The following is a 57,671-nucleotide window of genomic DNA, read 5'->3' as shown; positions in this document are numbered from 1 at the left end:
CTATCTGGCCGACCGCACACCCATATCCATCTAATAATGGAGTTGTCATGCCGAAGATGAAGACCAAGAAGAGTGCTGCAAAGCGCTTCGTGGTGCGTCCGGGCGGTACCGTCAAGCGCGGTCAAGCCTTCAAGCGCCACATTCTTACCAAGAAGACCACCAAGAACAAACGCCATTTGCGCGGTTCGACGGCAGTTCATGATGCAGATATGAACTCCGTACGCGCAATGCTGCCGTTCGCTTAACCCTTAACCGACACTCATAGGAGCAAGACATGCCTCGAGTAAAACGTGGGGTTACCGCACGGGCCCGTCACAAGAAGATCATCAAGCTGGCCAAGGGTTACCGCGGCCGTCGCAATAACGTCTATCGCATCGCCAAGCAGGCGGTCATGCGCGCAGGCCAGTACGCCTACCGCGATCGCCGCAACAAGAAGCGTGTGTTCCGCGCATTGTGGATCACGCGTATCAACGCGGCGGTGCGTCAGCACGACATGACGTACAGCGTGTTCATCAACGGCCTGAAGAAGGCTTCGATCGAACTGGACCGCAAGGTGCTGGCCGACATGGCTGTGTTCGACAAGGCTGCTTTTGCTGCGATCGTTCAGCAGGTGAAAGCCGCCGTTGCAGCCTGATTGCGCTTTTGGCAATTAAAACTGCGTGGTTCGTTGCAGCGAACATCCGGTAGTCTCGGTGACGCTGCAGCAAAAACGGGGCTCCTCACCGAGCCCCGTTTTTGTTGGTAGAACCAGTTTTGTATCGCTTGAACACTGACGTTGAAATGATGGGATCAATGGATCTGGACCAGATTGTCGCCGACGCGCAAAAAGCCTTCGCAGAAGCCTCCGACGTCACCACCCTCGAGAACGAGAAAGCCCGCTTTCTTGGTAAATCGGGTGCGCTGACCGAGCTATTGAAGGGCCTTGGCAAGCTCGATCCCGAGACGCGCAAAACCGAAGGCGCGCGGATCAACCTCGTCAAGCAGCAAGTGGAAGCCGCATTGACGGCCCGCCGTCAGGCGCTGGCCGACGCGTTGCTGAACCAGCGCCTCGCCGCTGAAGCCATCGACGTCACGCTGCCCGGCCGCGGCACCGGTGCCGGCAGTCTGCACCCGGTGATGCGCACTTGGGAGCGCGTCGAACAGATTTTCCGTACGATCGGATTCGACGTGGCCGACGGCCCCGAAATCGAAACCGACTGGTACAACTTCACCTCGCTGAACAGCCCGGAAAATCATCCGGCGCGTTCCATGCAGGACACCTTCTACGTCGACGGCAAAGACGCCGACGGCCGCCAGTTGCTGCTGCGCACGCATACCAGCCCGATGCAGGTGCGCTACGCGCGCACCAACACGCCGCCTATCAAGGTGATCGTGCCGGGCCGCACGTACCGTGTGGACAGCGACGCAACGCATTCGCCGATGTTCAACCAGGTCGAAGGCCTGTGGATCGACGAGAACATCAGCTTCGCAGACCTGAAGGGCGTCTATACCGACTTCCTGAAGAAATTCTTCGAGCGCGACGACATTCTCGTGCGCTTCCGTCCGTCGTATTTTCCGTTCACCGAACCGTCGGCAGAGATCGACATGCAGTTCGAAACGGGCAAGAACGCCGGCAAGTGGCTCGAGATTTCGGGCTCTGGCCAGGTTCACCCCACGGTGATCCGCAACATGGGCCTCGACCCGGAGCGCTATATCGGCTTTGCTTTCGGCAGCGGCCTCGAACGGCTCACCATGTTGCGTTACGGCGTGCAGGACCTGCGTCTGTTCTTCGAAAACGACCTGCGTTTCCTGCGTCAATTCGCCTGAGCCGGCGCGTACGAACGCGACAAGCCTAGAGCGCGGCATGCCCAGCGTGCCGCCCGCAGCGTCCCCGGCAGAGCCTGCTGATTCTCACGATTATCGAGTCACATCAAGCATCTGCCGGACGTGGACCTAACCTGATCAGAACGTACACAGAACCATGCAATTCCCGGAATCCTGGCTGAGAACCTTTGTCGATCCGCAACTGACGACCGACGAACTGTCGCACGCGTTGACGATGGCGGGTCTCGAAGTCGAAGACCTGCGGCCGGCCGCGCCGCCGACCTCCAAGATCGTCGTCGGCCAGGTGCTGGAAGTCGTCAAGCACCCGGACGCGGACAAGCTCAACGTGTGTCAGGTCGACGCCGGCACGGGCGCGACGCTGAACATCGTGTGCGGCGCGCCGAATGTGGCGCCGGGCATCAAGGTGCCGGTCGCGCTGGTGGGCGCGCAACTGCCGCCGGCCGAAGAGGGCGGCGCGCCGTTCGCGATCAAGCTCTCGAAGCTGCGCGGCGTGGAAAGCCAAGGCATGCTGTGCTCGGCCCGCGAACTGAAGCTCTCGGAAGATCACAGCGGCCTGATGATCCTGCCGGAGGCGACGCCGATCGGCCAGGACATCCGCGAAACGCTCAACCTCGACGACACCGTTTTCGAAATCAAGCTGACGCCGAACAAGGCGGACTGCCTGTCGGTGTTCGGCGTGGCGCGCGAGACCTCGGCGATCACCGGCGCACCGCTGCGCCCGCTCGAAATCAAGCCTGCCGAAGTGAAGCTCAACGAAACGTTGCCCGTCAAAATCTCGGCGCCGGATCTGTGCGGCCGATTCTCCGGCCGCGTGATCCGTGGCGTGAACGCGCGCGCCAAGTCGCCGCAATGGATGGTTCAGCGTCTCGAGCGTTCGGGCCAGCGCAGCATCTCCGCGCTCGTCGACATCTCGAACTACGTGATGCTCGAACTCGGCCGTCCGTCGCATGTGTTCGATCTGGACAAGATCCACGGCGGCATGGACGTGCGCTGGGGCCGCAAGGGCGAATCGCTCAAGCTGCTCAACGGCAACACGGTCGAACTGGATGAAACCGTCGGCGTGATCGCCGACGAGCAGCACATTGAAAGTCTCGCGGGCATCATGGGCGGCGACAGCACCGCTGTCACGCTCGACACCACCAACATCTATCTCGAAGCCGCGTTCTGGTGGCCGGATAGCATTCGCGGCCGTTCGCGCAAGTACAACTTCGCGACGGATGCAGGGCATCGCTTCGAGCGCGGCGTCGACTACGCGACCACGGTCGAGCATATCGAGCGCATCACGCAACTGATCCTCGACATCTGCGGCGGCGAGGCCGGTCCCGTTGACGATCAGATCGTCAACGTGCCGAAGCGCGAGCCCGTGAAGATGCGTGTGTCGCGCGCGAATCGCATCATCGGCATCAAGATCGGCGCGGACGAGATCGCGCAGATTTTCACGCGCCTCGGCCTCACGTTCGAGCGTAGCGAAGATACGTTCTCGGTGATGCCGCCGTCGTACCGCTTCGATATCGAAATCGAGGAAGACCTGATCGAAGAAGTCGCGCGCATTTACGGCTTCGAGAAGATTCCGGCGCGTCCGCCTGTCGCCACGAGCGAAATGCGTGCGACGAACGAAACGCATCGTTCGATCCATGTGATTCGTCACGCGCTCGCCGCGCGCGACTACGCGGAGACGGTGAACTTCAGTTTCGTCGACGCCGAGTGGGAGCAGGACTTCGCCGGCAACGATAACCCAGTACGTCTGCTGAATCCGATCGCGAGTCAGTTGTCGGTCATGCGTACCACGCTGTTCGGCAGTCTGATTAGCGTGTTGCGCACGAATCTGAACCGCCGTGCGGCGGATCGCGTGCGCGTGTTCGAAGCCGGCCGCGTGTTCCTGAATGATCCGTCGATCAAGGCGGGCGAGCTCGCGGTCGAAGGCTTCGCGCAGCCGAAGATGATCGGCGGCCTCGCCTACGGTCCCGCGCTCGAAGAGCAGTGGGGCGCGGCGGCGCGTCCGGTTGATTACTTCGATGTGAAGGCGGATCTGGAAGCCGTGCTGGCGCCGGCGGTGGCGCAATTCGTGAAGGCGGAGCACCCGGCGTTGCATCCGGGACGCAGCGCTCGCATCGAGTTGAATGGCCGGGCGGTGGGCTGGATTGGCGAATTGCATCCGCGCTGGATGCAGAAATATGATTTACCGCATGCGCCGATTCTGTTTGAAATCGAGGCGGAAGCATTAATGCAGCGTGTATTGCCCACGCCGTCGGATGTGTCCAAATTCCCGCCGGTGCGCCGCGATATTGCGCTCGTCGTCGATCAGAAAATCGAGGTTCAGGCGCTGCTGGACGAGTTCCAGAAGGCGCAGTCCGAGCCTGCCTGCAAGACGGTTCAGAAGGTTGCGCTTTTCGATGAATTTCGTCCAAAATCAAACACTTCCGGTGGCCTGGGCGCTCATGAGAAAAGCCTTGCGTTCCGTGTGACCTTGCAAGATACTGGCGGAACCCTTCAGGATGAAACGGTCGATCTGGCTATTCAAACTCTTGTGGAACGTCTGGCTCGAGTATATGGCGCACGGTTGCGCGGATAACCCGCATTTAACAATTGCACGGCTGTTTCCGCATCCTTTGTTTTTTGCTTGGCGCGCCATTTGATAGATATGAATGAAATGAACTCGAGTGATTTCGAAGCCCTTCTTACGGCGCAACGCAGCGCCATGATTCGCGAAATTCCGACATCACCCGCCGCCGTTTCCACTGAAACGCCGACGCTCACCAAGGCGGAACTTGCCGAGTTGCTGTTCGACAATGTCGGGCTCAACAAGCGGGAAGCGAAAGACATGGTCGAAGCGTTTTTCGAGGTGATCCGCGACGCGCTGGAAAGCGGCGACAGCGTGAAGCTGTCGGGCTTCGGCAATTTCCAGCTGCGCGACAAGCCTCAGCGTCCTGGCAGAAACCCGAAAACCGGCGAGGCGATTCCAATTGCCGCGCGTCGCGTTGTGACGTTCCATGCAAGTCAAAAGCTGAAAGCGCTGGTCGAGAATGGCGCTGAAGCGAGCTTCGCGCGCTGATCGACTGGCGCGCTCCCGCGCAACCCACCACGACGGTTAACTGACGATGACAGCGACGATCGAAAAAGTCGTCTTGCCTCCGATTCCGGCGAAGCGCTACTTCACGATTGGTGAGGTCAGCGAACTATGCGGCGTGAAGCCGCATGTGTTGCGGTACTGGGAGCAGGAGTTCACGCAGTTAAGGCCGGTCAAGCGGCGCGGCAATCGCCGGTATTACCAGCACCATGAGGTGCTGCTGATCCGGCGGATTCGCGAGTTGCTGTATGAGCAGGGTTTCACGATCAACGGCGCGCGCAACCGGCTCGATTCGCATGGCGGCGGCGCGCACGATGCGCCGGATGAGATGGTTGAGGAGCGCGAGGGCGCGCCGCCGCCGGCTTCGCCCACTGCATCGGCTGCAGTGGATGTCGAGCAGTTGCGTAAGGAATTGCTCGGCGTGATCGACTTGCTGGGCCACTAGTTCCGGCTCGCTGGCGCGTTTGTGAGTTTTCTTGGCGTCGGGCGGTTCTCATCGAATAAAGCGTCTGTTATAATTTCATGCTGTTCGGGGCGTAGCGCAGCCTGGTAGCGTACCTGCATGGGGTGCAGGTGGTCGGAGGTTCAAATCCTCTCGCCCCGACCAAAATTAAAGCCGCAGGGCCGAAAGGCGCTGCGGCTTTTTCAATTTCCGCCTGACGGTACGTTCGTACCGTGCTTTGTAGGCAGTCTATTAGACGTCCATCTAAAACTTAGAGCGTCACCGCGGCAGTTTCAGATCGAATGACGATGGGCTCCTTGCGACGAAGATTTTCTTCACCTGTGAATGAATCTTTGCCTCCATCAAGCCGAACGCGAAAGATGCAGTTAATGCGGCGACCATCGTAACGAGCCATAGGGAGTGCAAGGATATTCCAGGGAAGGCGTTGGTCACCAGGTGAATGGCTAACACAGCAACCGGAACATGAATGAGGTAAATACCGAAGGAGGCGTTTCCTATCGTCTCCAGCGCGGTAATCCTTATGTGCCGCACGCCGACCAGCACGACCCCGCAGAACGCGAGGGCTAGCATCAGGTCTGATGGAAGCGGTGCGGCACCGGCGAAGGTATCACCGATGCACCACAAAACTGCGGCGCCGACAGCAATCACAGGCGATCGCATCCGTGAAACATCCTTGAAGTACAACCCCAACAGCATTCCGAGGATGAAGTAGACGTTCCACCGGCTTAGCAAGATCCATGAACCCGGTTCGAAAGGGGCAATCGTCTTGTATTTCGTCACTGCAATGACAACGACAAGCCACCCGATACAGCACTTTGCGATAGTGTAGCGACTTGCTCTAAGCACGATGAATGCATAAGTGGCAACGTAGAACGACATCTCATAGACTAGCGTCCAGTAGGGCACCCGGTAGCTATTGTTGAGCGGCGACGGAATGAGCAAGAGCGACTTCGGATCAAAGGTCCATCCGAAAGTTGGGCCTGTCAAAAGCGCGCCGGAAACGAGCACGGCCAGCCAGAATCCCGGGTAAATGCGGACAACGCGATTCAGAAGGAAGCGACTGCCTTGAGACAGACAGCCTGCCATCACGAATCCCGAGATGACAAAAAATAAGCCAACACCTAACCTGCCGAAGTCGATCCTCAGATACGGCAAGTAGTCGAGACCTTTCGCGTTCGTCGAATAGAACGTCACATGCTGAAAAACCACTGCCAGCGCAGCCAGCCCCCGGAGGCTTTGCAGCCCCTCCAATCTTTTATTTTGGCCCATTTTGTCTTTTTGTCTTACGCGAAATTGCAAGATAGTACAGGAATCGGGATTTCGGGGTGAGGGGTGTTCCCCAAGTGCCGGTACCAGACTGCTCGTTGCTGCCCCAAGGGAAGGAATGGAGGCCGATATGCAGGCCATGGTTCCCGACAGGACGATTCCCACCTACTCGACGCTTGCGATTCGAACGGTGAGGATCGGGCATGGATCGTAGTCGAGGCATCCGCGCGATCAGATGAGATCGCAGCGGATCATACGGTTCAACAATAATTCAATTGTGTAGTTTTGCTAAATAAAAGACGCTGGCCGCGCAGGCTAATAGCGATCAATTTTCTGATGGCCACTCCTTGGAGCGTAGAACTCTCTGACGCATTCAAGCGCTGTCAACACCACTCCGTGCGGGCAGAGTCGTCAACCACGAGCGTATGTCCGGCGGCCTGGACAGAACACGGCCCCTCGGCACGGACACTCATCTTGGCCGCCGTGCAGACGTCAGCCTTCGCGCACCGGAACAGATCAGACGATATCCGCCCCCGCCCACGGGGGTTTACGTGAATACGTGTATTTGAAAAATCAACTATACTCCGACCCATAGATGTTTGATTAATCAAACAAATAGAGACCGCGTGACCCAGGGCATCCGTCAACGTAGCAACGTGAACGATGCCCGACACGCCGAACCGGAGCTGACTGATGCGAAACAAGATTGCCCTCGAAGAGCACTTTGCGATCGACCTGACTATCGAACAGTCGAGAGGTTATGCGCCCCCACCCGTCTGGGAGATGTTGAAGTCGAATCTGATGGACATCGAGCAGCAGCGGCTCGAGCGGATGGAGCAGGGTGGCACCGAGTATTCGATCCTGTCGCTCAACTCGCCTGGCATTCAGGGCATTCCCGACATCAAGGAAGCGATCGATGTGGCGCGACGCGCCAACGACGTCCTCGCCGAGCATGTCGCGCGCCATCCGCATCGCCTTGGTGGCTTCGCTGCGTTGCCGATGCAGGACCCTGATGCCGCGGCGCGTGAACTCGAGCGCACCGTGAAAGAACTGGGGTTCCACGGCTTCATGGTGAACGGTTTCTCCCAAGTGGGCGACGCGGAAAATGTCGTGTATTACGACGCGCCGCAGTACGCCGATTTCTGGACGAGCGCCGCGGCACTCGGCAAGCCGTTCTACATGCATCCTCGGGACCCGTTGCCATCCCGCGAACCAATCTACGACGGTTTTCCATGGCTCACCGCGGCAACCTGGGCGTTCGCGGTTGAGACGAGTATTCACGCGCTGCGACTGATGACCTCGGGTCTCTTCGACCGCAATCCCCAGTTGCAGATGATTCTTGGCCATCTCGGCGAGGGAATTCCGTTCAACGTCTGGCGCGTGGACCACATTCTCCAGAAGGCGCCACGAGGACTGCCGTGCCAGCGCAGCGTGGGCGAGTATCTTAGGGAGAACGTCTACGTGACGACGAGCGGCAACTTCAGAACGCAGACGCTTCTGTCCACCATGCTGGAAATGGGCAGTGATCGCATCATGTACTCGGTCGACTATCCGTTCGAAACGCACGACGAGGCATCCCAATGGTTCGACACGTGTTCGATCAGCGAAACCGACCGCGTGAAGATCGGGCGGGACAACGCGCGTCGTTTGTTCGGCCTTGAGTGATGCGACATACAGAGCGAGGTGAAGAGTGACCCCCGATACCGCGGAGCGAGTGGAGCCGGCGCATGCTTCAATCGTCGATATCAGCGCGCTGATCGACAGCCGTCCACTTAGCACATTCCAGAAATGGATTATGGTCATGATCGGCTGTTCGGTCGTGATGGATGGATTCGACGTGCAGACCATGGGTTTTGTCGCACCTGCGATCGTGCAGGCGTGGCATATCAGCCCCGCCGAACTCGGCCCGGTTTTCGGCGCAGGTCTTCTGGGCATGCTCGTGGGCTCTATCGTTCTCGGTGCGATGGCCGACAGTGTGGGGCGGCGGCCCGTTCTGGTCGGAGCGACCGTGTTCTATGGGCTATGCATGCTCGCTGCTTCCCTTGCTCAGAACGTTCCGGAGTTCCTTGTCATCCGTTTCCTGACCGGATTGGGCATTGGCGGCGTGATGGGCAATGCCATCGCGCTGGTTAGCGAATACAGTCCGCAGAAACATCGCGCGTCGCTGATGACATGGGTCTCGTGCGGCTTCACGGGTGGGGCGATCGCAGGAGGTCTTCTCTGCGCGGCGCTGCTTCCGTCGATGGGTTGGCGCTCGGTGTTCCTGATCGGCGGCATCTTGCCGCTGATCATTGCCGTGGCGATGCTCAGGTATTTGCCCGAATCGCTTCAACTGCTGGTTCTCAAAGAGCGCAGCCGGGAACGGATTGCTCAGTGGCTTAAGCACATCGCGCCAGATGTGCGGGTCGGACCGGCAACCCGCTTTGCCGGTCACGAGCAGAGCCATGCGAAGGCGTCCGTCGGCGAGCTTTTCCGGCATGGTCGAAGCACGACGACGCTGCTCCTCTGGGGCATCAACTTCGCGAATCTGCTTGACCTCTTTTTTCTGTCGAACTGGCTTCCGATGCTTTCGCTGCGGGTCGGCCATGGCGTGTCCACGGCTGTTCTCATCGGCACCTCGTTGCAGGTCGGCGGAACCGTGGGTGCTCTGCTGATGGGCCCCTTGATGGATCGCTTTGGCTTCTATCGCGTGCTGACAGTCAGCTTCCTGTTGGCGACAGTCGCGGTGGCGTCCGTCGGTTTGCCCGATCTGTCGACGGGGCTGCGCTACGCCGTCGTGCTGATAAGTGGAGTCTGCATTGTGGGTGGACAGCCGGCGGTCAACGCGTTGACCGCGACCCTTTACCCAACCTCGCTGAGAGCAACCGGAGTGGGTTGGAGTCTGGGAATCGGCCGGGCCGGTTCGATTATCGGACCCGTCGTAGCCGGGCAACTGATCAGACTGCAGTGGTCGAACAGCGCACTGTTTGTCGCCGCCGCCGTACCCGCGTTGGCATCGTGTCTGATGCTTGTTTTGCTCAGCCGTACTTCAGAGAAAAAACGTATCGATTGCGTCGAATGTTAGCGCGTTGCGGCAGATACACATATAAAAGCATCAGGATTGCGAAGTTAATGAGGACGGCATGAGCATATCGATTAAGGTAAATGGCAAGCAGCACCATGTGACCGCGGCAGCGGATACGCCGCTGCTCTACGTGCTGCGCAACGATCTCCAGTTGAATGGTGCAAAGTTCGGCTGCGGCGAGGCGCAGTGCGGCGCGTGCACTGTCATGGTCGGCAACGATGCGACGCGTTCATGTGTATTTCCGGTCGGCGCGGTGGGCGCGAAACAGGTGACCACCGTCGAAGGCCTGGGTCACGGCGAGCAACGCCTTCACGCATTGCAGAAGGCTTTTCTCGCCGAGCAGGCCGCACAGTGCGGGTATTGTTCCAGCGGCATGCTGATGGCTGCGAAAGCGCTGCTGGATCGGATTCCCGATCCCGATCCGGCGACCATCCGCCGCGAACTGGCCGGGCAGAAGTGCCGATGCGGTGTGCACAACCGGATCGTTCGCGCGATTCAGCGTGCAGCGGTGGAGTTGCGCGCATGAGCACTGTCAGACTCTCTCGACGCGCCTTCGGCAAGCTGGCCGGCGCGGTGGTCGCGACGTTCACGCTTGCACCGTTCGCGGAGTTCGCCAGGGCCGAGGCCGAGCTCCCGGTCGATCTCCGCACCAATCGCAGGCTCGACGGTTGGATTCGAGTCGACGAGGACAACACGGTCACGATTTTCACGGGGAAAGCCGAGTTGGGCCAGGGGATTCTGACCGCGCTCTCGCAGATCGCTGCCGACGAACTCGACCTGGATCTGGCGCGTGTGCGCATGATTTCCGCGGACACTAGCCGCAGCCCGAACGAGACTTATACGTTCGGCAGCCAGTCCGTCGAACAAGGTGGGGCGGCGTTACGCACTGCGGCCGCGCAGGCGCGGGCGGTGCTGCTCGGCGCGGCTTGCCGGAAACTTGGCGTGTCGGCGGCGGACGTTCGCGTCGAAAACGGTGTGATTCGGGTCGCTGACGGCCGCCACATGACGTACGCCGATGTTGTGAAAAACGAGCAAGATCTTCTCACGCGCGACGTAACGGCCGAGGTCACGCCAAAGCGCGCAGCGGACTACAAGCTGGTCGGCAAGTCGGTGCCACGCATTGATCTTCCCGCGAAATTCACAGGTGGGGCTGCGTTCGTTCAGGATATGCGCTTGCCCGGCATGCTCTTTGGCCGTATCGTGCGGCCGCCGAGGTATGGCGCAAAACTTGTTTCGGTTAACGAAGCATCGGTTATGAAACTACCGGGCGTCGTTGCCGTTGTTCGCAATGACGACTTCGTGGGTGTGATTGCCGAACGGGAAGAGCAGGCCATCGCGGCGCGGCATGCGTTGATCGAACACTCGCAATGGAGCGCGGATTTTGTCGCGCTGCCGGACGTCGATCATCTCCAGGCGGCGCTGCCTCAATGGCGGAGCAAGGATAAGGTCATCAGCGAGGCGGGACAGGATAAGCCGGCAGCAGATTCCGCGATTCAACTGGAGGCGACCTACTCTCGTCCATACCTGTCGCACGCGTCGATCGGTCCGTCCTGTTCCGTTGCGCAACTCAAGAACGGCCACATGACGGTCTGGTCCCACACGCAGGGTGCGTTTCCGCTGCGCGGCAATCTGGCAACGGTTCTCGACATGCCCGCTAGCGCGGTCGATGTCGTGCACGTTCCCGGCTCGGGCTGTTACGGGCATAACGGCGCCGATGACGTGGCGCTCGACGCGGCGCTGCTGGCCCGCGAAGTCGCCGGGCGTCCGGTGAAAGTTCAATGGATGCGCGATGACGAGTTCGCCTGGGCACCCATCAGCCCTGCGATGGTCATGCACGTGAAAGCCGCCGTGACCAAGGATGGCCGAATCGCCGACTGGAACTACGAGGTGTGGAGCAATTCACACGCGATGCGGCCAGGCCAACCCGGCGGCATCAATCTTCTGGCCGCCTGGCACCTGGCCAAACCGTTCCAGCCGTCGCCACCGCCGGAGATTCCGCAGCCCTACGGCAATGGCGATCGCAATGCTGTGCCGCTCTACGATCTGCCACGCAAACGCGTGACCAATCATCTGCTTCTGGACTCGCCTATTCGCACAAGCTCACTGCGTACGCTGGGCGCTTTCGGAAATGTGTTTGCGATCGAATCGTTCATGGATGAGCTGGCTCTGGCGGCACACGCGGACCCGGTCGAATTCCGCCTTGCACACTTGAGCGATCCGCGTGCGATTGCGGTGGTGCGGGCGGTGGCAAGCCGGTCCGGATGGCAGCCCGGGCAGACAGGCGACGGGCAGCGCGGACGTGGCGTGGCCTACGCACGCTACAAGAACATCGGAGCGTATGCGGCAATTGTCGTTGATGTGCACGTTGACCGCACCACAGGTGTAATCAGCGTGACAAACGTGACTGCCGCAATCGACGTGGGCCAGGTCATCAATCCGGATGGCGTAAGGAACCAGATCGAGGGTGGCATTGTTCAGGCGCTGAGCTGGGTACTCAAGGAGCGTGTCCTGTTCGATCGAGAACGGATTACCACGCGCCGTTGGCAAGACTACCCCATCCTGTCCTTCGAAGAGGTGCCTCCGATCGACGTCGTGCTGCTTGAACGTCCCGATCAGGCGTCGATTGGCGCGGGCGAATGTTCACTCGGTCCGACGGGGGCGGCACTGGCGAATGCTGTCGCGAATGCGAGTGGTATTCGCTTGCGAGATCTGCCTTTGGTGCCATCGAAAGTCCTGGAGACGCAACACGCCTGATCTGTACTTGTCCCGCAACCCGTATCGTCAGCCGGATGACGACCGGGTTAGGGGTTACGGGTTACAGGTTACGCGAGGTCGTCAAGCGCACCGGCGTTTTCGTACAACTTGAGCAGCATGGTGCGGAGCGCCTGAATGTCGTCTGCCGCGAATCCCGAGAGGAGCACCGCTTCATGTTGCTTGCCGACGGGGGCGATGCGCAGAGCCAGTTCCTCGCCCTTTTGAGTCAGGGCAATCCTGATTGACCGCCCATCCGTGGCGCTCCGCTCGCGCTTCACCAGCTCCTCATTCTCAAGACGGTCAATGATCCTGGATAGGGCGGAAATATCCGGCGTCGCGTGCAGGGACAGTTCAGACAGGGTTTGCCGAGGCACGTACAGCAGCGAGGCGCAGACGCGCCACTCGCTCAGGCTCAGACCAAACGGTTTCAGTGCCTTCGCGAAGGCGTTGCCCATTCTGCTTCCCGCGCGAGTCAGCAGGTAGGGAATGGCGAGTTCGAGTTCTTGCGGCCGCTTGGGTGTCTTCATGGTTGTCGGAAGCGCAGAGGGTTTACGTGGCTATTTGTACTTGATAAATCAACTATACTCCATTCCATGTATTGTTGAAAAATCAAATAAAGTACCGAGGACATCGCACCTGATATTTGCTGTCCTCCACCCAGGTTAGGGAAGAAGTCGGATCGGTTGCAGGCGGTGGTGACCGGTACGACAAAAGCGCGCAATGTCTGTCAGCATGGTAGTTCGTAGTGCATATAAAAACATGGTGGGGCAAGCAAACGGAGATCGGACTTGAAAACGCAAACGAATCAGGCCAAAGGTGGGCTCTCATGGAGTCGCATGATAGGGTGCGGCGTCGCGTCGCTGCTGGCATGCGCGCCGGGCGCGTCGCATGCGCAGAGCGCGGTGACGTTGTACGGCATCATCGATACCGGTGTTGAATATGTCACCAACATCGGTGCAAAGGGATCCAGTGGTGTCCACGTGCCGACTCTGACGGCCTCGCTGCCGTCGCTGTGGGGCATCCGCGGCAAGGAGGATCTGGGTGGCGGTTTAAGCACCGTTTTTGTTCTGGAGTCGGGTTTCGCTCCGGGCCAGGGCTCGCTGAATCAGGGCGGACGTCTATTCGGCAGACAAGCCTATGTCGGATTGTCGGGCCGCTGGGGGACGTTGACCCTTGGCCGGCAATATTCGCAGATTTTCTGGGCGACATTGGTGGGTGACACGCTGGCGCCGAATATCTACGCCGCTGCCGATCTGGATCCCTACCTGACTCAGCCGCGTGTCGACAACTCGATTGTCTACACGTTCACGTCATCGGGTTTGACCGTGAGCGCGATGTATTCGTTTGGACGCGACGCCGTGGATAGTGCGCCGGCCGGAGGTTGCGCCGGCCAGTCGCCGACCGACTGGCGGGCCTGCAAGGCCATGTCCGCCATGGTGAAGTATGACGCGGGGAGGTGGGGCGTCGGGGCCGCCGTCGATCGCAACTACGGCGGTGGCGGCACCGGCTCGCCGCTGCCCAGCAGCTCGCAGACCGACACGCGTGCTCTCATCGACGGCTACGTCAAGCTGGGTAGCGCGACACTCGGCACGGGGTTCATCCATCGCATCAATCACGGCGTGCAGTCGCCAACGGCTGTCGACGTGACCAGCAATTACTGGTGGATCGGTGGAAGTTATCTGGTCCGCCCGGATATCGCGCTCGACGCTCAGTTCGGCCATATCACCTTCAGCAGCAGCGCCTCGGGAGGTTCCGTGATCGCAGCGCGCGCGATGTATTTTCTGTCCAAGCGGACCTCGGTGTATGTCACCGCGGGGCGTGTGTTCAACCAGCGCAACGCCGCATTCTCAATCGACGGCGGCGTGTTGCCGCCCGCCTCGACGCCGCTGCCAGGGCGGGATCAAACCGGGGCGCTGGTGGGGATTCGCCACATGTTCTGAATGGCGCGGGGCCGCTCGATGAAGCCCGGCTCCGCGGAATTTCCACCCCGGCACGTTCTAGCGCCGATGCTCGATGCGATAGCGGCCGGGGCTGATCCCGGTCGTGCGCTTGAACGCGATGCTGAACGCCGTATCAGACAGGTAGCCGACGCGACAAGCGCGGCCCGGCCCTGTCAGCCGGACGCCACGTCTCACTCCGGATCTTTCGACTCTTCCGGCGCACGCGAGCGCCGGCCAGCCTTGCCCGACGATGACTCGGCCTTCCTCGATCCTTGAGCCGCCGACGGTTTGCGAAACACGAGATCCTCAATCATCTTCCAGTAGGCATCGACCACGGCCGGATCGGACGGGGAAATATTGCTGGTGACCCGCATTTCCGGCCCGAACCCTGAAAGAGTCGATGTCAGGCTGATCAGCAGATAGTGAATGAGGATGGGGTCGACCTGGGGTAAGGCGCCTTCATCCTGCGCGGCATGAATCTGCGGCAGCAGCCAGCTGATCAACGGCTTTAGCACCGTGTCGGCGAGCCATTGCAGCCGGGGGCTATACCCAAGGAACTCCTGCAGCATGAAACGGTGAAACTCGGGGAAATCCACCGTGAACCGGAACAACGCCTGATACACGAGCTTGACCCGATCCGACGCAAGGGCAGGAGGCGTCTCGGTCAGGTAGTCGTCCCACGAATGCTGGATGCGTTCGAACACATGCTCCGCCACGGCCTGCCAAAGAATGTCCTTGGTCCGGAAATGGTAAGTGATCAGCGGGTGTTGCAGCCCGATTCGATCCGCGATGCTTCGAATGCTCGCAGCCTCAAAACCCTTCGACGCGAACTCGGCCAGTGCCGCGGTCAGGATGGCCGATCGGGTCTCCTGCGCACGCTGCTGTTCCGCACGCCGGAGCTCCGTCGGCCTGCCTTTGGAGGTTGCGTTCTTCCTTGAAACGGTGCTTTCCATTGTCTGCTTTCTCGATCGGGCCATGTGTCGGCACGGTATCACGTTTTGACGCGGGTTTCAGCCCGAGGCGGCGGCAGCCGTGGGCGAACTCACCGCTTCCGGAACACGGGGCTTGCTCCGCCAACCCCTCAATCATCCAACAGATTGTTTTTCATCTTTAAATTATACAGCGGTGAAGTATAATGGTGTGTAACCCGGCTGATCGATGGCCGCTGTTCCCTAACAGAATCGAATCAGGTTACAGATTCGATGCAATCCGGTCACCGAAAATGGAACGCAAAGTTACGCTGACATCCACTGGAGATATCGCTCTGGTTACCTTGGAGAACCAGGCGGGCGCAAACACGATCGACAGGGTGTTCTGCCACGAAATGCTGGGTGCGCTGCAGGAAATCGAGAAATCGCCGACGTTTCGCGTGGTGATACTCCGGGCCAAGGGCAAGATATTCTCGGCCGGTGGCGATCTCGCACAAATTCTCGAGGGTCTGCACCGTGCCGATTCCTTCCTCGAATCGCTGATTAGCGAACTCCATGCCACGATCATGGCGATACGCCGCTTGCCTGTTCCGGTGATCGCCAGCGTTCAAGGGGCGGCAGCGGGCGCGGGCTTTTCGCTGGCCATGGCGTGCGACATGGTCGTGGCGTCGCGCGCGGCCCGCTTCGTCGCCGGCTACGCGAAGCGCGGCACCTCGAGCGACGGCGGCCTGTCGTTCCACCTGGCGCGTCGATTGGGCCCCGCGCGGGCGCTTGACATCATGTTGACGCAGGATTCGTTGAGCGCGGACGAGGCGCGGCACCTGGGACTCGTCCAAAGCGTCGCCTATCCAGCTTTCCTGGAAGAGACCAGCCTGGCGGTCGCGCGCAAGCTGATCGACCTGCCCGCGGCGGCGGTGCGGGAGACGAAGTCGCTGGTGGGAATGGCCGCGGAAGATGCGCTCGAACGCCACCTCGAGCAGGAAAAGCAGGCGTTCCTGCGATGTGCTTCTACCGAAGCGTTTGCCCAACGGGTCGCGCGGTTCGTCGCGCGTTCCGGTTCATAACGAAGAACATCGGATAGCTAATCAAACTATTCCGATTGTTCTGATTCAATAGCCACCGGATCAAGCGTGGCAGGCCCGATTCGCGCCACGATCGGGCCTTCATTCAACGCTCGCACGCGAGTGTTCAGTCGTGCGTTCGCCGTCGAGCTGTAGGCGAACGCCTCCTCCCGATTAGTCCCTGCAAGTCCTTCCACCACTCACGCGCCGTCGTGCCTCCTGACGCCTCTGCGTGCCCTTGCGCGGCGGACACGCGTGTTTCATTCATAAGTCGAAAGTACCTGGGGATTGTCCCACCCAAATAATATTGTACGAACGGAAAGTTTAGTCATATCCTTCTCTCAACGGTTTGGACGTGCCAGTTGTGCCAGTTGTCAATGCAAACACAAGTAAATAGGAGACTGGAGATGAGGAAATGGTCATGGGCCGCTGCTGCGCTGTGCTTCACGCCTGCGGTCGTCTACGCGCAAAGTTCGGTGACGCTCTACGGCCTTCTGGATGAAGGGTTGACCTTCGTCAGCAACGAAAGCGGCCATTCGGCCTGGCTGCTTCAGAGCGGCGGTGGATCACTGTCCAGATGGGGGCTAAAGGGCGCCGAAGACCTGGGTGGCGGCTTTAAAGCGGTCTTCACCTTGGAGAACGGTTTTGATACGTCCACCGGCAACCTCTCGAACAATGGACGTTTGTTCGGACGGCAGGCGTACGTCGGCATTTCAAGCAACTACGGTACGCTCACACTTGGCCGCCAGTACGAGGAAGTGGCCGAAATGCTCTCGCCCGTGGCGGCCGGTCTGAACTGGGCGGTCTATCTCGCCCACGCCGGTGACGTCGACAACACAGGCGGAAGCATCCGCATCAACAACTCGGTCAAGTACGCCAGCCCGAAAATCGGCGGCTTCACCTTCGGTGCGTTGTATAGCTTTGGCGGGCAGCCGGGCCAGTTCTCAACGAACAGCGTGACGTCGGTCGGGCTGAGCTACTCGGGCATCAGTTTGCCGCTGTATGTCGCCGCCGCCTACACGATCATCAAGAACCCGTACGCGGCCGCATTCGATAGCACCGCGGCACGAAACATCATTTACGCGCCATACGTGCCGAACGCGCAGAGCGAGACGATCTATGGCGTGGGTGCTTCGTACAAGATCGGTGGCGCCAATCTCTCTCTCGAGTACACCTCGACTCAGTTCAAGAAAGGCTTCCTCGGCAGTGACGTGCGCTTCGACGACTACGAAGCGAACGCCGGCTACTTCATTACGCCCTTCTGGTTTGCCGGCGTGGCGTACATCTACACGCACGGCAAGATCGACGCGACCGGCGCGTCGCCCAACTATCGCGCGGTCGATCTCTACACCAACTACTACTTGTCGAAGCGAACAGACGTGTACCTCGCGGCTGAGTGGTTCAAGGCAGCAGGTTCGGCGAGCGTTGCGCAGATCACGCTGATTCCGTCGCCGTCTAGCGGACAGACGCAGAGTCTGGTTCGCATCGGTATCCGGCATCGGTTTTAACGAAGATGAGACGCCCGCGCCGGAACGAGGCGGGCGAAATCAAAGCGGCACAGGGTTCGGATAGTCGTTCATTAAGGAAGTCGCCATGGAAAGCACCGGCTATGTCCACCGGGACATACGCAAGATCTTCAACGATATGCCCATCGGGCGAAAGCAGTGGACTGTGTTCCTTATCTGCTTTGCGGCGACGGCGATCGAGGGTTTCGATACGATCGTGATCAGCTTTATCGCGCCCGCGATCAGTCATCAATGGCAACTCTCCAGTGCCGCGCTTTCGCCTCTGGTGGCCTTCGGGCTTACCGGCTTGCTGATCGGCTCCATTGCCGGCGGAACCCTGGCTGATCGTGTCGGCCGCAGAACGGTCAGCATCGTGGCGATTGCCTGGTTTGGAATAGCAGGGGTCGTGTCGAGCGAAGCACAATCGATCGTGCAACTGGTCGCCTTGCGGTTTATCACCGGCATCGGTATCGGAGCCGCCATGCCCGCGACGTCGGCAATCGTCGCGGAATACAGCCCCGACCGGTCCCGTTCAGCGATGCTGGCATCGACCTACTGTGGATTCCTCTTTGGGGCGGCGGCGGCCGGTTTTGTGACTTCCATGGCAATCGGCACGCTGGGCTGGCGCGGCATGCTGCTGCTGAGCGGTCTCATGCCACTCATCGTCGTTGCCTTGCTCGCGTGGCAGGTGCCGGAGTCGCCACTCTATCTCGTGGCCAGTCGAAAGCCCAACGAGGTGGCTCAACGCATTCTCGGCAAAGTGTTTCCGTCATTGGACTTCTCGGGAGTGCATTTAATCATTGCCGAAACGCGCGAATCGATCCGCGGAAGCCGGGCGCTTTTGAGTGACGCATACCGGCTCGGCACCGTGCTGACGTGGGTGACCGAGTTCGCGGGTTATCTGGTGTTCTTTCTGATTGGAAGCTGGCTGCCGACGCACCTGAAGCAGGCAGGTCTGTCGATGCACGACGCCTCGCAGATATCGTCGATGTTCCAATTCGGCGCGCTTGGCGGCGCGGTGCTTTTCGCGTTCCTTGTCCGCCGTTATAGCGTCGCAACGGTTATTGCAGGAGCGTTCGGCATTGGCGCGTTGCTTGTCATTGTGCTCGGCATGTCCGAAACGGCGCCGTGGCATGTGGGCGTCGTATTCCTGTCGGGGTTGGCTGTCGGTGGCCCGCTGATCTGTGTCAACACCATTCCCGGCATTTTCTATCCGACAGCGCTGCGCGCGTCGGGCGGCGGCTGGAATGTGGCGATTGGACGGCTCGGTTCAATTGTTGGTTCGTCGCTGATCGGCCTGATCGTTCTATCCGGTTTTCCCTTTCTGCTTACTTGTGCATTGTTGTCGATACCGCTCCTCGTGGCCTGCGCATGCATGACGGTCATGAGGCGCGTGCTGCTCGAACAACGGCGCTCACAGAGCAATCAGGCAATGAACAACGCAGCGGTGGCGGCAGGTGATCCGACCTTGACGACTGGCACTGCGAAGTGAATTGAGCGCGTCAGCAAGGAAGTGCGTTTCAGTTGAGTGAGTTTGCAGGACAAGTGCCGCCGCCGGACTCTCGTCCATGTCGATGCGTGCGCTGATTGCGGCAATGTGTTTCGTAGACGTACGGAGGCAAACCAAATGTATCCACAGACAGCGAGTTCCGCACGCGAGCGGACGAACTTGGGCGAAGGGTCTCTGCGGTCGCTGGTGGAGAAATGGCTTTGGCCGACTCAGGCGTCGCCGGCGCGGGTGATTCGCTTCTCCCGGTTGGCGGCGGCACGGACGCGCTTTGTGTGCCTCGAGATTTCGCGCCAGGAGCGGCCGATCGTGCTCTCGTTTTTTCGGCATGTAGACGGCACATGGCACGTGTTCCCGCAGGCGAGCAGCGGTCCAACGATGCGCGTCTCGTGAACCGGTTGCGCCCGGGAATGCCGGGTGCAACCGGCATGAGGTAGCACCAATCCCGCAAGAAACATGCTCGCAATTAGACGCCGCATTAAATTGTACGAGTGTCAAAAATAGAGTTAAGATGAACTCCGTACGAGCGGCATGGGTTGTCGCTCCCGATACGCCAGAGACTAGTTCAGGAGACAACGGTCATGTCGAAGCGAAAGATTGATACGCACCAGCACTTTTTGCCGAAACTCTATGTGGACGCAGTAGGTCTGGATTTGCTGAATGCGGCGATGCCGAACGGTATTGCCCCAAGCTGGTCCGTCGAAGCGGCCCTCGCGATGATGGATGAGAACGGCATCGACGAGGGGATCCTGTCCATCTCGTCCGGCCCAACGCTTCCGGACGCGCCCACGCTGCTGAGAAAATGCAATGACCATGCCGCGGAACTCAGGGCACAGAATCCCGGACGGTTCGGCTCCTTTGCGAGCTTGCCGCTGCCGGATGTCGACGCCGCGCTGAAGGAAGTCAGCTACAGCATCGACCAGTTGAACGTCGATGGCTTCATTGTGTTTACGAACTACAACGGCATGTATCTGGGCGATCCGCATTTCACGCCGTTGTGGGAAGAACTGGACAGGCGCGGGGCGGTGGTCTTCATTCACCCCAACCAGCCGCCTCACGACATTCCGAAGGTTGCTCCCGCATCTGTGATCGAGTACCCGTTCGAGACCACCCGCACGGCCACCAGCCTGATCATCTCCGGTGCAATGAAGCGCTTCAGGAATATTCGCTTCATCCTGTCGCATGCCGGAGGAACGCTGCCGTTTCTCGTACCGCGCATCGCGCTCTCCGTTTCCATGATGCCTGGTGGAACTGAGCGAGCGGGCGATACGTATGAAGCGGTGAGGGCTTTCTACTTCGACACGGCCCTTGCGGGCGGCTATGCACCCCTGAGCGCGCTGGCGCAAGTCGCGGATCCGGACCACATTCTCTTCGGTTCAGACTTCCCATTCGCGCCGGTCAGCGCAATTCGACAGTTCGGGAAAGTGCTGGATGACATCCAGATCCCTGGCATCGACATGACAAAGGTGTATGGGGAAAACGCCGCCCGCTTGCTTGGGCGCTAGTGGCATAGGCAGCTAGCCACTCCCCACTTTGCTGACGGGGGCGAAGCAATTTTCGCCCCTCACGCTACTTGATGTGGCGGTTTGCAGCGCCGCACCGCTCGCATGCCGAGCCACGCGATCTCATCGTCACTCGAACGTCTCGTTTGTCCAAACCGCTCACGGTGGCGTCCCGATTCCATTGCCACTGGATCGTACCAATTAGCAGGACCTCAAACTTTTGCTATCCATCACATAGTTCGCCTTGCATACTTTACGCGTGTAAAGTATAGTGAATTCACGAAAGCTGCTTGATCGTGTGGTCTTCGCCAGGAAGCGAACGGGATACGCGGGTCGGCAGATAACGGGTGACTTTTTTAGACCAGACATGACTGTCTGTTGAGGCCATGCGCGCCTACGAAACAGGAGGAGACATGATTGAGGAACGCGACGTCGTCGTCACGATGCGGGACGGTACCCGCCTTGCGGTAGACGTCTATCGGCCGGATGGCGACGCCAGGTATCCGGTTCTGTACGCTTCGGCTCTGCACAACAAGGATCTCCAGGGGCCGGACATTGCCGATGTGCTGCCTCCGCAGCCCGCGCATGCTCCGCTCTGGTTCGGGCCGGTCGAGGCAGGCGACACCCGCCGCTTCGTCGCCAATGGCTATGTGCACGTCATTGCGCAACCTCGGGGTTCAGCCAAGTCGGAAGGCCACTATGGCGAGGAGAACACCGACCACTACGACATGATCGAATGGATCACGCAGCAGCCGTGGTCAAACGGCAAGGTCGGGATGGTGGGGATTTCGGGCTTCGCGGGCGAACAGTGGCGTGCGGCCGGCCAAGGACACCCCGCACTCAAGGCAATCTTCCCGTATGACGCGTGCAGCGCATATGGCGGCATGTTCGGGTTCCGGGACTTCAATCCCGGCGGCGTGCTCCACACGTTCCCGTACCTGCTCGACGTTTTCAGCACGGTGCATGAGCCGCGCGGCGTGCCGGGTCCGTTGCCCGACGAGCAGGAGCAGCTGTGGCGCGAAGCGATGCGCAATACCGACTACAAGATGTACATCAACCTCTACAACATCCTGACGCAGAAGGGCCAGCGTACGTGGGTGATGTATCACATGATGACGAACCCGTGGGAGGCGGACGGGACCGTCGAGCGTGCCGAAGAAGCGTTCAAGTCGATCAAGGTGCCGTACTACACCGGTTCCGGCGCCTACGCGTACACCTACAAACTGCACTGGCTCGGCGCCCAGCACTACTTCAAAAACGTCAAGCAGCCGCGCAAGCTGATCTTCACCGGGCCCGCGCATCTGGAGCGTCCATTCCATCAGTACCACGACGAAGTGATCCGCTGGTACGACTACTGGTTGAAGGGCATCGACACCGGCATCATGGATGAACCCCCGGTCCGTTACTGGGTCATGGGCGCCAACGAATGGCGAACGGGGACCGACTGGCCTTTGCCGGAAACGAAGTGGGAAAAGTATTACCTCGGCGGTTGGGAGGGGCTTTCCACCAACGCTCCGCGGCCCGCGTCGGAAGTCGGCAATTCGCATCGCGAGCCTGATGTCTTCACGCAGATGCCGCTCAAGAAGACCTCCAAGGTCGAGCGCCTGCGCTACATGACCGAGCCGCTCGCCGAGGATGTGCTGGTTGCCGGTCCCATTTCGCTGACCCTCTACGCGGAGATCGACCAGCCGGATACGAACTGGATCGTCGTGCTAAAGGACGTCGGGCCCGATGTATCGGTTGTCACGGCGCGCGTTGGCGAACGATCGGTTCCGGACACGCTGCCCGAACGTGAACTCACGCGCGGCTGGCTGAAAGCGTCTTATCGCGCAACGGATCCCGATCGCTCCACGCCGGGCGAGCCGTTCCACAAGATGACGAAAGACTCGATCGAACCGGTCACGCCAGGCGAGATCGTCAAGTACGAAATCCAGATTCTCGCAACGGCAAACCAGTTCAAGGCCGGTCATCGAATCTGTATCGAGATCTGCAGTCTCGACGTGCCGACCGGCACGGGCGCAATGACTGACGTCGAGTACATCCCTTATCACGTGTGCAGCAGCGACACGGTTACCCACAAGATTTACCGTGACGCGGAGCGCCCGTCGCACTTGCTGCTTCCGATCGTGCCGGTGAAGAAACAGGGCTCCTGATTGATTAATCACGCCGCGCCGTCACGGACGCGCGGCGACTTTAACCAGAATTTGAGGGTAACGATGAAAAGCATACGTTTTGAGCGCGATGGCAACGTTGGGAATATCGTCCTGGCGAATCCGCCGTTCAACAGACTGGATGTGCGCTTTGCAGAGTGTCTGCGTGACGCGGTTCACGAGGCTAGCCAAAGCAACATCCGGGTGCTCGTGATTCGCGCAGAGGGTCCCAACTTCAGCCTCGGCGGGGAAGTGCGCGAATGGCCGGGTAAAGATCTGAACTGGTTCCGCACGTTCGTCGCGGAAGTCAACACGTCGTATCGCGCCATCGAGGCACTGCGAGTTCCCACCGTGGCAGTCGTGCAAGGCCTGGCGTTCGGCGGCGGTTTCGAACTCGCGTTGGCCTGCGACTTCATTGTGACGGCGTCCGACGCCGTGTTCCGCTGCGTCGAGGTCACCACCGCGATGCTGCCCATCGCCGGAGCGCTTCAGCGCCTTGCCGAACGTGTCGGCCGCAGCCGCGCCTCGCGGTTCGCGATGCTGGGTGAAGGCATCCCCGGCGACGTGGCCGTCGATCTCGGTATCGCGACACACGTTGCCGAACCCGATGCGCTCGAACGTGTCGCCGGCGAACTGATCGCGCGCCTCGCCGACGGCCCCACGCTCTCGTACGCGGCAACGCGCACCTTGCTCAAGGCGTGGTCGAGCGGCGGCATCACCGCCGCGGACGCGGTCATGCTGGATATCACCATGGACCTGTACAACACAGAGGACGCCACGCGAGGTTTTGCCAACACGGCCAAGGCGTTCGATGTCGATGAAGAGCCAGGCGATCTGGTCTTTTACGGGAAATAGCCTGACGCGGCTTGAGGGCTGACGGAGGCGACTGACTCTCTCCGGCCCGACACGCACAGCAATGATGGAGGATGGGTTCATGCAAACTTTACAAGGTTCCATCGGATTGACCACGCCTGCCGATGGAGTTGCCTACGTAAGGGGTTCGACGGAAGTTCCGTTGAGCGAGTCGACGATCGGCCAGTTCTTGCGGGATACCGCGCTCCGGTTCCCCGATCGACCCGCTGTCGTTTTCCGCGAACAACAGGTGCGTTGGACATGGAAGGAACTGGACGAGCGCGTCGATCAGCTCGCCGCGGGTTTCCTGTCGCTGGGACTCGGCAAGGGAGATCGCGTCGGTATCTGGTCGCCCAACCGGTTCGAATGGGTGCTTACGCAGTTCGCGACGGCGCGCATTGGCGCGGTGCTGGTCAACATCAACCCCGCTTATCGCGTTTCGGAACTCGAGTATGCGCTGCGCAAGGTCGGATGCAAGGCACTCGTCACGGCCGAGAGTTTCAAGACGTCGAACTACATTTCGATGTTGCTCGACATCGCGCCGGAGCTGGCATCGCAGCAACCGGATAGTCTGAATGCCGCGCGTTTGCCGGATCTTCGCACGGTGATTTCCGTGGGCGATTGGAGCGTATCGGGTGTGATGCCATTCCACGCGGTCATGCAGCGCGGTCAGGGCGTGCTTCAGGAGCAAGGGCGCGATGTCATCGATGCAATTGAGCCAACGCTTTCCGCGCAAGACCCGATCAACGTGCAGTTCACGAGCGGCACCACCGGCAGTCCGAAAGGGGCGACGCTGACCCATCGGAACATCGTCAACAACGGGCGCTTTGTCGCGATGGCGATGAAGTTCACCGAAGCCGACTCGCTGTGTATTCCGGTTCCTCTCTACCACTGCTTCGGCATGGTGATGGGCGTGCTGGCGTGTACGTCGACAGGTGCGCAGATGGTGTTCCCGGGCGAAGCCTTCGACGCCGGCGCGACGCTCGCGGCCATTGCGGAAGAGCGTTGCACGGCGCTGCATGGTGTGCCGACCATGTTTATCGCCGAGTTGGGGCATGCGGAATTTGCCTCGTTCGACCTGAGCAGCCTCAGGACCGGCATCATGGCCGGCTCGCCGTGCCCGATCGAGACCATGAACCAGGTCGTGGCCAAAATGAATATGCGCGAAGTCACGATCGCGTATGGCATGACCGAGACCAGTCCCGTTTCATTCCAGAGTGCGACGACCGATCCGCTGGACAAGCGCACCACGACCGTTGGGCGGATCCAGCCTCATCTCGAAGTCAAGATCGTGGACTTCGATGGCCGTACCGTCGGGGTCGGTGAAACCGGCGAGCTCTGCACGAAAGGTTATTCGGTGATGCTGGAGTACTGGCAGGACGAAGAGAAAACACGCGAGAGCATTGTCGACGGCTGGATGCATACAGGTGATCTGGCAACGATCGACGCGGACGGCTACTGCAATATTGTCGGCAGGCTGAAGGATATGGTGATCCGGGGCGGGGAGAACATCTACCCGCGTGAAGTCGAGGAATTCCTCTTCCGGCATCCGAAAATCCAGAACGTGCAGGTATTCGGCGTGCCGGACGAGAGGACCGGTGAGGAGCTGTGTGCGTGGATCGTGCTTCGACAAGGCGAGGGTTCTACCGAGGAAGAAATCAGGGAATTTTGCCGAGGACAGATCGCTCACTACAAGGTGCCGAAATACATTCGCTTCGTGAATGAGCTGCCGATGACCGTTACCGGGAAAGTGCAGAAATTCGCGATGCGCGAGGAGATGATCCGCTACCTGAATCTGACCGAGCGCAAAACCGCCTGATTGGGTTGTGCAAGCCGGTTAGTCACGCGAAAAGCTGTACGCGTGACAACAGGAAGATTAGATATCCATATCAATATGGATCGAAGAGACAAAGGCATTGAACCATTGGAGGTGTCGAATGTATGAAATAACCACGGATGTACTGATCGTCGGGTCGGGCCCAGCCGGCTCCGCTTGCGCCGCGCTGCTTTCGACGTACGGCGTCAAGAATCTGCTCGTCAACCAATACCGTTGGCTGGCCAATACGCCGCGTGCGCACATCACGAACCTGCGCACGATGGAAGTGCTGCGGGACCTCGGTCAGCAGGTGGAGCAGGAAGCCTACCTGCATGCGACCAATGAAGATCTGATGGGCGGCACGGTATTCTGCGAAAGTCTGACCGGCGAAGAAATCGGCCGCGTGCCGAGCTGGGGCCTGCATCCGCTTTCGCGTGCGGAGCGCCAGCTGTCGAGCCCGGCAAAAATGAACGATCTGCCGCAGACGTTCATGGAACCGCTGCTGTTCAAAACGGCTTGCGCGCGCGGTACCGAGGCGCGGATGAGCACCGAATATCTGAGCCATACGCAAACCGACGATGGTGTGGTGACGCTCTGCCGCGACAAGTTGTCGGGTGAAGAGTTTACGGTCAAGTCGAAGTACCTCGTCGGGGCGGACGGCGGCAATTCCAAGGTCGCAAAAGACGCGGGCCTGCCTTTCGAAGGGCAGATGGGCGTTCGCGGATCGATGAACATCTGGTTCCGCGCCGACCTGTCCGAGTTCGTTGCGCATCGCCCGGCGGTGCTGTACCCGATCATGCAGCCGGGCGCGGAAGTGGGCGGCATCGGCATGGGACTGATCCGGATGGTGCGCCCGTGGAACGAGTGGCTGATCGTGTGGGGATACGACATCAACGAGCCTACCCCGGTTGTGGACCACGAGCGGGCCACCACGATTGCACGTCAACTGGTCGGCAAACCGGACCTCGAAATCGAACTGTTGGGCACGAGCACGTGGACGGTGAATAACATGTACGCCACCCGCATGCAGAACGGCAAGGTGTTCTGCATGGGCGATGCCGCTCATCGTCACCCGCCGTCGGGCGGCTTGGGCTCCAACACGTCGATTCAGGACGCGTTCAATCTTTCATGGAAACTCGCGGCCGTCATCAATGGACAAGCCGGCGAAGCGCTGCTTGATACCTACACGGTCGAGCGTGCGCCGATCGCGAAGCAGATCGTCACGCGCGCGAATCAGTCGATTGCCGAATTCGCGCCGCTTTATAGCGCGCTCGGCATCGACGAGTCGAACGACGGCGCGGTCATGCAAGCGAATATGCATGCCCGCAGCCAGTCTACCGAGGCAGCGGAAAAGCAGCGCATGGAAATTCGCGACGCGTTGGCGTTCAAGCGCTACGAACTGGACGCGCACGGCGTGGAGATGAATCAACGCTACCGATCGAGCGCCGCGGTGACGGACGGTGAGGCCGAACCGGAATTCAAGCGTGACCGTGAGCTGTTCTACCAGTCGACGACCTGGCCCGGCGCGCGCCTGCCGCACGCGTGGGTTTTCGATTCCCGCGGACGCCAGCACTCGACGCTCGACCTCGCGGGACATGGCCGCTTCGCGCTGTTCACGGGGCTCGGCGGTGAAGCATGGGTCGATGCCGCCGCGAAAGTCGGCGAGGAGTTCGGCTTGAAGATCGACGTGCACGTCGTTGGCCCTCGCCAACCGCATGCGGACTACACGGGCGACTGGTCGCGTGTGCGCGAAGTCAGCGACAGCGGCTGCGTGCTGGTGCGTCCTGACCATCACGTGGCATGGCGCAGCGTCAAGCTGTCGGACAATCCGCAAGCCGAACTTCGCCGGGTCTTGCAGCACGTTCTTTCGAAGTAAAAGCTGAGGGCGAACGTTTCGCCGGCGGTGCGTGCGGTTTCGCATCGCCGGCGAAACGTATTGGCATATTGGATCACCAGGAACAATGGGGTGCTGGCATGGGGCGCGATCTTCCCAAACGCGTACAGGTTGTCGAAGTCGGGCCTAGAGATGGGCTGCAGGCGGAAAGCAAGTTCGTTTCCACCGAGACCAAGATCGAGCTCGTCGATCGACTGGTCGGTGCCGGCGTACGCCGGATCGAAGCGGCGTCTTTCGTGTCGCCGAAATGGATTCCGCAAATGGCGGACGGCGCGGCCGTCATGGCGGGGATAGATCGCCGGGCCGGCGTAACGTATGCCGCGCTAACGCCCAATATGAAGGGGCTCGAGGGTGCGATAGCGAGCAAGGCGGATGAGGTCGTTATCTTCGGGGCCGCGAGCGAGGCATTTTCTCAGCGCAACATCAATTGCTCCGTGGCCGAATCCCTCGAACGCTTTGCTCCTGTGGCACGTATGGCGAAAGCAGAAGGGTTGCAATTGCGCGCCAGCATTTCGTGCTCGTTCGGGTGTCCTTATCAGGGGCCGGTGAGTGTGGATGCCGTCGTCGATATGGTCAGGCGTTTTCGTGATCTGGGCTGCGACGAAATCGACATCGCCGATACGATCGGGGTGGGCACGGTACATCACGTCCAGCAGGTCGTTGAGGCTGCCGCGAGAGAATTTCCGTTGGACCGCCTCGCCGGCCACTTCCACGATACCTATGGGCAAGCGTTGGCCAATATCGTTGGCGCGCTGCAGGTCGGTATGTCGGTGTTCCATTCGTCGGTTGGCGGACTGGGCGGCTGCCCCTATGCCAAGGGTGCCACCGGCAACGTCGCCACTGAAGATCTGCTTTATCTACTGGACGGTCTTGGGATTGAAACAGGCATCGATCTCGACGCGGTTGTGTCGATTGGCGATTGGGTGAGTCAGCAGATGGGCCGCGACAACGGCGCGCGCGCAGGTAAGGCGCTGATGGCGAAGCGGGCAAGCAATTGACTAGCTGAATGATGACCTGAGTGATCACCCGAGTGATCACCTGCGCCAGGCTCGGCACCGAGCCTGGATCCTATCGGTGACCTACGTCGGCGCCCAGGCTCCAAACACGAGCTGTTCAACCGCGCGCCAATACTCCTCTGCCAGCGCGGGATCGGACGGCGACCGATTACTGGTCGCCGAAAATTCCGGACCGAATCCCGACAAGGTCGACGTCAAACTGATCAACATGTAGTGAAAAACGATCGGTTCGACTTTGGGTAGCGCGTTTTCTTCCTGCGCAGCACGGATTTGCGGCAGCAGCCATTCGATCAGTGGTTTCAAGCTTGAATCGGCGAGCCATTGCAGCCGCGCGCTGTGACCCAGCGACTCCTGAAGGATGAAGCGGTGAAATTCGGGGAAGTCTACCGTGAACTGAAAGAGTGCCCGGTAAGCCAGCTTGAGCCGCTCGATTGCACTGGCCGGACCGAAACTGGACAGACTTGCGTCGCGTTCCTGCCGGACGCGCTGGAATACATGTTCGGCGACCGCCTGCCAAAGAATTTCTTTGGACCGGAAATGATAGGTAATCAGCGGATGCTGGACCCCAATGCGCTCGGCAATGCTGCGAATACTCGCGGCCTTGAAACCTTTGGTGGAGAATTCAGTGAGGGCGGCGTTCAGGATGGCGCAGCGAGTGTCTTGCGCTCGCTGCTGTTCAGCACGCTTCAGTTCTACCGGACGATGCGCTCCGACAGGTCTTTCAACTGACAGTGTTCGTGATGCCATGTGCGGATACGCTGCGACAGGTTAGCGGCAAACTCTATACTGTACAGTAGCATAGTTTTATTTCCCGCGCCCGCTTTTAATATAGGGTCTGCTGCGGGATAACTCGTCGCTTTGGCAATATCGGCAACAGTGGCAACAGAGGAAACGCGTCTTACAAGCCATCCTTTGGCGCGCTGCCGTCGAATGCCCGCTGCAGCAGCGCGCGAATCGCTTCGCGCTCCAGCGGGCGGGGATTCCAGTAAGCGTTGTTACATGCGATGTCAGCGGCCTCGTCGAGTTGCTCCTCGCGCATGCCGATTTCCTTCAACGCGACGGGTGCGCCGTTCGCGCGCGCGAGTTCGTAGAGACCTTGCGCGGCATTGTCGTGTCCGATCGCACGCGCGATGCGTTTCATCGCATCGGGTACGGCGTGCGCGTTGTAAGCCAGCGCGTGGGGCAGCACGATGGTATGGGTGGGGGCGTGCGGCAGGTTGTAGCTGCCGCCCAGCGTGTGGCACAGCTTGTGGTGCAGCGCCATGCCGACACTGCCGAGCACCGTGCCGCATAGCCAGGCGCCATACAGCGCATCGGCGCGTGCGGATGGGTCGTTCGGCTGCGCAACGATCGCGGGCAAGCTGCGCGCGAGCGCCGCGATGCCTTCTTCGGCCATGAGGCTGGTCAGCGGATTGGCATCGCGTGAATACAGTCCTTCCGCTGCGTGGGCGATGGCGTTGATGCCGCTCGTGACCGACATGCCAACCGGCAGCGTGAGGGTCAGGTCCGGATCGTAGACCACCGTTTTGGGCAAGACGCGCAAGTCAGTGCCGGTGCGTTTCAGACCCGCATCGGTCAGCCCGAAAATGGGCGTCATTTCACTGCCCGCGTACGTGGTCGGGACGGCGAGAATCGGCAAGCTCGTCTCGAGGGCGATGGCCTTGGCGAGTCCGATGGCCGAGCCACCACCCACGGCGATGACGCAGTCCACGTTCAATGATGCAACGACCGTACGTGCCTCGGCGACCAGTTCAACCGGCACGTGCATGACAGCGCGATCGAATACGCCGGCTGCGCGCGCGCCCAATTGCTCGGCAACCGACGAACCTAATGCGCGTTGCTCGGGACTGCAGAGAACCAGCGCGCGCTGTGCCTGCAGCGCTTGCACTTCGCGTTCGACATGGGCGCGTGAACCGCTGCCAAAGACAACACGCGTGGCACGCCCGTTATAGACGAATTCAGAGGTAGACATATCGGGTCCCGGCGAGAGTATGGGTGAGCGTATCGGCAAGCCGCATCACGACACATGCTCTAAAGGATTGAGAACGAAGTCATAGTCGAGCGTATAGAACGGGGTGTCCATCACGGTGCCGTCCGGTGCAACGCCCGCTGGGTGTTCCACCCAGTCGACGATCAAAGTTGAACGCACGCCGAATACCGCATCAGAGTCGAGGTATTGGTCGCCGTTGCGGAACACGTGCGTGATCAGCGGCTCATAGCCCGGAGCCTTGACCCAGAAGTGGAGGTGGGCCGGGCGCCACGGATGGCGTCCGAGCGCATCGAGCATGCGGCCTACTGGCCCGTCGTGCGGAATCGGATAGGCCTCGGCGAGAATCGAGCGGAAGTGAAAGCGTCCGTCAGGCAGCGTCTGCAAGCGGCCGCGTGCCTGGAAATCGACCTTGGGGTCGTCGGGGTTGACATACTGGACGTCGTAATTCCCCTCCTCGTCCGATTGCCAGACTTCGATCTCGGCACCGGCGACGGGCTCGCCCGAAAGACCCTCGATCCGCCCGGAAACAAAACAGGGGCGGCCAGACGCACCGTTGGAAATATCGTCACCGTTCTTGTATTCAGGGGCACCCGAAACAAAGAAGGGGCCCAGAACCGTGGCTTCCGTGCATTCGGCCGGCTTGCGGTTGTTCTGTGTCGTCACCAGCATCGAAAGACCCAGCGTGTCGGACAGGAGTACGAACTCCTGACGCTTGTCGTCGGTGATATGGCCGACGTCTGTGAGGAAGTTGATGGCGTGTGCCCATTCGCTCTCGGTCAGCTTGACCTCTCTGGCGAACGAATGCAGATGCTGCACAAGGCTGGTCATCACGGTGCGCAGCCGGTCGTCGGAACACCCGGACATCGCGGCGAGCACCGCCTGGGTGATGGTGTCTTCGGTGATGTTGCGCATGATGTCTCCTTGGGTTTTGTGTTGCCGACCGCATCGGCTGGATCTCCAATGTACGCACTGTAGCGGCGTTCTGCGCGGAGAAATATGCGCTATAGTGAAAACATATTTCCAGCTAGCGGAAGAATCGCGATATGGATCGCCTCACACAAATGGAGTTCTTCGTGCTGACGGCAGACCTCGGGAGTCTGTCCCAGGCGGCCGAACGGCTCGGCATATCGAATGCGGCGGCGAGCCGCATGCTGAGCGCACTGGAAGACCGGCTGGGCGCGCGCCTCGTCGAACGAACCACCCGGCGGCTGTGGCTAACGGATGCGGGGCGCGAATATCGGCGCCGCTGCGGGTCGATCCTCTCAGAGCTGGCCGAAGCGGACACCGCGGTCAGCGATATGGCGCAGCAGCCGAGAGGCGTGTTGCGTGTTACCAGTTCGGTATCGTTCGCGGGGTTGCACATCGCACCGTGGTTGCCCGAATTCAATCAACGCTATCCCGAGCTCGTCGTGCAGATAACGGCGGCGAACCGTTACCCGAATTTCATCGAGGCAGGCATCGACGTCGCGATCCGCACGCGCGAGCATGAAGGCGATTCGGGCATCACCGTGCGGCGGCTCGCGCATACGCGGCGCGTGCTGGCCGCTTCGCCCGGTTATCTGGCCCAGCACGGCGAACCGCGCACCCCTGAGGAGCTCGCGCAGCACAACATGCTCGTCTATAGCTACGCGGTGAACCCGTATCAGTTGCAACTGAAGCGGGGCAGGGAGCGGCGCAACATTCCGATCAATGCGATGCTGGAGTCGAACGAAGGGCAGGTCATTTGCGCAGCCGGCCGCGCCGGCCTGGGAATCGTCATTCAACCGTTGTACATCGTGCATGACGACATCGTGGCGGGCCGCCTGATTCCGTTGCTGGGCGACTGGGAACTGGCGCCTCTCACGATCAACATTGCGTACCAGAGCCGCCGGAACCAGCCCGCGAAGATTCGCGTATTTGCGGACGCGCTCACCGAGTATGTCCGGAAACTGGACCTGGAGGCTCGCTGGACCACCTTGCCAAGCAGCCCTTCACGCGCGCAAAAGAAGAACTGACCGGCGCGGCCGCCTTGGTCGCGCCGCGCCATGCCGCGGCAGTGGACCGGCGCATCAACGCCCGCTGTACCACTTTTCGTTGAACGCCTCGAATCCCGCAACGAGTGCGTCGAGTAGGTATCGGACCGCCGGCACCATGCCGCGGCGCGTCGCGAAGACCGCATGCACGAGGCCCGGCGGCGTCGCCAGATCGGGCAGCAGGTGGAGCAGTCTGCCAGCCTGAACGTCGTCCCCAATAAACTCCCGCGGCAGCAACGCCACGCCGACGCCTTGCATGGCCGCAAGCCTCAGGGTGGCCAGATCGTCCGTCGCGAGGCGTGGCTGATGGGCCCACGAAATCGCCTTCTCGCTGGTATCGACCAGATTCCACGCAAACCGCCCGCTGTTGCTCGCCATCGCGAGCGTGGACCAGTCTTTCAACGATTCAACGGAGCTGGGCGCCGGATGGCGCGCCGCCAATTCCGGACTCGCCACCAGGATGTGGATCGACAAACCCAGATGCCGGACGGTGAGATCGGTGTTTTCGAGCGGCGGAAGCCTGACCCGGACCGCGAAGTCCAGACCTTCCTCGACAACGTCCACACGGCGGTTGGTTGCGTCGACCAGCACCTGGACTTGCGGGTTCTCGTCGATGTATCGGGAAATGATCCCGGAGACGCCGGAGCTCAGCAATGCCACCGGGCAACTGATGCGCACTGTGCCCTGCGGCTTGGTCCGCGTCTGATCGACGATGTCTTTGGCCGCCTGCGATTCCGCCACCACGGCAAGGCAATGCTGATAGAACTGCCGCCCGGTTTCCGTCAGTGACAGGCTCCGGCTCGTGCGGTTTAGCAGCCGGACCTGAAGCTCCTCCTCCAGGGCGCGCACGCGCCGGCTGAGCTTGGACGTCTGCGTGCCGAGCGTGCGCGCGGCGGCCGTGAAGCTGCCGTGCTCGACCACCTCCGCGAAGATCCGCAAGTCATTGAGGTCAGTGATCTGGTCCATTGGCGGGCTCGAGTTGAGTTTTTATCGTTCTACCACGAGCAATGATGCGTTGCAATTCGGGAGATATGCGCGTGATCGTTGCGCATATAGCATTCGGTCACGGTCTGAATGATCACTGGCATCCAAGGCATCGCAGCAATGGCCGCCGGTCCGGTGACTGGCCCATGTGTGGGCCGCAGAGAAAAGGAAGCGAAATGTTAGTACACCGCCGTTGGGAATCATTGGGCAGCGCCAATCTCGGCTGGCTGCGCGCGAAACACCATTTCGCTGTGAGCGCGGAGGATAACCCCGAGCACGGCGCGCTGGGTCCGCTGATCGTCTGGAACGACGATGAGATCGCAGTCGGCGGTGGTTTCCCGATGCACGGGCACCGCGACGTCGAGATCATCTCCTACGTGCGCCAGGGCGCCGTCGGGCACCGCGATACTTTGGGATCCGAAGGACATGTTCAGGCGGGTGATGTTCAGGTCATGAGCGCGGGAACCGGCATCCGTCACGCTGAGTACAACAACAGCGACGTGCCGCTCAAGCTTTACCAGATCTGGTTGCTGCCGCGCGTGGCCGGCGGTGCTCCCCGGTGGGACACGAAGCCGTTTCCCAGGAGCGATCGCTCGGGACGCTTCGTCGTATTGGCGAGCGGCTTCCCCGAGGATGAAGGCGCGCTGCCCATTCGCGCGGATGCACGCGTGCTGGGCGCCATGCTCAAGGCAGGCGAGAGCGTCCGGCAAGCGCTGGGTTCGTCGCGCTGTGCCTATCTCGTGGTGTCCTCGGGACGAATTGAAGTGAACGGCGAGCTGATGGGCCCGCTGGATGGAGCCGCAATCACGCGAGTGCCGGCGGCTGAGATAACCGCGCTCGAAGATTCTGAGCTGGTGATGGTGGACACCGGCCCGGTGTAATTTTCTTCGTCCACCTTCGTAGTTAAATTTCTGGAGGTAATCATGGATCGTTACAAGTTTCTTCCGCTGTTGGGTCGTGTCATGATCGGTGCACCGTTCGTCATGAGCGGGCTGGGCAAGCTCGGCGCCTACGCCGCCACGGTCGGCTATATCGCCGCGATGGGTTTGCCGGTACCGCCGCTTGCGTTCCTCGCCGCTGTGGCCGTTGAGCTGGGTGGTGGCTTGCTGTTGCTGTCGGGCTATCGCGCACGCCACGTGGCGTTGGCGATGGCGGTGTTCTGTCTCGTGACCGCCGCTTTCTTCCACCACAATTTCGCCGATCAGAACCAGATGATTCACTTCCTGAAGAACGTGATGATGGCTGGTGGCCTGCTGCAGATCGCCTACTTTGGTGCCGGTGCGTTCAGCCTCGACGCGCGCGCTGGGCGGACGGCCTCGCGTACCGCGTCTTTGGCGAGCTAAGAAGACGGATCCGTCGAGGCGAGCGCTTGCCTGCAAGGGTGGGGGAATCGTCTCGTCCGGATCGTTTTACTGCTTCAACATCGCTGTCCCGAAGCGGAGATTCACCGTGCGCGGATTCGCCGGGTCGAACAGGCCCGCGGGAAAAGCGTGCGTCATCACGGGAACGGGCGGGCGCATGGGGCGCGAAGCCGCGCTGATGTTTGCGCGGTAAGGTGCGCTCGTGGTCGGCTGCGGCACCCGTGCAAGATTGGAGTTCAGGAATGACCGCTGCAAATACCCCAGGTACGGTCGCGCTCGGCGACCGTTTTGTCAACCGCATGGGCTATGGGGCGATGCAACTCGCCGGGCCAGGCGTGTTTGGGCCTCCGAAGGATCGGAATGCCGCGATTGCCGTGCTGCGCGAGGCAGTGGCGAGCGGTGTGAACCATATCGACACCAGCGACTTCTACGGCCCGCATGTCACGAATCTCATCATTCGCGAGGCACTGCATCCCTATCGGGACGACCTCACGATCGTGACGAAGGTCGGCGCCGTGCGCGGGCCCGACGGATCGTGGAACCCGGCCCAGAGCCAGGCCGACATCACACAAGCTGTGCACGACAATTTGCGCAACCTCGGTGTCGATGTTCTCGATGTCGTCAATCTGCGCGCGATGGGTGACAACCGGCATCCGGTGGAGGGTTCGATCGCCGAGCCCTTCACGGTGCTTGCCGAGTTGCAGCGGCAGGGCCTGATCCGGCATCTGGGTGTCAGCAATGTCACCGCGGCGCAGATCGAGGAGGCGCTGTCGATCGCGCCGGTCGTCTGCGTGCAGAATATGTTCAATCTCGTACAACGGGACGATGATCAGCTAATCGATACGCTTGCGGATCGCGGCATACCCTATGTGCCGTTCTTCCCGCTGGGTGGGTTCTCCCCCTTGCAGTCTTCGACGCTGTCGGAGGTCGCGCAATCTCTGGACGCCACCCCGATGCAGGTGGCGCTCGCGTGGCTGCTGAATCGCTCCCCGAACATTCTGCTGATCCCCGGTACTTCATCGGTCAAACATCTGCGAGAAAACCTGGCGGCGGCAGAGCTCGTCCTGCCTGCCGAAGCGCTTGATCGACTGAACGGAATGATCTGAGCGTGCTCAGGATTGCATATTGATGGATGGAAAGTGGGTTCGGAGAACGTTATGAAAGCCGTTGGATATCGAGTAAAGGGCGGTCTGGAGGTGTTGACCGATATCGAACTCCCCACGCCGGAACCGGGTCCGCGCGATCTCCGCGTGGCGGTGAAGGCGGTATCGGTGAATCCTGTCGACGTGAAGCGCCGTCGCTGGGAAAGTCCCGCCGAGGGCGAGGATTACAAGGTATTGGGCTACGACGCGTCAGGCATTGTCGAAGCGGTCGGCAGCGAGGTTACCCTTTTCAAACCGGGTGACGAGGTCTTCTATGCGGGCGCGATGGACCGGCCCGGGACCAACTCGGCGCTTCATCTCGTCGATGAGCGGATCGTCGGGCCCAAGCCTCGTTCATTATCGTTTGCCGAAGCCGCAGCCTTGCCGCTCACGTCCATTACGGCGTGGGAGATGCTCTTCGACCGCCTGAAGCTGCGCTATGGCACCCAGGCGGGCTCCCGAATGCAGGGCGGTACGCTGCTCGTGCTGAACGGAGCCGGTGGCGTTGGATCCATGACGATTCAACTGGCAACGCGCCTGACCGGGCTGACCGTCATCGCCACGGCGTCCCGTCCCGAAACGGCGGCGTGGGCTCGCCAGCTCGGCGCTCCGCACGTTGCCGATCACAGCAAGCCCATTAGCGAAGCCATCAAGGCCGCCGGCTTCGATGGCGTCGACTACGTCGCGGCCATCACTTCAACGCGCGGGAGCGTGCCTGACATCGCCCGTGCGATGAATCCACAAGGCCATATTGTGCTGATCGACAATTTCGATGAGAGCATCGCGCCATTCAAGGAAAAGAGCATCACAATCTCGTGGGAAATGATGTTCACGCGGTCCTTGTTTCAGACAGCGGATATGGATGCGCAACATCGACTGCTAAGCGAGGTGTCGACGCTAGTTGATGCCGGCGTGCTGAAAACGACGCTCACGCACGTGAGCGGTCCCATCAACGCGGAAAATCTCCGCAAGGCTCACGAACGGGTCGAGACGGGCAGGGCGATCGGCAAGACGGTGCTGGAAGGTTTTTAACCGGTGGGCGGCTGCCAGTCGGTGCGACTGGCGGTGAACCGCCGGCTCGCACCGGCGGATTCACGAATGCGGCAATCAGGGTTCCGTGCTGTCCCACTGTGGAGAAAGTCCTGGCGGATTGACGATTCTGCTGTTGGGTCTGGCGCGCGCATGAATTGCCGCCATGTCCTCGTCCTGCAGTTCGAAGTCGAACACGGCGAGGTTCTCAGGCAAGCGCTCGATCTTCGAGGTTCTGGACAGCGCCACCACACCATCCTGTTGGACGAGCCAGCGTAGAACGATCTGCGCGATGGTTTTCCCGTAGCGGGCCGCCATCTCTTTCAGAACCGGGTCCGAAAGAACGTTGCCGACCGCCATGCCGCAATAGCCGGTGACCGCGAGTCCCGCCTCGCGTGTGCTTTCGATCAGCAGCGACTGGTTCAGATACGGGTGGTACTCGAACTGGTTGGTCACGATAGGAATATCCGACAGCCGGATGGCATCGTCCATGAGCTCCCGGTTGTAATTGCTGACGCCAATGTGTCGCACCTTGCCGGCTTTGACCGACGCGTTCAATGCGCCGATTTGTTCGGGTAGCGGAATATCGGAACCGGGCCAGTGAAGCAGCAGGAGATCGATATAGTCGGTCTTGAGTTTGTGGAGGCTCTCGTCGACGGAAGCGCCGAAGTGGCGGGGATGATAGTTGCTCACCCACACCTTGGTCGTGATGAACACTTCCGCCCGGGGGATGCCGGACGCGGCGACACAGTCGCCGACTTCGGCCTCGTTGCCGTAGACCTGCGCGGTGTCGATATGACGGAACCCGGCACGAAGCGCAGCCGGGAGAACCCGGTGCACTTCCTGCGAGTTCATTCCATAGGTGCCGTAACCTATGGTGGGAATAGCGGCACCATGTGCCTGGACAACGTTTTGCATACTGTGCTTCGCTTGAGAGATTGCCGACATTAGTGGAGAAGACATTAGCGGATGCGGCCGGAACGGCGGAGTTGCTCGCCGATCTTGACGATCCCAGCTTCGCCTGTCTGCAGTGCCTCCCTCGACGTGTGCACGGAGTAGTAGCCCATCACCAGATCGTGTGGATGCGGAACCGCGGAGCCGAGAACAAATTCCGTGTCTTCGTTCACCGTGAACTCGAGGACATCTTCGGATTGGTTGAAGACCGCAACCTCGGCACGAATCCGATCGCTGCCTGTGTATAGCGCGCCACGCTGGACACTGACCCACGCCACCGCATGACCGGCCGGCGGTGTGTATTGCCAGCGCTCGCCGGCCGAAAGCCGCACGTGCAGGTAGTTGAGGCCTCGAGGCGCCAATACCGGGCTCTGTGCACCTTCGTAACGACCTAGTATCACCCGGACCGGGCCCGTCTGCGGAATCTTGTCCACGGACAGATACTGGCTGACCGGCTCAGCCAGTTCCAGTTCACGCGGCAATGCCGTCCACAACTGGTAGCCCCGCACGCGCGTGCGTCCTTCGGGATAGCCGTCGTGCCAGACACCACCGCCGGCGTTCATCCACTCGACACTCCCCGCCGAAAGGACGCCGGATGCACCGGTGGTATCTTCATACCGGACTTCGCCCTCCAGCAGAATGGTCGTCGTCGCGATGCCTGAATGCGGATGCATCGGGAATCGCGATGTGGATTGTGCCGCGATATCGAAATGGTCGAGGAACACAAAGGGCTTAAGCAGTCCGCCGAGATCCCCGGGACTGAACAGACGGTTGACGGGGCCGTGCGGCCTGCCCGCCGTCCGGGAGACGATCGTTCTGGCGGCACGGCGTGAAGGCGACCGGGCTTCCGTTCCCGTCGCTGTGGTAGGTTCCACCGGATACTCCGAACGTAACGTCGAAGCGGATGATTGAATAGTTTCGAGTGTCATGGCGTCTGCGCATTCCTGAAGTTTGCCTATATTGGACAAGGGTAAGAGTTGGCAGGTGCGCAGGGAAGCCTGTATTTTTCGATGCAACCAATCGTCGAGCGCGATACATTCCGGCGCCCGACGGCCATGCGAGGCCTAGAACGCGTGCCTTATCCCGACGTCCGCGCCAACCGTCGTCGTTCCCGGCACGCCGAAGAATATGCCGGTATAGGACACGGACAAACCGGTATTCGCAGCGCCATGGTTGCTCACTGCGCCGACCTGCGTGTAAAGCGTCGTTCGCTTCGACAGGAAGTACTCGACGCCTAGCGCCGTCAGCAGAGAGTGATTGGCGGTGTGGTTGTGATCGCTGGTGAACCAGGCCGCGCCATTGACGTTCAGTTGCGGCAATACGAAGTAGTCGATGCCACCGCCATAGACATAGTTGTTGGCCGCTCCAGCCACGTGGAAGTTGACGAACACGGCTTTGACGGCCAGCGTGCCGAATCGGTATAACGCGCCCAGCGTGCGGCCAATGAATGCCTGGGTGCTGGGAATCGGCGTGTTGACGGTGCCGCCGCTATTGCCGTCGTAAAAGGCCGCGTTGACCATTAATGAGCCATTGTCGTATTTGAGGCTCGCCGCATACTGACGACCCGCCTGGAAGTTGCCGGCTTCACCGCCCAGCGCGAGCATGACGCTGCCCTGAAGCTGCGCGATCTTGGGGCTGGTATAGGAAATGGCATTCGAGTTATGAACGCCTGTCAGAAAGACACTGCCGCCATAGATGCTCTGTATGTCGCCGAAATTCGCAAATTCACGTGCGTCGGACTCCCATATCGAGTTGACGAATGGCGAGAATTGCAAACCCGCCTTGACCTCCCCGAAATTTCCGTCCAGCGCGACCCATGCCTGACGGCCAAAGAAATTCCCATTCGAATCGTTAATGCCGCCATTGGCGACATTGAATCCGCTTTCGATCTTGAACAGAGTCTTCAGGCCGCCGCCGAGGTCTTCTGTTCCAGAGATGCCGAACAACGAAGGCGACAGACCCGCATCGGCGAGAGCGATCGTTTTGCCGGCATTCTGGCCGGATGAGTTGGGTGTCTTGCTCGTGTACAGAATGCTTGCATCCACGATGCCGTACAGCGTCACGCTGCTTTGCGCGTAGCTGATGGCAGGCACACTTCCAAGCAATGCCACTGCGAATATCGATCGCTTCATCTCTCGGCTCCTCCGTTTCTGGGATGCGAGGTCATCGCACCGTGTCGAATAGTGAGGCAAGAATAATTCTAAACTTTCCGATCGTTAAGGTTTTATGACTTGGCATTTTCCCCAGGTAGTGCAAAGTGAAAATCTGAATTGAGCCAGTCGTGCTTGGCAGAACGCTTTGCACCATCTATCTGCGGGGTCGATAAGTCCCATCGCAAAGTTCTGGCTATTCGGATGCGATGGAACTGTGCGACATTGCCGTCATGTTTCCAGGCGCGGGTGCTTCTGCATGAGCTTTCCGTGTCAGGAGTTTTTTATGTGATTAGCAATGCATATCAAGGCGGTAGAGGATTGCATTAGGGAAGAGACGATGGAAATCAAAACGATGACGGACGAGCAGCGCAAGGCAATCGCGCTCGAGTACTTCAAACGCATGGACAGAGGCGAAAGCATCTTCGATCTGTTGGACGACAACGCCGAGGTGTACTTCCCCAAATGGGGCATTGCGCGCGGCAAGCATGAGATCGAGCAGCTTTTGGGTGATCTGATGGGCATTCTCGCCGGTGTCTCGCACGACATCGCCCACGCCAACTTTATCCAGCAGGGCGACATGGTCGTGGTCGAGGGCCTGTCGAGCGGAAAGTTGAAAGACGGCAGCGAGTGGCGCGCGGGCACGACGTTCGCGGGCCGGTGGTGCGATGTGTTCGAAATCCGCAATTTCCGGATTCAGCGGTGTCACGTGTATCTGGATCCTGACTACGCCGGCGCCGATACGGCCCGCTACCCATGGCTGAAGGCCGGGCGCGACACCCGTTACTAGGCATCCATTCGTGCAGCTGCGCGGCAGGTTCCGGCTGCGCTTTTTTCGAACTCCACAGAATTGACGACAATGGCTGAAATCAAAACCTACAAGTACTTCGCAGACGGCTCGTGGCATGACGCCGACGGGTCGCGCACCTTCGATGTGTTGGAGCCGTACAGCGGCAAAGTTTTCGCACGTGTTCCGGCAGGGGGGCGCAACGAGGCGCGCAAGGCTGTCGAGGCGGCCGCGAAAGCCTTTCCGGCCTGGTCGGAAACGACGCCCGCGGAGCGCGCACGCTTGTTCCTGCGCGCGGCGGAGTTGATCAAACGCCGTCGAGGCGAGATCGCCCAGCTGCTCGCGCGGGAAACCGGCAGCACGATCTCTTTCGCGAACTTCCAGCAGGATCTGGTCGCGGCGACGCTGGAGCAGGCGGCAGGGTGGATGTATCTGCCGCGCGGGCAGGTGCTGGAAAGCAACCAGCCGGGTTCGCACTCGATCGGCGTTCGGCGCCCGCTGGGTGTTGTCGCCAGCTTCACGCCGTGGAACGGCGCAAACATCCTCTCCTGGCGCGCGGTCATCTCGCCGATCGGTGCGGGCAATACCGTTGTGGTCAAACCGTCGGAGCTTGCGCCGGTTTCGGCTGGGCTGATGCTCGCCGAAATTGCCGAGGAAGCCGGTTTCCCGAAAGGTGTGATCAACGTGGTGACACATGCGCCCGGCGCCGCGAGCGAAATTGCCGACGAATTCTTCGAAAGCCCCGACGTGCGCGTGATCAACCTGATTGGCGGCGTCAAGACGGCGCGCCTCTTGGCCGAACGTGCCGGGCGCGCGTTGAAGCGCACCGTCCTCGAACTGGGTGGCTACAACCCGATGATCGTCCTCGACGACGTCGACGTCGACTACGCGGTGCGCAGCGCGACTTTCGGCTCGTTCTTCCATCAGGGGCAGATCTGCCTGAACACGCGGCACATCATCGTGCAGCGAAAAGTCTACGAGCAGTTCCTCGAGAAGTTCATTGCTCGCACGAAGACGCTGCCTTCCGGCGATCCGGAAAACCCGGGCACGATCATCGGCCCGCTCGTCACGTCCGCTGCCGTGAAACTCGTCCATGATCGCGTTGAGGAGGCTGTCGCCAAGGGCGCTGTTCTCAGAACCGGCGGCACCTACGAAGGCCAGATCTATCAACCGACCATCCTCACCGGCGTGCCTCTGGATGCCACCATCGCCCAGGAAGAAACGTTTGGACCGGTGGTGTGGGTCGAACCGGTGGACACGCCGGAGGAGGCCGTTCGCGCCGCGAATCGAACGGCGTATGGACTGAGCGCGTCGATTCTCGCGGGCGATACGTACAAGGCCTTCGAGCTCGCGCCCAAAATCCAGACAGGCATCGTGAACGTCAACGCGCCGACCGTGAACGACGAAATTCACGCGCCGATGGGTGGTGTTCGCGACAGCGGCTGGGGTCGAACGGGCCCGGACAGTCTCGCCGATTTTAGCGACGTCATCTGGATCAACTCGCGCAGCACGCAGGTTCAGTACCCGTTCTAACGCGAGGCTTCGGCCGGACAGCTTTGAGCGCTAGCCAAAGCACAAAGAAAGAGAAATGGTGGAGACGCGAGAGTGATTAAGGCAAGTGCCGAAGCGGCACAACAACTGCTGGACCGTATGTCGCGCGGCACGCTCGATCGCCGTGCTTTTCTGAAGCTGAGCGCCGCAACGGGTATGGCAGCGCTGCTCGGCTCCGGACCGGTGGAGCAGGCGCTGGCTGCCGGGCAGACTCAGCTTGCGAACCGGCAGGCCGTCAAGGACAGTTACGACTATGTGGTCGTGGGGGCGGGCGCCGCGGGCTGTATCGTGGCCGCGCGCCTCGCCGAAGCGGGTGCTGAAGTGCTGCTGGTTGAATCCGGCGGTTCTGACGACCTTCCACAGGTGAGAACGCCGGGTCTGTGGTTCACCAACATCGGCGGTCCGCTCGACTGGAAGTTCCGTGCGGCGCCGTCGCCGCACGTGAACAATCGCGCCGTGCCGTTAGCCATGGTTCACGTGCTCGGCGGCGGCACCAGCATCAATGCGATGCTCTGGGTGCGTGGCGTCGCGCAAGACTATGACGACTGGGCCCAGCAAGGCTGTGAAGGCTGGAGCTTTTCCGACGTGCTGCCCGTCTTCAAGGAACTCGAGGACTGGGAAGGCGGCGCCAATCAGTGGCGCGGGGCGGGTGGCCCGTTGCATATCTGCACGACGCATGCGCCTCATCCGACTGCGTCGGCCTTTATCGACGCTGCCCGTCAGATGGACGTTCCCATTCTCGACGATATGAACGGTCCGATGCGCGAAGGCGCGGGCTACTCGAACATGAGCATCAATCGCGACGGAAGCCGTGCAAGCGCAGCGCGTGCGTTTCTGCGTCCCGCGCTGGGGCGGCCGAATATCACGCTCCTGCTCAACACTGATGCAGTCCGGTTGCTCTTCAAGGGGAGTCGCTGTACAGGCATCTCCCTGCACGACGCCAATGGCTTGCGTCACATTGCGGCGCGGCGCGAGGTCATCGTGACCGCCGGCGGCATCGCGAGCGCCAAGCTGCTGCTTCAGTCCGGAATCGGCGCCGCGAACGATTCGCGCCGGCTGGGGATTGCCCCGGTCGTCGATCTGAAAGGCGTCGGACATAACTTCCAGGATCATCCATTACTTTTCGGCGTCACCTTGCAATGCAAAGGCGAGTTTCCGCCACGTTCGATGAACAGCAACGCCGTGGAGGCCGCCGCGCTCGTTCGCAGCGATTCCGCTGTTAGCCGCCCCGATGTGATGATGGTGCTTCAACAGGTGTCGGTCGTGACGCCGGAAATACGCGCGGCATACGGCCCTCCGCCGAAGAACGGCTTTGTCATCTCACCCGCACTCGTGCGTCCGGCGAGCCGTGGCCGCTACCGGCTTACCAGCGCCGATTGGCGGCAGGCGGGCAAGCTCGACGCCGGTTTCCTCGCGACAGAGCAGGATCTGGAGGCAACAGCGCGTTGCATCGAACTGTGCAGGGAGCTTGGGCAGCAGCAAGGGTTCGATGGGGTGCGCGAAGCGGAGGCGATCCCCGGCCGCCCGCTCGACAAAGCCGCGCTACGTGACTTTGCCCGCAATGCCACGATCAGTTTCGGCCACCCGGTCGGCACCTGCAAAATGGGTGTCGACGACATGGCGGTGGTCGATCCGCAGTTGCGCGTTCATGGCGTGGGGGGACTGCGCGTCTGCGATTCCTCGATCATGCCGAGTATCGTCACGGGGCCGACCAGCGCGGCCAGCCACATGATCGGCGCGAAGGCTGCGCAGATGATTCTCCGCACCGCCTGATGGTGCGCCACTCGCCGTAACGCGTTGCCTTAGCCGCCCGGAGAGGCCGTCGTCCCCAATTCAGCCGCCTCCGCCGCGCAAGTGCGCAGCCGCTCGATTAACCAGCGTCCTGCGGGGCCGGGAGGCGTGGCTAAGGGGTACACGGCCGACATCGGCAGAATCAGGCCACCGGGCGGCACGTCTTCAATCTGGAGTTCAACGAGCCGGCCGGCGGCAATGTCGTCCTTGATGGCGTGCACCGGCATGCCGCCCCATCCGAGGCCATGCAGCAGAAAGGCGTGCTTGGCAAACAGATCCGCCAGCCGCCATGTTAGGCCGGACATCACGCCATACTCGCGGTCAGCCGAGAGATTGGAGCGGTCGGTCAGGACGAGTTGGGTATGGCGCGCCAATTCGTCCTTTGGAACGGGGCCTTTGATTTTCGCCAATGGGTGATTGCTCGCGGCGACCATCATGAAAGCGACTTCCGTTAGCCGCTCGGCGGTGAAGCCGGGTGGCACGAACGGCAAGGAGCCGACAATGCCGAGCGCGGCACGACCGTCGATTACCGGCTGAAAGGCGCCACCGAGTGCCTCCGCGTAGAGGCGCAACGGCACCGAAGGGAAGCGTTCACGGAACTCCTTGGCCGCCTCGATGATTGCGTTAATCGGGAAGAACACGTCCAGCACCACCGCCAGTTCGGGCTCCAGACCCGAAGACATGCCTTTCGCGCGGGCCTTCATCCAGTCGACGCCGGCAATGATGCTGCGCGCATCAGCCAGCAGAATCCTGCCCTCGGCCGTCAGCATCGGATATCGGCCGCTTCGATCGAATAGGGTTACCCCGATTTGGCCTTCGAGGTTGGCGACCAGTTCGCTGACCATGGACTGCGCCCGGCGGAGCTTCCTGGCCGCGCCTGAGAAGCTGCCTTCGTCGGCTGCGGAGATAAATGTTCTTAACTGATCCAACGATACGCCGTCCAGCATCGGGGTCTCCTCATCTATCGTCAGAAGCGATGGATATGATCGAAAAATAATGGGTATTCAGGTGCATTGCAACCATGCGACATTGCCGAAGTGTCCCCCCGCATTGGCGTCCGGCAAGATGTCTCATGCGTCGACGTGAGGCAACTCGCTACCCGAGGTCCGCGAAATGAAGCTGTTGCACATCGATTCCAGTATTTCCGGTGCCCAGTCGGTCAGCCGCACGCTAACCGCGGAAATCGTCAAGTGTCAGAAAGCGCTGCACCCTGGAATCGAGGTCGTCTATCGAGATCTTGCGGCCGACCCCGCGTTGCATCTGTCCCATGCGCACGTTGATGCGTGGACCGGTGGGACGGTCGAAGGGGCGGCGCTCAGTTGCGATCTCGAGACCGGCGAGGAGTACCTCGCCGAACTGTTCGTGGCCGATATTATCGTTATTGGCGCGCCGATGTATAACTTCTCGGTGCCGTCGCAGTTGAAGGCCTGGATCGATCGCATTGTGGTGGAGGGGCAGACGTTTGAGTATAGCGAGTCCGGCGAACTCCAGACATTTCTTCCATCCGCCAAGAAAGTCATCATTGCCTCTACACGCGGCAATGTCTATCAGCCTGGAACGCCGACGGCCGCGCATGAGCATCATGAAAGCTATTTGCTAACGGTGTTCTCGTTCCTCGGTCTGCATGACGTGACGGTGGTGCGTGCGGAGGGACTCGCGTTCGGTCCCGATACGAGAGATGCCGCGATTAGCAAGGCGCGATTCGCGATCGCCACTATCGCGGTTTGATATTCACGGCAAGCGGGCTGGACGCCGAGACTTCGCGAGAAGCCCCGGCGCCGTTGATTCGCACTCGAACCTGACGTCAGAACAGGTGGCGAATGCCGACGGCGGTGCCGAAGGTCGATCCGGAGGCACCGAAGAGCGCACCGTTCGTCGAGACGCCGGTGTTCATCTTCCCGTGATTGTCGACGTACCCGAACTGGCCGTAGAGCAAGGTGGCTTTCGAGAGACTGTAGATGACGCCGGTGGCGGCCAGGATCGAATGGTTGTTTGTATCGTTGCCGTCGCTCGTATACCAGACACCGGTATCGATATTGGTGTCGGGCGTGACCTGATAGCTCAATCCGCCACCGTAGACGCGATTGTCGAACGAGCCGGCGATTTTGTAATTGACGAAGACGGCCTTGACGATGATCCGATCGAACTGATAGCTGCCTCCGATGGTTCGGCCGGAGAACGCAACGGTGCTTGGAATGGGCGTTGTCGAGGCCGTGCCGCCTGCATTGCCGCTATACATCGCAGCGCTGATCAGCAGCGGTCCGTACGTGTAGTTCAGGCTGGCCGAATACTGGCGCCCGGCCTGAAAATTCCCGGCGACGCCGCCTAACGCGAGCAGCGCGCTGCCCTGCAAGCCGGCGATCGTCGGGCTCACATACGAAATCGAATTTGAGTTGAACGCGCCGGTGACGAACACACTGCCGGTGTAGATCGGCACGCCGCTGCCAAAGTACGACGCGCTGCGCGGGTCCGTTGCGATCAGCGAGAGCACGAACGGGGACAGTTGAACACCCGCCTTGACGGTGCCGAAGTTGCCCGCTATCCCAACCCACGCCTGCCGGCCGAACAGATTGCCGTTCGAATCGGTCAAGCCGCCGTTGGTCGTGTCGATGCCGCTTTCGAGCGTGAAGATCGCTTTCATCCCGCCACCGAGATCTTCGGTGCCTTTCAAGCCGAACAGTGACGGCGTCAGGCCGCCGGTCACCAGTGAGAGCTGATGGCCGGCGTTCTGTCCGGTGGCGGGGTTGACCGACTTGCTCGTATAGAGAATGCCAGCGTCGACAATGCCGTAAAGCGTCACGTTGCTTTGTGCGTGAGCGGTCAATCCGACGCTTCCGAGCAGCGTGCTTGCGAGAATGCCACGATAGTTGCGATAATGCTTAATCATCCTAAATAGTCTCCAAATATTTATTTATTGTGGATATCGATCGAGCTTCGTATCGACTGCGGTAATGAACTAGGCGCGGCTGCCTTCTACCTCGGACAAAGCCGCTGCATCGGCGTCATGTTCCAGTATCCAGCGGACCTCTTTCGTCCACGCCGCCATCGTTGCATCGCGTTGCGCCGGATCGTGGAAGTCGGTGCGATAGAACTGGCCCGCTTGCCGCGCCACACTCTGAACGAGCGCCGTGCGGTCGCGCCGGAGACGTTCATAGCGGGCCAGGCGGTCGGCCAGGTTGTCGGTGGAGGCGCCTTTGAGAAGAATGCCGAGCGTATAGGCATCCTCAATAGACTGGCCGGCGCCTTGACCGAGATGGGGGACCATCGGATGAGCGGCGTCGCCGATCAAGGTTGCGTTTCCAACCGTCCAGCGCGGCAGTGACGGGCGATCGTAAATGCCCCACACATAGGTCTCATCGAGCGCGGCAATAGTCTGTCCAACTCGCTCGTCCCAGCCTCGATATTCGGCGGCGAGCGCGGACAGGTCGCCCAGCGCAGACCAGGATTCCGCGGAGTCGCGATCGGTCGGCACAAAGGCCACCATATTGATGTAGGCGCCGGCTGATACCGGGTAGCACAGGAAACTGCGTCCCGCGCCCATCCACAGGTACAGGCCTTGCGCATCCTTCGCCCATGGGAGCTTGCCGACGGGCACCATGCCTCGATAGGCCATGACACCCTCGCTGGTAGCCGGCGCATCCAGGCCGAGCCGCTGACGCACCACGGACCGAATGCCGTCGGCGCCGATGACCAGGTCGCAGGTAGCGTGTGCGCCGTTCTCGAAGGTGAGGGTGATGCCTCTCCTGTCCTGAATCAGATCCGCGCAGCGATGGCCGAGTCGGACGCGCGACGAGGGGAGCGCACTGGAGAGGATGTCGAGGAATTCGGCACGGTGGACGTTATACCCCTGTCCCGCATCCGAAAGCGGAACGCCGCCGCGCGGAGCACCGGTTTCGATCGGCTCGCCCGTTGCGCCCATTAACCTGACGCCCGCAGTGGGTGAGCCAATTTTTCGCAGCGCGTCGCCGAAGCCCAGCTTGTCGAGCAGGCGCGTCGCGTTAGGGTGAAGCGTGACGCCCGCGCCAATTTCACGGAACTGGTCGGCCTGTTCGTAGATGAACAGGTCATGCCCGGCATCCCGCAAGGCCGCGGCGGTGGCGAGGCCACCGATACCACCGCCGACAATTGCAATTCGTAGCTTGTTTGCCATTTCAATATCTCATCTGTTAATGCTGCCCGCGCCTCGTGTGATCGAGGCGTTTGGGCATGCTGCTTGCCGTTGGGCCACCACCATTGGGTCACAGCCGTTGAGTTACGCGGAAACGCGTGGCGGCGCGAACAGGCCAATCGGGCCTTCCTCGAGGTTGACGACCACGCTCTTCAACTGCGTGTAGTGCGCGAGCGTTTCATGGCTGTTTTCGCGGCCGAACCCGCTCTGCTTACTGCCGCCGAGCGGCATGCCGGGCCGTGTGTTGTAGTAGCGGTTGACCCACACGGTGCCGGTTTCAAGCGAGCGCGCGATCCGATGCGCCCGGGTGAGATCGCGTGTCCATACGCCTCCCGCGAGACCGTAGATGCTGTCGTTGGCCGATTCGATCATGTCGGTCTCATCGTCCCAATCGATTACCGAGGTGACCGGTCCGAAAATCTCTTCGCGGAAAATGGTCATGTCTCGCTGCACGCCCGTGAACAGGGTCGGCTGAATAAAGAGTCCATCGGCAAGACCCGACACATTCGCGCGTTCGCCGCCAACGGCAAGCTGCGCGCCTTCGCGTTTGCCTGCGGCGATGTAGCTCATGACGCGATCGAACTGCACTTCCGACGACACCGCGCCAATCTGCGTGGCGGGGTCCAATGGGTCGCCGAAACGGATACGGCCCAGCAGCGACGTGACTTTGTCCAGCAACTCATCGCGCACACGGCGATGGACGAACACACGGCTGCCGGCGAGGCAAACCTCACCCTTGTTGATGACCGTCGACATCACCACCGACTCGGCGGCCGCGTCCAGATCGGCGTCTTCGCAGATGATGTTGGGCGATTTGCCGCCGAGCTCCATGGTCTGCGGAATGATCGAGTGGCTCGCATACCCGATGATTTTCTGGGCGGTGGCGCGGGACCCGGTAAAGGAAACCTTGCGCACGTCCGGATGCGTGACGAGACGCTCTCCCACGTCGCCCCCATAGCCGGTGACTACGTTGACGACGCCTTTCGGCAGGATGTCCATCAGTTCTTCAGCGAGCGCCATAACCGGGAGGCAGACGGTCTCGGCGGGCTTCAGCACGACGGTGCAGCCTGCTGCCAGTGCCGGAGCCAGCTTGAGTGCAGCCATCAGCAGCGCGACGTTCCACGGAATGATCTGCGCGACGACCCCGATGGGTTCGCGGTGGGACAGCGCGAGGGAATGGGGGAAGTCGAGAACCTCGCCTCTGAGATGGGTATGGCCGGCATAGAACTCGAATTGTTCTATCGCGTTCTGGACGTCGAGAAAGCCCTCGATAATCGTCTTGCCGTTGTTCAGCGATTCCATGACCGCGAATTCGGCGTGGCGCTTGCGGAGTCTGGCCGCTATTTCAAGCAGTATTCGCTGCCGTTCGAGGGGCTCGGTGCGCGACCAGGCGGGAAAGGCATCTCGCGCGGCGCGAACCGCCCGGTCGACATCAGCAGCGTTGCCAGCCTGAATTTTTCCGACGATCGACCGTGTAGCAGGATTGCGCAGCTCGATCAGTTTGCCGCTGTCGCCCTGTACCCATTCGTTGCCGATGAGATGGCCGTAGGTACGGGTGTGGTCAATCTGTGCCGCAATGGCTTTGTTTTGCTCGAGAGAGGGTGGGGTGAACAATTTCAGCTCCTGATGAGTGTCGTATTAGTCGTGTTACTCGTGGCTAACGCGTTTCGAAACATATTCGTAGTACTAATATAAATAAACAAAAACAGACATGCGTGAGCGTGCAAGACCCGTTAGTGTTCGAAGCGGATGACGGGCTTGATGGTCGCCCCGCGCGCGGCGTCGGCGAATGCCGCGCCGATCTCGTTCGGCTCATAAAAGCGGACCAGCTTTTCGAAGGGGAACATCCCCTGGCGATAGAAATCGAGCATACGTGGGATGAACTCCTGAGGTGTCGCGTCTCCCTGAATGATCCCTTGAAGGCTCTGCCCGGCACTCAGACGGGATGCGTCGAGCACGGCACCCGCAGCCGGATGGAAAGCCACAAAGCCGAATTTCCCGAGGATCGCCAGTGCGGAGAGGCCGGCTTCAAGGCTCTCCTTCCGGCCGCTGGTGTCGAGGACAAAATCGACGCCGCGCGGCGAAATCTCACGGAGCGTGGCCGCCACATCGGATGCGCCGGCGTTGATCGTGTGAGTGGCGCCCAGTTCCTGCGCGAGTTGCAGGCGTTCGGCGTTGACATCGATCGCGACGATCGTTGCGGCGCGCGCGATCCTGCTTGCCATGATCGCCGCAAGGCCGACGGCGCCGACACCGAAGATCGCAATGGAGGCGTCCGGCGGGACGTCGAGCGCGTGAAGCACTGCGGCTGCACCTGTCTGCAAACCGCAACCCAAGGGGGCCAGCATCGCGAGTGGCAAATCCTTTGGAACCTTTACGACATTGTTTTCGTTAGCAAGACTAAAGGTTGCGAACGAAGATTGACCAAAAAAGCGGCCGCGAACCGGTGTCCCATGGGTATCCGCCAGACCGGGCGTGCCGTCGGCCCGAACGCCCGAAAAGTTCATCGACAACAGATGATCGCAATACGCGGGGTGATCGTTTTCGCAGGCAGCGCAGTGACCACAGGAATTGAACGAGAGCACGACATGGTCGCCAGGCTGCACGGACGTCACCGCGCTCCCGACCCGTTCGACCACACCGGCGCCCTCATGGCCGAGGACGGCGGGGAGTTCGATGGGCATGAGCTGGTCGCGGAAATGCGCATCGGTCTGGCAGATTCCGCAAGCCACTATTTTCACAAGCACTTCGTCGGGGCGTGGATCGTCGAGGACCAATTGCTCGAGGGTGAATGAGCCGTGCGGTTCTCGGAGGACAGCTGCGGACGTCAAGGTAGTCATGTCGATATCCTGTCGGGTTGAGGCGGAGAGGCAATCCAGGTGCAAAGCGCTTTCGATGAGGCGATACACTGTGCGCAAGCGTAGGTCTGAGTCACACCTTTGTCAAGTTATAACGTACACATGTACGGTTTAATAAACGCGAGGAAGGCGAAGAATTTCGGCAAATTGTCACCGTAATTCCTAATTGACAAATATATAAAGAACAGTCGTACTGTTTATTGGGTGAGCCGATCGCGACGCGCGAAGGCTCAAATTGCATCAGGGAAGCTGAATGAACGACATGACTCACCCGGTTCCAAAAAAGAAACGCGCGGCCCGGCCGAAGAACCCCGAGGCAGGCCTTGCCGCGCCCGATTCATCCGTGGCGGAAGAGTCCGGTGAGAAGTCGCCGGGGAAGGGGCGGCGGCGCAAGGAGCAGCAGCGATCGATCGATACGCGCCGGGCCATCCTGGATGCCGCGCTTGCCGAGTTCGCGGAAAAGGGCTTCACTGCGGCAAGCATCAGAGAGATCGCTGCGCGAGTGAATTTGCCACACACCACGGTCACGCATCACTACCGGACCAAGGACGAACTTTGGCAAGCTGTCGCAGAAGATCTCTTTTCCACCATCCGGGGGCTGTGGGAAGCTGACAGTGAAGCGTCAAAGCCTGAACAGGTATTCGACCGACTGATGGGCGAGTACGTCAGCTTCCTGAGATTTACGCTTGAGCACCCGCTTTTTCATCAATTTCTGGCGCGTGAAAAGTGGCCCGGAAATCCGCGTTTGCCGTGGCTCGCCGAGAATGTGCTGGCGCCGCTGCTCGAACGCCTGCTGCCCGAGATTCGCACGGCGCAGACGGAAGGGTGTCTGCCGCCGGGGAACCCCATCCTGATCCACTACGTGTTCTTGGCGCTAATGTCCGTTCCGTCCATGTTTGGCGCCGAGATGGAGTACACCGCGGGAATGAAGAGCAGTAATCCGCTGATGGTGTCGGAATATCTCGCGCTCGTCAGGTCGATTCTTGCCATGAGGGATACGCACGGAAAGCGGTGACTCGCTGGCTGTAGGTTGCGGCGGCCGACGCATTTCATCTGAGGAAATGATCGGCGCCGCTCGATCCTCGATTGTTGCTTGAAGCGAAACAGTGAGTTTAAGGCGCTGGGGTTTTCCCTCGGAAAATTACCTCTTAAACTTCGCTCACGCGTGGCAAGACGCATGTTTGATGCGCCACCAACAACAATTTCAGAGGTTAAAAAATCATGAAACGCTTCATGCAGGCAGTTGTTATCGCTTCGTTGGTCGGCACGCCGCTCGTCTCATTCGCGCAGTCCAGCCAGCCCGTGACCCGTGCGCAGGTACGCGCGGACATGGTGGCAGTCGAAAAGGCCGGCTACCAACCCGGTGACTGGCTGCACTACCCGGAAAATCTCCAGGCTGCTGAAGCCAAAGTCGCCGCGCAGAACGCTACGGCGCAAGCCGGCGTGTCGGGCTATGGCGGCGAAGCCATTGGCACGTCCGTTTCGGGGCGTGTAGCGGGTCAGTAAGTCACTGCCGCTTCTTTATCGCGACGCGTCGACAGTACGATCGGCGTCGCGATTCTGGCGGGGGCACTGATCTCAAGACCTCTGCAGACATCCAGAAGTCTGAGCATCTTCGCGACAAACGGGTCGTAGCCGGGCCGCATGCCGTCCAGGCTGCGGCCCGTTTCATTTGCTCAATCCGCTGACCACCCCACTCGCTCTCCCTTTGCCGGAGAAGTTGGACTGTCCAAACGGATGGAATAACCGTGAAAGGCATCGCATGGCGTGCCCTTCATGTGGTTAGTTATCCAAACTTGACGAAATTATGGATCGCCACGGGGCCGCCGGGGATCTGAGCCAGCCGGCCCCCGGCTGCGAGCGAGCCCAGGTCCGCGCCAAAGAAGCCAAGCTGATCGATCAGGCCGCTTACGGCCGCTTTCGCCTGTGTATCGTCCCCGGAGAAGAACAGCACGCGACGGCCGCCTTCGGCTTGCGGATCGTCGGAGAGGAAATGCGCTGGAAGGTGGTTGAACGCCTTTACGACGCGCGCGCCCGGCACGAGATCCGCGACGACTTCGCTCGACAGGCGGCCGTGCAGCTCGGCCGGTTTGAACAGCGGCGCCTCGATAGGGTTATTCGTATCGATCACGATGCGGCCGCCGAAGTCCGGCAACTCGGCGAGCGCCTCCGGCAGCCGCGACCAGTTGACGGCGACGAAAACGATCTCCTGCGCGGCCGCCTGTTCGCGTGTCCCCGCCTTGATCGAGGGGCCGAGCTCCTCTACGAACCCGGCGAGCGAGGCCGGGCCGCGGCTGTTCGCAATGATGGCTTCGATGCCCTTGCTGGCCAGCGCTTTCGCGAGTGCCGAGCCGATCGCGCCGGCTCCGATGATACCGATGGTGCTCATGATGAAATCCCTTGTAAATCGTGGTGAAAGGTGAACGAATATTGCGGCCGAAATTACTGGTTGATTAGTGGGTAATTGCTTGAATTATTTTCAAGCGATGCTTTAATGTCCCTACATGGAAACGCTCGCTAATCTTGAATCGTTCGTACGCAGCGCCGAAACCGGCAGCTTCTCCGCAGCCGCGCGGCGCCTTGCGCTGACGCCCGCCGCGGTGAGCCGCAACGTCGCGCTGCTCGAACGCAATCTGGGCGTCCGGCTATTCCAGCGATCCACGCGCAAGCTCACCTTGACCGAGGCCGGCGAGCGATTCCTCGCGGAAATCGGCGGCAATCTGGATGCGCTGCAGGCGGCGATCGCGACCGTCTCGACCGGTCGTGGCGAGCCCGCCGGCGTGCTGAAAGTCAGCATGGCGCCAACGTTCGGCATGACGTACGTAATGCCGCTGCTGCCCGCGTTCCTCGCGCGCTATCCGATGATTCGTCCCGACTGGCACTTCGAAAGCCGGCAAGTCGACCTGATTGCCGAGGGCTACGACGCGGCCATGGGCGGCGGATTCGATCTCGCGCCGGGCGTCGTGTCGCGCGCATTGGCGCCTGCGCACCTCGTCGCGGTGGCGTCCGCGGCTTACATGTCAGGGCGCGTGCCCCCGGCTACTCCCGGCGATCTCGCGCAACTCGACGGCATCGTGATGCGATCGAGCCGCAGCGGCCGCGTGCGCCACCGGACCATGCGCGACGCGGCGGGCGTCGAGATGCTGGCGCGCGTTGGCGAGACGATTACGGTCAACGACCCGGCGGCGATGCGCGAGGCCGCCGTTCTCGGACTGGGCGTCGCGCTGCTGGTGGTGTCGGACGTGCTGCCGTGGATCGAGCGGGGCGAGCTCGTGCGATTGCTGCCGCACTGGTACGCGGACGCCGGAGCTATTTCGATCTACTACTCGACGCGCACGCTGCTGCCGGCGAAAACGCGGGCGTTTGTCGATTTTGTCGTCGAGGCGTTCGAGCGGCAGCGGCTGGCGGAGCGGTTTGCAGGCAGCATCGGATGAATGGTGCCAGGCCGGACCGGCAAACCTCCGCAGGCCGGTGAAGAGGTAGGCCCTATAGGGATAATCCCCGCATTATAAAACTGTACGAGTGGAAAGATTAATGTTACGCTGATTCAAGGTTCAAGAACTCGAGTTGCCGTTAGCGGTTGCCGCTTTGCGGCAACGTCGCGATCCGCACCGATTCTTGAAACGAACTGAATAACTTCCGGCGAGACGGAGTCATGGCGATTATTGAATCAAAGCTCAACCCGCGCTCGGACGACTTCCGCGCCAACGCCGCGGCACTCGAAGAACTGGTTGCCGATCTGCGCGCGAAAGTCGAGAAGCTCGCGCTAGGCGGCGGGCAGGCGGCGCGCGACAAACACACCGGCCGTGGCAAGCTATTACCGCGCGACCGCATTGCGCATCTGCTCGATCCGGGCACGCCGTTCCTCGAGTTCTCGCAACTCGCGGCCTACGGCATGTATCACAACGACGCGCCAGGCGCGGGCGTGATCACCGGCATTGGCCGGATCGCCGGGCAGGAGTGCGTAATAGTCTGCAACGACGCCACGGTCAAGGGCGGCACCTACTATCCGATCACGGTGAAGAAGCACGTGCGCGCGCAGGAAATCGCTGCGGAAAATCACTTGCCGTGCGTCTATCTGGTCGACTCGGGCGGGGCGAACCTGCCGAATCAGGACGACGTGTTCCCCGATCGCGATCACTTCGGCCGCATCTTCTACAACCAGGCGAACCTCTCGGCCGCGGGCATTCCGCAGATCGCCGTCGTGATGGGCTCGTGCACCGCGGGCGGTGCCTATGTGCCGGCCATGAGCGACGAGTCGATCATCGTCAAGAATCAGGGGACGATTTTTCTCGGTGGTCCGCCGCTCGTGAAAGCGGCCACCGGCGAAGTAGTGAGCGCCGAAGACCTCGGCGGTGGTGACGTGCATACGCGACTGTCGGGCGTGGTCGATCATCTCGCGCAGAACGACGCGCACGCGTTGGGGATTGCGCGCAGCATCGTCGGCAATCTGAACCGCAGCAAGCAGGTGCCGGTTGCGTTGCAGGAACCCAAGCCGCCGCGCTACGACGTGAAGAGCATGTACGGCGTGATTCCTGTGGATACGCGCAAGCCCTTCGATATCCGCGAAGTGATCGCACGCATCGTCGACGATTCCGCTTTCGACGAATTCAAGGCGCGTTACGGCACCACACTCGTGTGCGGTTTCGCGCATATCTGGGGGCACCCGGTCGGCATCATCGCGAACAACGGCATTCTGTTTTCCGAGTCGGCGCTCAAGGGCGCGCACTTCATCGAGTTGTGCAGCCAGCGCAAGATTCCGCTCGTGTTCCTGCAGAACATCACCGGCTTCATGGTGGGCCGCAAGTACGAGAACGAAGGTATCGCGCGCAATGGCGCGAAGATGGTGACGGCGGTGGCCACGGCGAAGGTGCCGAAGTTCACGGTGATCATCGGCGGCTCGTTCGGCGCGGGCAATTACGGCATGTGCGGCCGCGCGTACTCGCCGCGCTTCCTGTGGATGTGGCCGAACGCGCGCATTTCGGTGATGGGCGGCGAGCAGGCGGCGTCGGTGCTGGCCACGGTCAAGCGCGACGGTATTGAAGGCAAGGGCGGTGCATGGAGTGCCGAAGAGGAAGAGGCCTTCAAGCAGCCGATCCGCGATCAATACGAGCATCAGGGCCACCCGTACTACGCCAGTGCACGGTTGTGGGACGACGGCGTGATCGATCCGGCGCAAACACGTGACGTGCTGGGTCTAGGGCTGTCGGCAACGATGAATGCGCCGATCGAAGATACGCGCTTTGGCGTGTTCAGAATGTGAGGCGACGATGCGCCACGAAACGATCAGGGTAACTGACGATCCCTGTGTCCCGATTGTTACGCTTGCATCGCACACCACATTCAGCACGTCACGACATTGCGTCATACAACAGCCACGTAGAACGGCAACTTCACGAGACACCTCATGTTCAACAAGATCCTGATTGCCAACCGGGGCGAGATTGCGTGCCGCGTGGCGGCGACCTGCAAGCGGCTCGGCATCGCGAGCGTGGCCGTCTATTCGGATGCCGACGCCAACGCGAAACACGTGGCGGCTTGCGATGAAGCCGTGCATATCGGCGGTTCGACCGCGGCGGAAAGCTATCTGCGCGTCGAGCGCATTATCGAGGCGGCGAAAGCGACCGGCGCGCAGGCGGTGCATCCGGGCTACGGCTTTCTGTCGGAGAACGAAGATTTCGCGCATGCCTGCGAGGCGGCGGGCATTGTCTTCATCGGACCGCCGGTCGAGGCGATCGCCGCAATGGGCTCGAAGGCAGCGGCGAAGGCGCTGATGCACGCGGCCGCCGTGCCGCTCGTGCCCGGCTATCACGGCGACGACCAGGACGCCTCACTGCTGCATCGCGAAGCCGATTCAATCGGCTATCCGGTACTGCTCAAGGCGAGCGCGGGCGGCGGCGGCAAGGGCATGCGCGTGGTCGAGCGCAGCGAGGATTTCGCCGCGGCGCTGGCCTCCTGCAAGCGGGAAGCGGCGAGCAGCTTCGGCAACGATCGCGTGCTGATCGAAAAGTATCTGACGCGCCCGCGTCACGTGGAAGTGCAGGTGTTCGCGGACCGTCTCGGCGGCGCGGTCTATCTGTTCGATCGCGACTGCTCGGTGCAGCGGCGTCACCAGAAGGTGCTGGAAGAGGCGCCCGCGCCTGGCCTGTCGCAGGACATCAAGCGCGAAATGGGCGAGGCCGCGGTGGCCGCGGCGCGCGCGGTGAATTACGTCGGCGCGGGCACGGTCGAGTTCATCATGACCGGCACGGGCGATTTCTATTTCATGGAAATGAACACGCGCC

General features: G+C 60.8%; 50 protein-coding genes, 1 tRNA gene and 1 pseudogene. 35 read left to right on the top strand and 17 right to left on the bottom strand.

The genetic code is table 11. The annotated features are described in order from the left end of the window. Window positions 1-47: 47 nt before the first annotated feature. From rpmI to A6V37_RS24020, 7 genes are all read left to right on the top strand, one after another. Entirely contained in the window at window positions 48-245 is a 198-nt protein-coding gene (gene rpmI / locus A6V37_RS24050) for a 50S ribosomal protein L35 (RefSeq protein ID WP_012433738.1), read from the top strand. 29 nt (window positions 246-274) lie between these two features. Continuing rightward, entirely contained in the window at window positions 275-634 is a 360-nt protein-coding gene (rplT, locus tag A6V37_RS24045) for a 50S ribosomal protein L20 (RefSeq protein WP_006052502.1), read from the top strand. A gap of 158 nt (window positions 635-792) precedes the next feature. Beyond that, window positions 793-1,806 (top strand): phenylalanine--tRNA ligase subunit alpha, encoded by a 1,014-nt coding sequence (pheS, locus tag A6V37_RS24040; RefSeq protein WP_064266463.1) that lies wholly within the window; start codon window positions 793-795, stop codon window positions 1,804-1,806. A 154-nt stretch (window positions 1,807-1,960) separates the two neighbouring features. Beyond that, a complete protein-coding gene (gene pheT / locus A6V37_RS24035) occupies window positions 1,961-4,396 on the top strand; it encodes a phenylalanine--tRNA ligase subunit beta (RefSeq protein ID WP_064266464.1) in 2,436 nt (811 codons plus the stop codon). A 69-nt stretch (window positions 4,397-4,465) separates the two neighbouring features. Then, entirely contained in the window at window positions 4,466-4,876 is a 411-nt protein-coding gene (locus tag A6V37_RS24030; protein ID WP_063496729.1) for an integration host factor subunit alpha, read from the top strand. A gap of 46 nt (window positions 4,877-4,922) precedes the next feature. Further along, window positions 4,923-5,336 (top strand): MerR family transcriptional regulator, encoded by a 414-nt coding sequence (locus tag A6V37_RS24025; protein ID WP_064266466.1) that lies wholly within the window; start codon window positions 4,923-4,925, stop codon window positions 5,334-5,336. A gap of 85 nt (window positions 5,337-5,421) precedes the next feature. Then, window positions 5,422-5,498: transfer RNA gene (locus A6V37_RS24020), tRNA-Pro, on the top strand. Between the two features lie 114 nt (window positions 5,499-5,612). Here A6V37_RS24020 and A6V37_RS24015 read toward each other — a convergent pair. Further along, window positions 5,613-6,623 (bottom strand): acyltransferase family protein, encoded by a 1,011-nt coding sequence (locus A6V37_RS24015; protein WP_064266467.1) that lies wholly within the window; start codon window positions 6,621-6,623, stop codon window positions 5,613-5,615. A 690-nt stretch (window positions 6,624-7,313) separates the two neighbouring features. Between A6V37_RS24015 and A6V37_RS24010 the strand changes: the two genes are divergently transcribed. Genes A6V37_RS24010 through A6V37_RS23995 form a run of 4 tightly spaced genes read left to right on the top strand, consistent with a single transcriptional unit; the run spans window position 7,314 to window position 12,438 of the window. Beyond that, complete coding sequence (locus A6V37_RS24010; RefSeq protein WP_064266468.1) at window positions 7,314-8,285, top strand: amidohydrolase family protein; 972 nt, start codon at window positions 7,314-7,316, stop codon at window positions 8,283-8,285. 25 nt (window positions 8,286-8,310) lie between these two features. Further along, window positions 8,311-9,684, top strand: a complete 1,374-nt coding sequence (locus tag A6V37_RS24005; RefSeq protein ID WP_242665758.1) for an MFS transporter — start codon at window positions 8,311-8,313, stop codon at window positions 9,682-9,684. A gap of 58 nt (window positions 9,685-9,742) precedes the next feature. Continuing rightward, on the top strand, window positions 9,743-10,210 hold the full coding sequence (locus A6V37_RS24000) for a (2Fe-2S)-binding protein (protein ID WP_064266470.1): 468 nt from the start codon (window positions 9,743-9,745) through the stop codon (window positions 10,208-10,210). After that, the gene (locus A6V37_RS23995; RefSeq protein WP_064266471.1) at window positions 10,207-12,438 is read left to right on the top strand and encodes a xanthine dehydrogenase family protein molybdopterin-binding subunit; all 2,232 of its coding nucleotides are present in this window, start codon (window positions 10,207-10,209) and stop codon (window positions 12,436-12,438) included. The genes A6V37_RS24000 and A6V37_RS23995 overlap by 4 nt, the downstream gene beginning before the upstream one ends. Before the next feature lie 68 nt (window positions 12,439-12,506). Here the strand turns inward: A6V37_RS23995 and A6V37_RS23990 are convergent, their stop codons facing one another. After that, window positions 12,507-12,965 (bottom strand): MarR family winged helix-turn-helix transcriptional regulator, encoded by a 459-nt coding sequence (locus A6V37_RS23990; RefSeq protein ID WP_064266472.1) that lies wholly within the window; start codon window positions 12,963-12,965, stop codon window positions 12,507-12,509. Window positions 12,966-13,274: 309 nt separating this feature from the next. On the opposite strand from A6V37_RS23990, the gene A6V37_RS23985 reads away from it, so the two are divergent. Beyond that, window positions 13,275-14,378: a porin gene (locus A6V37_RS23985; RefSeq protein ID WP_064266473.1), complete on the top strand. Its 1,104-nt coding sequence runs from the start codon at window positions 13,275-13,277 to the stop codon at window positions 14,376-14,378. A 57-nt stretch (window positions 14,379-14,435) separates the two neighbouring features. Here A6V37_RS23985 and A6V37_RS43220 read toward each other — a convergent pair. Both A6V37_RS43220 and A6V37_RS23980 read right to left on the bottom strand, forming a co-directional pair. After that, window positions 14,436-14,531 (bottom strand): annotated as a pseudogene (locus A6V37_RS43220) (AraC family transcriptional regulator); the annotation flags it as partial. Window positions 14,532-14,569: 38 nt separating this feature from the next. Next, on the bottom strand, window positions 14,570-15,331 hold the full coding sequence (locus A6V37_RS23980) for a TetR/AcrR family transcriptional regulator (protein ID WP_064266474.1): 762 nt from the start codon (window positions 15,329-15,331) through the stop codon (window positions 14,570-14,572). Between the two features lie 182 nt (window positions 15,332-15,513). On the opposite strand from A6V37_RS23980, the gene A6V37_RS23975 reads away from it, so the two are divergent. From A6V37_RS23975 to A6V37_RS23930, 9 genes are all read left to right on the top strand, one after another. Beyond that, the gene (locus A6V37_RS23975; RefSeq protein WP_082904869.1) at window positions 15,514-16,371 is read left to right on the top strand and encodes an enoyl-CoA hydratase-related protein; all 858 of its coding nucleotides are present in this window, start codon (window positions 15,514-15,516) and stop codon (window positions 16,369-16,371) included. A gap of 404 nt (window positions 16,372-16,775) precedes the next feature. Further along, window positions 16,776-17,876 carry a porin gene (locus A6V37_RS23970; protein WP_064266476.1) on the top strand — a complete coding sequence of 367 codons (1,101 nt, stop codon included), beginning with the start codon at window positions 16,776-16,778 and terminating at the stop codon, window positions 17,874-17,876. An 85-nt stretch (window positions 17,877-17,961) separates the two neighbouring features. Continuing rightward, on the top strand, window positions 17,962-19,365 hold the full coding sequence (locus A6V37_RS23965) for an MFS transporter (protein ID WP_064286408.1): 1,404 nt from the start codon (window positions 17,962-17,964) through the stop codon (window positions 19,363-19,365). 596 nt (window positions 19,366-19,961) lie between these two features. Continuing rightward, the gene (locus tag A6V37_RS23955; protein WP_064266479.1) at window positions 19,962-20,885 is read left to right on the top strand and encodes an amidohydrolase family protein; all 924 of its coding nucleotides are present in this window, start codon (window positions 19,962-19,964) and stop codon (window positions 20,883-20,885) included. Window positions 20,886-21,295: 410 nt separating this feature from the next. Beyond that, a complete protein-coding gene (locus A6V37_RS23950; RefSeq protein ID WP_064266480.1) occupies window positions 21,296-23,035 on the top strand; it encodes a CocE/NonD family hydrolase in 1,740 nt (579 codons plus the stop codon). Window positions 23,036-23,098: 63 nt separating this feature from the next. Then, a complete protein-coding gene (locus tag A6V37_RS23945; RefSeq protein WP_064266481.1) occupies window positions 23,099-23,887 on the top strand; it encodes an enoyl-CoA hydratase/isomerase family protein in 789 nt (262 codons plus the stop codon). 79 nt (window positions 23,888-23,966) lie between these two features. Then, the gene (locus A6V37_RS23940) at window positions 23,967-25,703 is read left to right on the top strand and encodes an AMP-binding protein (RefSeq protein WP_064266482.1); all 1,737 of its coding nucleotides are present in this window, start codon (window positions 23,967-23,969) and stop codon (window positions 25,701-25,703) included. A gap of 118 nt (window positions 25,704-25,821) precedes the next feature. Beyond that, window positions 25,822-27,576 carry an FAD-dependent oxidoreductase gene (locus A6V37_RS23935; protein ID WP_064266483.1) on the top strand — a complete coding sequence of 585 codons (1,755 nt, stop codon included), beginning with the start codon at window positions 25,822-25,824 and terminating at the stop codon, window positions 27,574-27,576. Between the two features lie 98 nt (window positions 27,577-27,674). Further along, on the top strand, window positions 27,675-28,592 hold the full coding sequence (locus A6V37_RS23930; protein ID WP_064266484.1) for a hydroxymethylglutaryl-CoA lyase: 918 nt from the start codon (window positions 27,675-27,677) through the stop codon (window positions 28,590-28,592). Window positions 28,593-28,673: 81 nt separating this feature from the next. On the opposite strand, the gene A6V37_RS23925 is transcribed toward A6V37_RS23930, so the two are convergent. From A6V37_RS23925 to A6V37_RS23915, 3 genes are all read right to left on the bottom strand, one after another. Then, complete coding sequence (locus tag A6V37_RS23925; protein ID WP_064266485.1) at window positions 28,674-29,357, bottom strand: TetR/AcrR family transcriptional regulator; 684 nt, start codon at window positions 29,355-29,357, stop codon at window positions 28,674-28,676. A gap of 151 nt (window positions 29,358-29,508) precedes the next feature. After that, window positions 29,509-30,582 carry a maleylacetate reductase gene (locus A6V37_RS23920; RefSeq protein ID WP_064266486.1) on the bottom strand — a complete coding sequence of 358 codons (1,074 nt, stop codon included), beginning with the start codon at window positions 30,580-30,582 and terminating at the stop codon, window positions 29,509-29,511. 45 nt (window positions 30,583-30,627) lie between these two features. After that, entirely contained in the window at window positions 30,628-31,512 is an 885-nt protein-coding gene (locus A6V37_RS23915; protein ID WP_064266487.1) for an intradiol ring-cleavage dioxygenase, read from the bottom strand. Window positions 31,513-31,643: 131 nt separating this feature from the next. On the opposite strand from A6V37_RS23915, the gene A6V37_RS23910 reads away from it, so the two are divergent. Continuing rightward, window positions 31,644-32,594, top strand: a complete 951-nt coding sequence (locus tag A6V37_RS23910; protein WP_064266488.1) for a LysR family transcriptional regulator — start codon at window positions 31,644-31,646, stop codon at window positions 32,592-32,594. 54 nt (window positions 32,595-32,648) lie between these two features. On the opposite strand, the gene A6V37_RS23905 is transcribed toward A6V37_RS23910, so the two are convergent. Continuing rightward, entirely contained in the window at window positions 32,649-33,578 is a 930-nt protein-coding gene (locus A6V37_RS23905; RefSeq protein ID WP_064266489.1) for a LysR family transcriptional regulator, read from the bottom strand. 194 nt (window positions 33,579-33,772) lie between these two features. Between A6V37_RS23905 and A6V37_RS23900 the strand changes: the two genes are divergently transcribed. From A6V37_RS23900 to A6V37_RS23885, 4 genes are all read left to right on the top strand, one after another. Continuing rightward, window positions 33,773-34,477, top strand: a complete 705-nt coding sequence (locus A6V37_RS23900) for a pirin family protein (protein WP_064266490.1) — start codon at window positions 33,773-33,775, stop codon at window positions 34,475-34,477. Window positions 34,478-34,519: 42 nt separating this feature from the next. Continuing rightward, on the top strand, window positions 34,520-34,939 hold the full coding sequence (locus A6V37_RS23895) for a DoxX family protein (RefSeq protein WP_064266491.1): 420 nt from the start codon (window positions 34,520-34,522) through the stop codon (window positions 34,937-34,939). 260 nt (window positions 34,940-35,199) lie between these two features. Continuing rightward, on the top strand, window positions 35,200-36,063 hold the full coding sequence (locus A6V37_RS23890; RefSeq protein ID WP_064266492.1) for an aldo/keto reductase family oxidoreductase: 864 nt from the start codon (window positions 35,200-35,202) through the stop codon (window positions 36,061-36,063). Between the two features lie 51 nt (window positions 36,064-36,114). Continuing rightward, the gene (locus tag A6V37_RS23885; protein WP_064266493.1) at window positions 36,115-37,131 is read left to right on the top strand and encodes a zinc-binding alcohol dehydrogenase family protein; all 1,017 of its coding nucleotides are present in this window, start codon (window positions 36,115-36,117) and stop codon (window positions 37,129-37,131) included. Window positions 37,132-37,206: 75 nt separating this feature from the next. Here the strand turns inward: A6V37_RS23885 and A6V37_RS23880 are convergent, their stop codons facing one another. The 3 genes from A6V37_RS23880 to A6V37_RS23870 form a co-directional block, all read right to left on the bottom strand. After that, window positions 37,207-38,046 (bottom strand): aldo/keto reductase, encoded by an 840-nt coding sequence (locus A6V37_RS23880; protein WP_064266494.1) that lies wholly within the window; start codon window positions 38,044-38,046, stop codon window positions 37,207-37,209. Window positions 38,047-38,090: 44 nt separating this feature from the next. Then, complete coding sequence (locus tag A6V37_RS23875) at window positions 38,091-39,011, bottom strand: pirin family protein (protein ID WP_082902634.1); 921 nt, start codon at window positions 39,009-39,011, stop codon at window positions 38,091-38,093. A 135-nt stretch (window positions 39,012-39,146) separates the two neighbouring features. Beyond that, window positions 39,147-40,214 (bottom strand): porin, encoded by a 1,068-nt coding sequence (locus A6V37_RS23870; protein WP_064266495.1) that lies wholly within the window; start codon window positions 40,212-40,214, stop codon window positions 39,147-39,149. A gap of 358 nt (window positions 40,215-40,572) precedes the next feature. On the opposite strand from A6V37_RS23870, the gene A6V37_RS23865 reads away from it, so the two are divergent. The 3 genes from A6V37_RS23865 to A6V37_RS23855 all read left to right on the top strand — a co-directional run bounded on the left by A6V37_RS23865 (window position 40,573) and on the right by A6V37_RS23855 (window position 44,343). Continuing rightward, window positions 40,573-41,022 (top strand): nuclear transport factor 2 family protein, encoded by a 450-nt coding sequence (locus A6V37_RS23865; protein ID WP_064266496.1) that lies wholly within the window; start codon window positions 40,573-40,575, stop codon window positions 41,020-41,022. Between the two features lie 69 nt (window positions 41,023-41,091). Then, the gene (locus A6V37_RS23860; protein ID WP_064266497.1) at window positions 41,092-42,552 is read left to right on the top strand and encodes an aldehyde dehydrogenase family protein; all 1,461 of its coding nucleotides are present in this window, start codon (window positions 41,092-41,094) and stop codon (window positions 42,550-42,552) included. Window positions 42,553-42,624: 72 nt separating this feature from the next. Continuing rightward, complete coding sequence (locus A6V37_RS23855) at window positions 42,625-44,343, top strand: GMC family oxidoreductase (RefSeq protein WP_082904868.1); 1,719 nt, start codon at window positions 42,625-42,627, stop codon at window positions 44,341-44,343. 29 nt (window positions 44,344-44,372) lie between these two features. Here A6V37_RS23855 and A6V37_RS23850 read toward each other — a convergent pair whose 3' ends face one another. Continuing rightward, window positions 44,373-45,308, bottom strand: coding sequence for a LysR family transcriptional regulator (locus A6V37_RS23850; RefSeq protein WP_064266498.1), 936 nt, complete (start codon window positions 45,306-45,308; stop codon window positions 44,373-44,375). 166 nt (window positions 45,309-45,474) lie between these two features. On the opposite strand from A6V37_RS23850, the gene A6V37_RS23845 reads away from it, so the two are divergent. Beyond that, entirely contained in the window at window positions 45,475-46,089 is a 615-nt protein-coding gene (locus A6V37_RS23845) for an FMN-dependent NADH-azoreductase (protein ID WP_064266499.1), read from the top strand. Between the two features lie 76 nt (window positions 46,090-46,165). Here A6V37_RS23845 and A6V37_RS23840 read toward each other — a convergent pair whose 3' ends face one another. From A6V37_RS23840 to A6V37_RS23825, 4 genes are all read right to left on the bottom strand, one after another. Beyond that, window positions 46,166-47,248, bottom strand: coding sequence for a porin (locus A6V37_RS23840; protein WP_082902636.1), 1,083 nt, complete (start codon window positions 47,246-47,248; stop codon window positions 46,166-46,168). A 69-nt stretch (window positions 47,249-47,317) separates the two neighbouring features. Beyond that, a complete protein-coding gene (locus tag A6V37_RS23835; RefSeq protein ID WP_064266500.1) occupies window positions 47,318-48,511 on the bottom strand; it encodes an FAD-dependent monooxygenase in 1,194 nt (397 codons plus the stop codon). 102 nt (window positions 48,512-48,613) lie between these two features. Then, entirely contained in the window at window positions 48,614-50,143 is a 1,530-nt protein-coding gene (locus A6V37_RS23830; protein ID WP_207547592.1) for an aldehyde dehydrogenase family protein, read from the bottom strand. A 119-nt stretch (window positions 50,144-50,262) separates the two neighbouring features. Then, entirely contained in the window at window positions 50,263-51,369 is a 1,107-nt protein-coding gene (locus tag A6V37_RS23825) for an NAD(P)-dependent alcohol dehydrogenase (protein ID WP_064266501.1), read from the bottom strand. 271 nt (window positions 51,370-51,640) lie between these two features. Between A6V37_RS23825 and A6V37_RS23820 the strand changes: the two genes are divergently transcribed. After that, window positions 51,641-52,402, top strand: a complete 762-nt coding sequence (locus tag A6V37_RS23820) for a TetR/AcrR family transcriptional regulator (RefSeq protein WP_064286407.1) — start codon at window positions 51,641-51,643, stop codon at window positions 52,400-52,402. A gap of 206 nt (window positions 52,403-52,608) precedes the next feature. Beyond that, entirely contained in the window at window positions 52,609-52,893 is a 285-nt protein-coding gene (locus A6V37_RS23815; RefSeq protein WP_064266503.1) for a DUF4148 domain-containing protein, read from the top strand. A gap of 280 nt (window positions 52,894-53,173) precedes the next feature. Here the strand turns inward: A6V37_RS23815 and A6V37_RS23810 are convergent, their stop codons facing one another. Beyond that, window positions 53,174-53,776 (bottom strand): NADPH-dependent F420 reductase, encoded by a 603-nt coding sequence (locus A6V37_RS23810; RefSeq protein ID WP_064266504.1) that lies wholly within the window; start codon window positions 53,774-53,776, stop codon window positions 53,174-53,176. 115 nt (window positions 53,777-53,891) lie between these two features. Here A6V37_RS23810 and A6V37_RS23805 point away from each other — a divergent pair, with 115 nt between their 5' ends. From A6V37_RS23805 to A6V37_RS23795, 3 genes are all read left to right on the top strand, one after another. Continuing rightward, window positions 53,892-54,821 (top strand): LysR family transcriptional regulator, encoded by a 930-nt coding sequence (locus A6V37_RS23805; RefSeq protein ID WP_064266505.1) that lies wholly within the window; start codon window positions 53,892-53,894, stop codon window positions 54,819-54,821. Window positions 54,822-55,042: 221 nt separating this feature from the next. After that, on the top strand, window positions 55,043-56,650 hold the full coding sequence (locus A6V37_RS23800; protein WP_064266506.1) for a carboxyl transferase domain-containing protein: 1,608 nt from the start codon (window positions 55,043-55,045) through the stop codon (window positions 56,648-56,650). 144 nt (window positions 56,651-56,794) lie between these two features. Then, window positions 56,795-57,671, top strand: an 877-nt coding sequence (locus tag A6V37_RS23795; protein ID WP_131799834.1) for an ATP-binding protein, incomplete at its 3' end; no start/stop codon positions are given.

It is taken from the genome of Paraburkholderia ginsengiterrae, from assembly GCF_001645125.1.
Taxonomy (GTDB): Bacteria; Pseudomonadota; Gammaproteobacteria; order Burkholderiales; family Burkholderiaceae; genus Paraburkholderia; species Paraburkholderia ginsengiterrae.
Note: the sequence above shows the minus strand (reverse complement) of the source record. Positions and strands in the feature narration are given on the sequence as shown.

Excerpts from the sequence above, each read along its gene's own strand:
- A6V37_RS23890 (WP_064266492.1), top strand. The coding sequence starts at position 35,200 with ATGACCGCTGCAAATACCCCAGGTACGGTCGCGCTCGGCGACCGTTTT.
- A6V37_RS23850 (WP_064266498.1), bottom strand. The coding sequence starts at position 45,308 with ATGCTGGACGGCGTATCGTTGGATCAGTTAAGAACATTTATCTCCGCA.
- A6V37_RS24030 (WP_063496729.1), top strand. The coding sequence starts at position 4,466 with ATGAATGAAATGAACTCGAGTGATTTCGAAGCCCTTCTTACGGCGCAA.
- A6V37_RS23940 (WP_064266482.1), top strand. The coding sequence starts at position 23,967 with ATGCAAACTTTACAAGGTTCCATCGGATTGACCACGCCTGCCGATGGA.
- A6V37_RS23925 (WP_064266485.1), bottom strand. The coding sequence starts at position 29,357 with ATGGCATCACGAACACTGTCAGTTGAAAGACCTGTCGGAGCGCATCGT.
- A6V37_RS23985 (WP_064266473.1), top strand. The coding sequence starts at position 13,275 with ATGATAGGGTGCGGCGTCGCGTCGCTGCTGGCATGCGCGCCGGGCGCG.
- A6V37_RS23980 (WP_064266474.1), bottom strand. The coding sequence starts at position 15,331 with ATGGAAAGCACCGTTTCAAGGAAGAACGCAACCTCCAAAGGCAGGCCG.
- rpmI (WP_012433738.1), top strand. The coding sequence starts at position 48 with ATGCCGAAGATGAAGACCAAGAAGAGTGCTGCAAAGCGCTTCGTGGTG.
- A6V37_RS23965 (WP_064286408.1), top strand. The coding sequence starts at position 17,962 with ATGGAAAGCACCGGCTATGTCCACCGGGACATACGCAAGATCTTCAAC.
- A6V37_RS23975 (WP_082904869.1), top strand. The coding sequence starts at position 15,514 with ATGGTGTGTAACCCGGCTGATCGATGGCCGCTGTTCCCTAACAGAATC.
- A6V37_RS23840 (WP_082902636.1), bottom strand. The coding sequence starts at position 47,248 with ATGATTAAGCATTATCGCAACTATCGTGGCATTCTCGCAAGCACGCTG.
- A6V37_RS23900 (WP_064266490.1), top strand. The coding sequence starts at position 33,773 with ATGTTAGTACACCGCCGTTGGGAATCATTGGGCAGCGCCAATCTCGGC.
- A6V37_RS23805 (WP_064266505.1), top strand. The coding sequence starts at position 53,892 with ATGGAAACGCTCGCTAATCTTGAATCGTTCGTACGCAGCGCCGAAACC.
- A6V37_RS23845 (WP_064266499.1), top strand. The coding sequence starts at position 45,475 with ATGAAGCTGTTGCACATCGATTCCAGTATTTCCGGTGCCCAGTCGGTC.
- A6V37_RS23825 (WP_064266501.1), bottom strand. The coding sequence starts at position 51,369 with ATGACTACCTTGACGTCCGCAGCTGTCCTCCGAGAACCGCACGGCTCA.
- A6V37_RS23800 (WP_064266506.1), top strand. The coding sequence starts at position 55,043 with ATGGCGATTATTGAATCAAAGCTCAACCCGCGCTCGGACGACTTCCGC.
- A6V37_RS23945 (WP_064266481.1), top strand. The coding sequence starts at position 23,099 with ATGAAAAGCATACGTTTTGAGCGCGATGGCAACGTTGGGAATATCGTC.
- A6V37_RS23910 (WP_064266488.1), top strand. The coding sequence starts at position 31,644 with ATGGATCGCCTCACACAAATGGAGTTCTTCGTGCTGACGGCAGACCTC.
- A6V37_RS23865 (WP_064266496.1), top strand. The coding sequence starts at position 40,573 with ATGGAAATCAAAACGATGACGGACGAGCAGCGCAAGGCAATCGCGCTC.
- A6V37_RS23970 (WP_064266476.1), top strand. The coding sequence starts at position 16,776 with ATGAGGAAATGGTCATGGGCCGCTGCTGCGCTGTGCTTCACGCCTGCG.
- A6V37_RS23835 (WP_064266500.1), bottom strand. The coding sequence starts at position 48,511 with ATGGCAAACAAGCTACGAATTGCAATTGTCGGCGGTGGTATCGGTGGC.
- A6V37_RS23955 (WP_064266479.1), top strand. The coding sequence starts at position 19,962 with ATGTCGAAGCGAAAGATTGATACGCACCAGCACTTTTTGCCGAAACTC.
- A6V37_RS23920 (WP_064266486.1), bottom strand. The coding sequence starts at position 30,582 with ATGTCTACCTCTGAATTCGTCTATAACGGGCGTGCCACGCGTGTTGTC.
- A6V37_RS23935 (WP_064266483.1), top strand. The coding sequence starts at position 25,822 with ATGTATGAAATAACCACGGATGTACTGATCGTCGGGTCGGGCCCAGCC.
- A6V37_RS23870 (WP_064266495.1), bottom strand. The coding sequence starts at position 40,214 with ATGAAGCGATCGATATTCGCAGTGGCATTGCTTGGAAGTGTGCCTGCC.
- A6V37_RS23915 (WP_064266487.1), bottom strand. The coding sequence starts at position 31,512 with ATGCGCAACATCACCGAAGACACCATCACCCAGGCGGTGCTCGCCGCG.
- A6V37_RS24000 (WP_064266470.1), top strand. The coding sequence starts at position 9,743 with ATGAGCATATCGATTAAGGTAAATGGCAAGCAGCACCATGTGACCGCG.
- A6V37_RS24015 (WP_064266467.1), bottom strand. The coding sequence starts at position 6,623 with ATGGGCCAAAATAAAAGATTGGAGGGGCTGCAAAGCCTCCGGGGGCTG.
- A6V37_RS23885 (WP_064266493.1), top strand. The coding sequence starts at position 36,115 with ATGAAAGCCGTTGGATATCGAGTAAAGGGCGGTCTGGAGGTGTTGACC.
- A6V37_RS23950 (WP_064266480.1), top strand. The coding sequence starts at position 21,296 with ATGATTGAGGAACGCGACGTCGTCGTCACGATGCGGGACGGTACCCGC.
- A6V37_RS23930 (WP_064266484.1), top strand. The coding sequence starts at position 27,675 with ATGGGGCGCGATCTTCCCAAACGCGTACAGGTTGTCGAAGTCGGGCCT.
- A6V37_RS23875 (WP_082902634.1), bottom strand. The coding sequence starts at position 39,011 with ATGACACTCGAAACTATTCAATCATCCGCTTCGACGTTACGTTCGGAG.
- A6V37_RS23880 (WP_064266494.1), bottom strand. The coding sequence starts at position 38,046 with ATGCAAAACGTTGTCCAGGCACATGGTGCCGCTATTCCCACCATAGGT.
- A6V37_RS23815 (WP_064266503.1), top strand. The coding sequence starts at position 52,609 with ATGAAACGCTTCATGCAGGCAGTTGTTATCGCTTCGTTGGTCGGCACG.
- A6V37_RS23995 (WP_064266471.1), top strand. The coding sequence starts at position 10,207 with ATGAGCACTGTCAGACTCTCTCGACGCGCCTTCGGCAAGCTGGCCGGC.
- A6V37_RS24025 (WP_064266466.1), top strand. The coding sequence starts at position 4,923 with ATGACAGCGACGATCGAAAAAGTCGTCTTGCCTCCGATTCCGGCGAAG.
- A6V37_RS23895 (WP_064266491.1), top strand. The coding sequence starts at position 34,520 with ATGGATCGTTACAAGTTTCTTCCGCTGTTGGGTCGTGTCATGATCGGT.
- A6V37_RS23820 (WP_064286407.1), top strand. The coding sequence starts at position 51,641 with ATGAACGACATGACTCACCCGGTTCCAAAAAAGAAACGCGCGGCCCGG.
- rplT (WP_006052502.1), top strand. The coding sequence starts at position 275 with ATGCCTCGAGTAAAACGTGGGGTTACCGCACGGGCCCGTCACAAGAAG.
- A6V37_RS23860 (WP_064266497.1), top strand. The coding sequence starts at position 41,092 with ATGGCTGAAATCAAAACCTACAAGTACTTCGCAGACGGCTCGTGGCAT.
- A6V37_RS23990 (WP_064266472.1), bottom strand. The coding sequence starts at position 12,965 with ATGAAGACACCCAAGCGGCCGCAAGAACTCGAACTCGCCATTCCCTAC.
- A6V37_RS24010 (WP_064266468.1), top strand. The coding sequence starts at position 7,314 with ATGCGAAACAAGATTGCCCTCGAAGAGCACTTTGCGATCGACCTGACT.
- A6V37_RS23810 (WP_064266504.1), bottom strand. The coding sequence starts at position 53,776 with ATGAGCACCATCGGTATCATCGGAGCCGGCGCGATCGGCTCGGCACTC.
- pheS (WP_064266463.1), top strand. The coding sequence starts at position 793 with ATGGATCTGGACCAGATTGTCGCCGACGCGCAAAAAGCCTTCGCAGAA.
- A6V37_RS23905 (WP_064266489.1), bottom strand. The coding sequence starts at position 33,578 with ATGGACCAGATCACTGACCTCAATGACTTGCGGATCTTCGCGGAGGTG.
- pheT (WP_064266464.1), top strand. The coding sequence starts at position 1,961 with ATGCAATTCCCGGAATCCTGGCTGAGAACCTTTGTCGATCCGCAACTG.